This window comes from Candidatus Cloacimonadota bacterium, from assembly GCA_016932035.1.
In the GTDB taxonomy this organism is placed as follows: domain Bacteria; phylum Cloacimonadota; class Cloacimonadia; order JGIOTU-2; family JGIOTU-2; genus Celaenobacter.
The window spans coordinates 1-42,823 of the sequence record JAFGDR010000027.1; the positions used below are offsets into that span (position 1 = coordinate 1).

Annotated in this window: 34 protein-coding genes; 11 read left to right on the top strand and 23 right to left on the bottom strand. The window is 39.4% G+C overall.

Translation table 11 applies throughout. The features are described from left to right. Window positions 1-196: 196 nt before the first annotated feature. From JW794_04300 to JW794_04315, 4 genes are read left to right on the top strand one after another with little or no spacing between them, the layout of a single operon-like run. Entirely contained in the window at window positions 197-1,492 is a 1,296-nt protein-coding gene (locus tag JW794_04300; protein MBN2017336.1) for a nodulation protein NfeD, read from the top strand. A 54-nt stretch (window positions 1,493-1,546) separates the two neighbouring features. Beyond that, window positions 1,547-2,512, top strand: a complete 966-nt coding sequence (locus JW794_04305) for a tetratricopeptide repeat protein (protein MBN2017337.1) — start codon at window positions 1,547-1,549, stop codon at window positions 2,510-2,512. Window positions 2,513-2,561: 49 nt separating this feature from the next. Continuing rightward, entirely contained in the window at window positions 2,562-2,747 is a 186-nt protein-coding gene (locus tag JW794_04310) for a hypothetical protein (protein ID MBN2017338.1), read from the top strand. 11 nt (window positions 2,748-2,758) lie between these two features. Next, the gene (locus JW794_04315) at window positions 2,759-3,397 is read left to right on the top strand and encodes an HAD family phosphatase (protein ID MBN2017339.1); all 639 of its coding nucleotides are present in this window, start codon (window positions 2,759-2,761) and stop codon (window positions 3,395-3,397) included. Window position 3,398: 1 nt separating this feature from the next. On the opposite strand, the gene JW794_04320 is transcribed toward JW794_04315, so the two are convergent. The 20 genes from JW794_04320 to JW794_04415 all read right to left on the bottom strand — a co-directional run bounded on the left by JW794_04320 (window position 3,399) and on the right by JW794_04415 (window position 23,252). Beyond that, the gene (locus tag JW794_04320; protein ID MBN2017340.1) at window positions 3,399-5,315 is read right to left on the bottom strand and encodes an adenylate/guanylate cyclase domain-containing protein; all 1,917 of its coding nucleotides are present in this window, start codon (window positions 5,313-5,315) and stop codon (window positions 3,399-3,401) included. Between the two features lie 9 nt (window positions 5,316-5,324). Continuing rightward, the gene (locus tag JW794_04325) at window positions 5,325-6,272 is read right to left on the bottom strand and encodes a D-alanine--D-alanine ligase (GenBank protein MBN2017341.1); all 948 of its coding nucleotides are present in this window, start codon (window positions 6,270-6,272) and stop codon (window positions 5,325-5,327) included. Further along, entirely contained in the window at window positions 6,262-7,128 is an 867-nt protein-coding gene (locus tag JW794_04330) for a xanthine dehydrogenase family protein subunit M (protein ID MBN2017342.1), read from the bottom strand. The genes JW794_04325 and JW794_04330 overlap by 11 nt, the downstream gene beginning before the upstream one ends. Further along, window positions 7,121-7,612, bottom strand: a complete 492-nt coding sequence (locus JW794_04335; GenBank protein ID MBN2017343.1) for a (2Fe-2S)-binding protein — start codon at window positions 7,610-7,612, stop codon at window positions 7,121-7,123. The genes JW794_04330 and JW794_04335 overlap by 8 nt, the downstream gene beginning before the upstream one ends. Further along, the gene (locus JW794_04340) at window positions 7,602-9,809 is read right to left on the bottom strand and encodes a xanthine dehydrogenase family protein (GenBank protein ID MBN2017344.1); all 2,208 of its coding nucleotides are present in this window, start codon (window positions 9,807-9,809) and stop codon (window positions 7,602-7,604) included. Before JW794_04340 ends, JW794_04335 begins: the two co-directional genes overlap by 11 nt. After that, complete coding sequence (locus JW794_04345; GenBank protein ID MBN2017345.1) at window positions 9,781-10,617, bottom strand: XdhC family protein; 837 nt, start codon at window positions 10,615-10,617, stop codon at window positions 9,781-9,783. Before JW794_04345 ends, JW794_04340 begins: the two co-directional genes overlap by 29 nt. Before the next feature lies 1 nt (window position 10,618). Then, window positions 10,619-11,236, bottom strand: a complete 618-nt coding sequence (locus JW794_04350; protein MBN2017346.1) for a nucleotidyltransferase family protein — start codon at window positions 11,234-11,236, stop codon at window positions 10,619-10,621. Window position 11,237: 1 nt separating this feature from the next. Further along, on the bottom strand, window positions 11,238-12,170 hold the full coding sequence (gene thrC, locus JW794_04355) for a threonine synthase (protein MBN2017347.1): 933 nt from the start codon (window positions 12,168-12,170) through the stop codon (window positions 11,238-11,240). A gap of 351 nt (window positions 12,171-12,521) precedes the next feature. Continuing rightward, window positions 12,522-13,484 carry a carbamate kinase gene (gene arcC, locus JW794_04360; GenBank protein ID MBN2017348.1) on the bottom strand — a complete coding sequence of 321 codons (963 nt, stop codon included), beginning with the start codon at window positions 13,482-13,484 and terminating at the stop codon, window positions 12,522-12,524. A gap of 49 nt (window positions 13,485-13,533) precedes the next feature. Beyond that, window positions 13,534-14,571, bottom strand: a complete 1,038-nt coding sequence (locus JW794_04365) for an ornithine carbamoyltransferase (protein ID MBN2017349.1) — start codon at window positions 14,569-14,571, stop codon at window positions 13,534-13,536. Between the two features lie 176 nt (window positions 14,572-14,747). Beyond that, a complete protein-coding gene (locus tag JW794_04370) occupies window positions 14,748-15,824 on the bottom strand; it encodes an ornithine carbamoyltransferase (protein MBN2017350.1) in 1,077 nt (358 codons plus the stop codon). 360 nt (window positions 15,825-16,184) lie between these two features. Further along, window positions 16,185-16,694, bottom strand: a complete 510-nt coding sequence (locus JW794_04375; GenBank protein ID MBN2017351.1) for a DUF308 domain-containing protein — start codon at window positions 16,692-16,694, stop codon at window positions 16,185-16,187. A 14-nt stretch (window positions 16,695-16,708) separates the two neighbouring features. Continuing rightward, a complete protein-coding gene (locus tag JW794_04380; protein MBN2017352.1) occupies window positions 16,709-16,906 on the bottom strand; it encodes a hypothetical protein in 198 nt (65 codons plus the stop codon). 10 nt (window positions 16,907-16,916) lie between these two features. Further along, window positions 16,917-19,997, bottom strand: coding sequence for a putative selenate reductase subunit YgfK (gene ygfK, locus JW794_04385; protein ID MBN2017353.1), 3,081 nt, complete (start codon window positions 19,995-19,997; stop codon window positions 16,917-16,919). Window positions 19,998-20,018: 21 nt separating this feature from the next. Continuing rightward, window positions 20,019-20,480 carry a (2Fe-2S)-binding protein gene (locus JW794_04390; protein MBN2017354.1) on the bottom strand — a complete coding sequence of 154 codons (462 nt, stop codon included), beginning with the start codon at window positions 20,478-20,480 and terminating at the stop codon, window positions 20,019-20,021. Between the two features lie 71 nt (window positions 20,481-20,551). After that, on the bottom strand, window positions 20,552-20,869 hold the full coding sequence (trxA, locus tag JW794_04395) for a thioredoxin (GenBank protein MBN2017355.1): 318 nt from the start codon (window positions 20,867-20,869) through the stop codon (window positions 20,552-20,554). 17 nt (window positions 20,870-20,886) lie between these two features. After that, window positions 20,887-21,816 carry a thioredoxin-disulfide reductase gene (trxB, locus tag JW794_04400; GenBank protein ID MBN2017356.1) on the bottom strand — a complete coding sequence of 310 codons (930 nt, stop codon included), beginning with the start codon at window positions 21,814-21,816 and terminating at the stop codon, window positions 20,887-20,889. Window positions 21,817-21,832: 16 nt separating this feature from the next. Then, complete coding sequence (locus tag JW794_04405; GenBank protein MBN2017357.1) at window positions 21,833-22,090, bottom strand: NrdH-redoxin; 258 nt, start codon at window positions 22,088-22,090, stop codon at window positions 21,833-21,835. A 110-nt stretch (window positions 22,091-22,200) separates the two neighbouring features. Continuing rightward, window positions 22,201-22,614 (bottom strand): Hsp20/alpha crystallin family protein, encoded by a 414-nt coding sequence (locus tag JW794_04410; protein MBN2017358.1) that lies wholly within the window; start codon window positions 22,612-22,614, stop codon window positions 22,201-22,203. Between the two features lie 203 nt (window positions 22,615-22,817). Continuing rightward, on the bottom strand, window positions 22,818-23,252 hold the full coding sequence (locus JW794_04415; protein MBN2017359.1) for a GtrA family protein: 435 nt from the start codon (window positions 23,250-23,252) through the stop codon (window positions 22,818-22,820). Between the two features lie 174 nt (window positions 23,253-23,426). Between JW794_04415 and JW794_04420 the strand changes: the two genes are divergently transcribed. Further along, window positions 23,427-25,181: an agmatine deiminase family protein gene (locus JW794_04420; GenBank protein MBN2017360.1), complete on the top strand. Its 1,755-nt coding sequence runs from the start codon at window positions 23,427-23,429 to the stop codon at window positions 25,179-25,181. A 106-nt stretch (window positions 25,182-25,287) separates the two neighbouring features. Here JW794_04420 and mltG read toward each other — a convergent pair whose 3' ends face one another. Genes mltG through JW794_04435 form a run of 3 tightly spaced genes read right to left on the bottom strand, consistent with a single transcriptional unit; the run spans window position 25,288 to window position 27,028 of the window. Further along, window positions 25,288-26,259, bottom strand: a complete 972-nt coding sequence (gene mltG / locus JW794_04425; GenBank protein MBN2017361.1) for an endolytic transglycosylase MltG — start codon at window positions 26,257-26,259, stop codon at window positions 25,288-25,290. Window positions 26,260-26,270: 11 nt separating this feature from the next. Further along, window positions 26,271-26,669, bottom strand: a complete 399-nt coding sequence (gene ruvX, locus JW794_04430; GenBank protein ID MBN2017362.1) for a Holliday junction resolvase RuvX — start codon at window positions 26,667-26,669, stop codon at window positions 26,271-26,273. A gap of 17 nt (window positions 26,670-26,686) precedes the next feature. Further along, window positions 26,687-27,028, bottom strand: a complete 342-nt coding sequence (locus tag JW794_04435) for a hypothetical protein (GenBank protein MBN2017363.1) — start codon at window positions 27,026-27,028, stop codon at window positions 26,687-26,689. A gap of 201 nt (window positions 27,029-27,229) precedes the next feature. Here JW794_04435 and JW794_04440 point away from each other — a divergent pair, with 201 nt between their 5' ends. The 6 genes from JW794_04440 to murA all read left to right on the top strand — a co-directional run. Continuing rightward, window positions 27,230-31,210, top strand: coding sequence for a T9SS type A sorting domain-containing protein (locus tag JW794_04440; protein ID MBN2017364.1), 3,981 nt, complete (start codon window positions 27,230-27,232; stop codon window positions 31,208-31,210). Window positions 31,211-31,222: 12 nt separating this feature from the next. Next, complete coding sequence (locus JW794_04445; GenBank protein ID MBN2017365.1) at window positions 31,223-35,101, top strand: T9SS type A sorting domain-containing protein; 3,879 nt, start codon at window positions 31,223-31,225, stop codon at window positions 35,099-35,101. Between the two features lie 73 nt (window positions 35,102-35,174). Further along, window positions 35,175-36,611: a winged helix-turn-helix transcriptional regulator gene (locus JW794_04450; GenBank protein ID MBN2017366.1), complete on the top strand. Its 1,437-nt coding sequence runs from the start codon at window positions 35,175-35,177 to the stop codon at window positions 36,609-36,611. A 17-nt stretch (window positions 36,612-36,628) separates the two neighbouring features. Next, entirely contained in the window at window positions 36,629-40,567 is a 3,939-nt protein-coding gene (locus JW794_04455) for a T9SS type A sorting domain-containing protein (protein MBN2017367.1), read from the top strand. 139 nt (window positions 40,568-40,706) lie between these two features. Beyond that, window positions 40,707-41,591: a peptide chain release factor N(5)-glutamine methyltransferase gene (gene prmC, locus JW794_04460; protein MBN2017368.1), complete on the top strand. Its 885-nt coding sequence runs from the start codon at window positions 40,707-40,709 to the stop codon at window positions 41,589-41,591. A 14-nt stretch (window positions 41,592-41,605) separates the two neighbouring features. Continuing rightward, window positions 41,606-42,823 (top strand): UDP-N-acetylglucosamine 1-carboxyvinyltransferase (gene murA / locus JW794_04465; protein MBN2017369.1); only part of this gene is annotated, 1,218 nt, incomplete at its 3' end.

Below are 42,823 nucleotides of genomic sequence, written 5' to 3' on the forward strand. Positions count from 1 at the left end.
TGTAATTATAAGCATACTTGGCTTGCTAATTTGCAGTGGAGACAGGTCGGAAATTCTCCCAAGCTTTGTATTGATCTAATCATAAACTTCTGATGTTGATTTACCGAGACATGTCGGGAGAAGCCTGATTGTTATTTATTTTCTAAAATTATTGACATTGCAAAATAAAAAATGCATGCTGCATATGGAGTATCATATGAAAAAATTTATTCAAATATTATTCTTCCTTTGTATCCCTCTCCTTATACATGCGCAAATACAAATCGATGAAGTATATCTCCTTACCGTAGATGGTGCCATCGGTCCTCCAGTTGCAAATTACATTATTGATCGAATTGAGATCGCCGAAGCTCACGATGCAGCAGTACTCATCGAGATCAACACACCAGGCGGGCTCGATACATCCATGCGTGAGATCATACAGAAGATCATGAATGCTGATGTACCGGTTATCGGATATGTTACACCGGAAGGTGCCAGGGCAGCTTCTGCTGGTGCGATCATTATGCTTTCGTGCGACATCGCAGCCATGACACCAACTTCGAGTATTGGCGCTGCACATCCGGTTTCAATGGGAGCGAAGATCGACTCAACAATGGAGAAAAAAGTGCTCAATGACATGCTCTCCTATGTTGCTTCTCTTGCTCAAAAAATGGGGAGGAATGAAGACATCGCAAAAAAAATGGTCTCAGAAAGTATTTCACTTCATGCAAAAGAGGCACTCGAAGAGAATGTTATTGAGTATATCGCATTGTCGAGAAACGCACTTTTCAAAGAAATCAACTCGACTAAGATTGTTAAGAAGGATAGAATCTTTATCATGAATACGGAATATGCGGACGTCATACCTCACCGCATGAATTTCATTGAAAAATTTTTATTTTATATAACCAATCCAAATATTGCATACATACTCCTGATGCTTGGCATCTATGGGATAATTGCGGAGTTCTCATCACCGGGAATCGGTTTCGCAGGTGTGTTTGGTGCGATCTCTCTCCTGCTTGCATTTTTTGCACTCTCAAACCTGCCTGTTAATGTTGTTGGACTGCTCCTCATTGTTGTTGGTTTTATCCTGATCCTGCTTGAGATCAAGGTGCAATCATCGGGGATATTAGGAATAGGAGGTGTCGTGGGCATCGTACTTGGATCGATGATGCTGATCCAGTCTAAAGCACCATTCCTCCAGATTTCGATATCACTTATCATCGGTGTGGCGATCTTCACAGTTTTCTTCTTTCTTTTGCTTGTTACTCTTGTCGTAAAAGTTCATAAAAGCAAAGTCACAACCGGACGGGAGGGTGAGATCGGAGAAAGAGGAGTAACACTCACCGTTCTTGATTCTGAAGGACAGGTTTTTGTGCGCGGTGAGATTTGGACTGCCATATCAACAGAGGGTAAAATAGACATCAATGAACCGATTGAAGTTGTAAAAATCAAAGACCTTACCTTGTGGGTGAAAAGGGTATCTTCACAGTATGAAAATTCTTGACGAATATTAAGTCTCTCGGATTTTTCAGAAAATTTTTATGAAAAAGGAGAACAAATGAAAAAATATGTACCAATAGTGATGGTGATAATCGCCGTATTGGTTCTTGCTGCATGTCAGAGCAAGTATATGACAACTGCACGATTAGCTATTCGCGATGAAAAGGATCCGGATAAGGCAATCGAGAACTTGAAGATGGAAATTCAACAAAATCCTAAAAATGCAGATGCCTACCTCTTTATGTCTCAAATCTATGGTCAGTACAAGCAGGATTATTATGCATCCTATCAATATGCTAAAAAAGCTGTTGAAATCGATCCTGCAAAGAAGAAAGATGTCGATCTAATCTACCTGACAACATGGAGCCAGCTTCACAACCAAGGACTCGAAGCATTAAAAGAGGATAATTTTAAAGAAGCACTCATTAAGCTAAATCAAGCACACGATATCCAACCAGATAGCCTGATAACTTTTGAACTCATTGGTGACACATATATTCGAGCAGACTCAATTAATAAAGCACTCGATGTATTCATTCAAATTTATAATAAGCATCCAGAAAATATTGATGCTATAAACAAAATTGCAACGATCAATTATAACCAGGGTAATTATGAAGATGCTGTTGAATATTTCCTTATCCTTCATAATCTTGAACCTGAGAATACTGACTGGCTCTATAATATCTGGGTAACAGAAATAAAACTTGGTAATGAAGATGCAGCTCTTGGGTATGCAAAGCAAGCAATTGAAATTGATCCAACGAACACTGAGCTTCTTTATAATATTGCAGACATGAACTTCAATCAAAAAAAATATGCAGAAGCAGCCGAATATTATGAGAAAATTGTTGAAATCGATCCAACACAATTAGAAGCTTTGAAATATCTATGCTACTGCTTGAGTAATACAAAGAATTACGCTGATCTTGTAACCTATTCCCAGAAATGGCTTGATGTCCAACCTGAAAGCAAAGAAGCTCAGCAATTCCTTAGCCTTGCCAAGCAGATGCTTAATAAATAAAAAAGATGGTGCAGGAGCATCAAAAAAAATAGATAAGGGGGCAGATCAGATGAAAATACTTGCTTGGATTTTCGGTATTCTTGCAGTTATTATGGTCATTTTCGCAATCATTATGTCTCTGTTTGGCATTGTACCATTTCTTACTGTTTCAAAAGCCATTAACTACATCCACTTTGCGAATACTCTTGTTCTCTTTACCATTGCGTTGATCCTTTGCGACAAGAAGAAGGAGTAGCTCTGACGTAGATGCCGATTAAAGCCATTCTTTTTGATCTTGACGGTGTTATAGTAGACACACTTCATTTTCACTTCCTAGCCTGGCAGGAAATGTTTCGTAGATGGGACGGTGAGGTTCGCGAACTCACCGTCCTCCTTCATGAGGGAAGAAGCTCGAGGGAAATTTTACCAATTCTCATAGAGGAAGCAGGTATTGAAATCCCCGAAGATCAGCGACACGATTTCATCGAAACCAAACGCGCCTACTACCGGTCGATCGTGGATGTGCAATTCTATCCGGGGGCAAAAGCTGTTTTAAAAAAATTACACAAAGAGGGATATCGTCTGGCACTTGTTACTGCATGCGCTAAGAAAAACATGAATCATGCACTGACAGAGAATGAATTAAAATTGTTCGATGTTGTTATAACAGGCGACGACATCCCCCGTGCAAAACCAAATCCCGACCCGTATGATATAGCTCGCAAAAAGTTAGGATTGGAAAAGAATGAATGTCTTGTTGTGGAGAATGCTCCATTGGGGATTGAATCAGGGAAAAATGCAGGAATAAAAGTTGCAGCCATTGCAACGACACTACCGCAAGAATATCTTAATGGAGCGGATTATTATTTGGATACATTAGAAGATATTTTCAAGTATTTGATGTAATCTACTCAAAAGTCTTCTGCACATTCACATCTTCTTTGAGGGAAAGCAGTTCATATAACTTAAGCGGCTGTCCTTTTCCACGAAGAGTTTTCGAATCCAAATAGCGTGCTTCCACTTTTTCTTTCACTGCTTCGTAGGTCGTTTCGCTGATAATAATATGATTTTCAGTCTCATATTCCTTATTCATCGGTTCGATACGTGCACCTGTATTGATCGTATCTCCGATTGCAGTATAGTCGAAGATCTGTTCTGAACCGAGGTTCCCGACCAGCGCAGAACCGGTGTGAATACCAATCCCGAACTGCACACAATCCTTGCCTTCCTTTGTCCATTTTTCCTGGAGTTTTCGCAATCTCTCAGCCATGATGAGTGCTGTCTTACACGCATTGTACGCATGCATTTCATAATAATATGGCACACCAAACAGCGCCATGATTGCATCTCCCACGAACTTGTCGATAGTACCGCTGTTCTCCTTGATCACATCCACCATCTCTGTTAAATATTCTCGCAGGATATCAACAACTTCCTTCGTATCGTGCTGCTCTGTATATGTGGTGAATGATCGAAGATCTGAGAAAAGTACGGTAAGTTCCTGTACCTGTCCACCGAATTTCAAGCGCTTGGGATCCTTCATCACCAAATCGACAATATCCTTTGCAACATATTGCTGGAACGCTTTTTTTATGAACAACTTTTCCTTCCTACCCATATAATACTGCATCACGAGATTACCGAGAAATGAGATTAAAATCGCAGAAGGAACTTCGGTCACATTTACTATCGTATGGTTGGTCTTGAACATCATATACACGAAAACAAGATATCCGATAATGAGTAACACGCCGATAATTGCATTGATCGTGGGCTTGAAAAAGTTAAAGATGATATTGATCACAAAGATCAAGATCAACAAGCCGAGCACAAGGTACAGATAACTAAATGGTTTTAGATAATTTGAATGCAACACCATTTCAATGAAATTTGCATGAATTTCTACACCGGGAGTCAATCCATAACCTTTACCCGGATCATAGAATGGAGTAGGAAAGAGGTCATGAAGCTCTTCTGCAGATGCTCCAACAAGCACGATCTTATCTTTAAATGTTCCTGTTTGAAGGTAATTATCAAAGGTATTGAAGTCCATCCCGAAAGCTTTCTCACTGCGTACCTGGAATGTGCTGTCATCCAACACGGTATCGAGGTGATAATACGGAAACGTATGAGCGGGTCCATAGTAGTTTATGAGGACAGTATTTCCCGAAAACTTAGGCATAACATACGAGCCGAGCATGAAACTCTCATGCGAGTTGTAAATTTTCGGTTCCTCTCCACGCTGTTGTGCAAGAAGCATTTGCAGTCCCTTTACGCCGATCGTATAGTATGGCTTATCTGCGTACGTTGAAAAAAGTGTATATTTACGAACAAATCCATCCTGATCCTGCGATATTCCTACAAGCCCCCACTCGAGATCTCTATCTGTGATTTCAACAATCGGCGGCACAATACGCAGAGTAACGGAATTACCCTTTCTTGTCTCGCTGAGTTTTCCTGCAAAGATCACATTGCTGTATTTAGCAGCAGTAATGCCAAGTTGAACATCTTCACTGGGGAGTGTTTGTTCGGTGAATTCTATATCGAATATGATCACTGCAGCTCCTGCTTTATTGAGATTCTCTATAAGATGTGCAAAGTAACTTCTCGGGAAAGGATACCTCCCGAGTTCTTCAAATGCTTCGTCAGAAACATCGAGAATAACTATATCCTGGGATACTTCAAGCGGTCCCCGGAGATTGAAATTCGTATCGATCCAGTTGAGTTCAAGAGTTTTATAAATGCGTGTCATGGACAACAGAATGACCGCAACAAATACAAAGATTGAAAAAATTATTACGAATCTAAATTTTATTTTTTTCATACGATCCCCTTATAAATCGCTAAAATCCTGCTCAATTAATCGACGTATCAATTCCTCAAAATCCATCCCTACTGCTTGTGCAGCCATCGGGACCAAACTCAATGATGTCATGCCCGGAAGTGTATTTACTTCAAGAAAATAAAATTTATCTCCATCATATCTGAAGTCGATTCGTGCATAATGGGAGCAGCCGAATTCTCTATAAATACGCAAAGCATAATCAGTGACACATTTTGCTTTATCCGATGAAAGATGCGCCGGTGTTTCATAAACTGTGAAATTCTCAGTGTATTTATTTTTATAATCATAGAAACCATTTTTTGGTTTAATCTCAACGACTGGAAGTGCTCTGTCACCAAGCATTGCTACCGTAATCTCCCTGCCAGGGATATACTGCTCGATGATAATATCGTTATCAATTGAAAATGCATATTCCACAGCATCATTAAACTCGTTTTCACTATCAAGGATTGTTACACCAACCGACGAGCCAGAAGCATTCGGTTTGACTACCAGATGTTTGTCGAGTTGTCTTGAGACGTTTTTATAGGAAGGAACTTCCTCATTTTTTTTATAAAATAATGCTCGAGGAACCGGAATATTAAGAACATCTCGGGCAATCAATTTAGATATTTTCTTGCTCATACATATAAAACTCGAATCTGCATCAGAACCTACGTAAGGAATTCCTGCAAGCTCGAATAATTTTTGGAATGTGCCGTTTTCCCCATCTCCGCCGTGCAAACCGATGAACACACGATCACATTGTGCTTTTTTTATATCTTCGGCTAATTGTATGTAATTTATCTTCTCATTTTTAACATAGTCGGAAGGATCGAAGATAAGAACTGTTTTCCCAAGTGCGAGGAGTGCTTTTTCCACAGCTTCGCATGTATGGATCGACACGTCACGTTCTTCGGATGTGCCGCCTTTGAGGAGAGCGATTCTATTGTTCATATAATAATATTGATCTCAAACAATCCCCCAACAAATTCTTCGTCAGCAACTCACGAAATGCTTTTGTGGAACGAATATCAGTAATTGGTGATATTTCTTTCTCAAGTATGCGTTTCGCTTCTTCGACAGTCCTTTCGGAAATCGTTTTATGTTTGAGGAATTCCTCTGTCTTAATTAATCTCCGCACGGTTGGAGAGACGCTTCCAGCTGCGAGTCTAATATCCAATATCTCATCATTATCAATCTCAGCAAAGCATGAAAGAGATGCCTTTGTAATAGTCATTGCATTGCGCTGTCCCACTTTACGGAAATAGCACTTCATCTTCTTTAATGGAATAGGAATGATTATCTTTGTGATCAGTTCACCATTATCGAGAGTGTTAGCACAGGGACCACAGAAATATTCTGAAAACGAGATATTTCTTTCTGTTGCTGTGCGTGGTGAAAATATCGTTAGTGATGCACCCAATACCACAAGCGGTGTGATCGTGTCACCTGCTGGGGAAGCATTACCGATATTGCCCCCGATCGTCGCCCTGTTTCTAACCTGTTCCGAAGCCATGGTTCGTATCGCCTGTATGAGAATCAGTAATTCTTCTTGTATTACTGGCGAATGCAAGATTTCATTTAATGTTGATGATGGTCCGATGATGATCGTATCACCTTTTTTCTCGATACCTTTCAGTTCTTCAAGTTCTGATAAACTTACAAAAACAGCATCTTCTGGTAATTCCTCTTTTCCAACCATAAGATCGGTTCCGCCTGCAAAAATTATAATTTTGGAATTCTCAATCTTTGAATAGAGTTCATGATACTCAGTTAATGTTTTAGGAGAGAAGATTTTTTTCTTATTCATAGAATCTCTTCGGTATTTCGATGTTCGTGTGCAGCAATTGTCGTACTGCTTTTATGATCTTATCATACCCGGTACATCTGCAGATATTACCGGCAAAGACACTCTTTACCTCGTCATCGGTGAGGACTTTCCCGTTCGATTTCCTCAAGAGTTCTATGGTAGACATGATAAATCCTGGTGTGCAAAAACCGCATTGCACTGCACCGTTCTCTTCATAGGATTGTGTTATTGAAGTGAAAAAATCAAAATCGCGTAATCCGTCAATGGTGACGATATCTGCATCTTGCAAGTGCATAGCCGGGACAAGGCACGAATTGACGAGTTTGTTGTTCATAAAGACAGTACAGGCACCGCACTCACCTTCACCACACCCTTCTTTTGTTCCGGTAAGTCCGAGTGTATCTCTCAGGATATCAAGAAGCCGATCGAGTGGTTCTGCTTCGAAAGAAACCGATTTTCCGTTTATATTACATTTAATATTCATAATTTTTCTTTTCGATCATCGATGCGATTACTTCAGGTGTCATAGGTATTTTTGTCGCGGTTTTACCGATGGCAAAACTCACGGCAGAAGCAACAGCAGGAGCTGCACCGACAAGGGGTAACTCACCGAGGGCTTTTGCACCGAAAGGTCCGTTAAAATATGCATCTTCTACGATTTCAACATGCAATTCGGGCACATCTTCAATCGTTGGGATAATATAATCCCGGAATCCTCTATTAAGCACCTGTCCGTTTTCAAGGTGGATATCCTCGTAAATCGCATAGCCAATACCCTGTATGATGCCGCCCTGGATCTGTCCTTCTGATTGCTGACGATTGATCGCTCTGCCGACATCATGAGCAGAATAAAATTGCTTTACACTCACCTGGTATGATGTAAGATCTATCTCAACTTCGGCGACATTTGCAGACCATGCATAAACAGGATAACCATATCCTTTGTAGGTATCCTCGTCAAAGGTGATAAAATTCGGATGTTCATATTCCTTTTGTACTGAAAGTGTCTTATGATCATTAAAATATTTTTTTGTCGCCTCTTTAAAATCTTGTAATGAAAACTCAATGTTATTTAAAGATAAAGCGCTGAGTATTTGTTCGCAGTTGTCAAAAAGTAGTTTGCCAACGATCATGGTGCTGCGAGAGGCAACAGTCGGTCCACTATTTGGCACCTTGCTTGTATTTTTTTCCTCGATTATAATATCATTAAATGGCAGGTGCAGGGCTTCTGAAACAATTATCTTGTAAGCAGTATCAACGCCTTGTCCCATCTCTGTATTGGCAGTTTTTATGACTACTTGCCCGTTTGGAAGAACTTCCATTGTAGCAATTGCTTTAATGCGATTTTCTCCCACTCCCGTGAATCCACATCCGTGGGGTGCAAGTGAAATTCCAATTCCTTTTAAAATGCCTGATCGCTTTGCTTCTTTTTCGTTATATTTTTTGAATTCGTTGTATTTTTTCTCATACTCAGAACTCTTTAAAACTTTCTCAATACATTGAGGTAAACCATAGCTATAATCGATCGGCTGCCCTGTTGGTAATTTGTCGCCAAGAGAGAGCAAATTTGCTTTTTTGATCTCCCATACAGGCATGTTCAGAGTCTGTGATATTTTCTCGACTAGCATCTCCATTGCAAATAATGATTGCGGTCCACCGAATCCACGGAATGCTCCGCAAGGAGGAATGTTCGTTTTAATTGCTTTACCGTGAATATAAACATTTGGAAGTTTATAACAACCAAACGAAGTTAAAACAGCTCGTGCCAGAACAACAGGACTCAGCGTTGTATATGCGCCGCTATCAAGCAGTATATTCATGTCAACAGCTTGAATGTTACCCTCTTTACTTACTGCTGCTTTAGCATTGATTTTTGAAGGGTGTCTTTTGGTGGTGTAACGAATATCCTCTTCGCGATTATAACTCATGATCACCGGTTGTCCTGTTTTTTCTGCAAGTAAGGCGACATGTCCGCAAATGAGTGAAGGGAAATCTTCTTTACCGCCAAATGCCCCGCCTGTCATAATTTGTGTTACATCAACCCGTGTCTCTGATCCCATAAATAATTCGTTCATGGCATTCTGCACATAATAGGGACACTGCATCGAGCCCTTTATATGAATTGTTTTTCCATCAGGTATGGCGACAACAACCTGTGGTTCAAGATAGACATGCTCCTGGAAACCGGTTTCAAACGTATCTTCAATAATATGATCTGCCTTGATAAACGCTTTTTTAACATCACCGTTTTTCAATATTATCTCTTCGAATGGCTCGTTTGCATATGACGACTGCATTGCCTTATTTAGTGTGCAAAAGGCCTGTAAGTCATCATAATTTATGGTAATATGTTTTTTTGCCTTGTGAAGGATCTTATCGTTTTCTGCTGCCAGAAGGAGTATCGGTTCTCCATAATAGTTCACCTCATTTTTTGCGAGGTAAGGCATATCGTTTTTGATAATAGCGACAAAATTATTTTTTATGTCCTTTGCAGAAAGAACAGTTATACGAGACCAGTCAAAATCATCATCAAAGGCGACAGATAGGATACGTGCATGTGCTCTATCAGATCGAACAGTAGCAGCATAAAGGAGATTATCAATATGAAGGTCTCTTGTATATTTTTCGATGCCAGCAATTTTTGAAGCAGCATCAATTCGAATTTCTGTATTTTTCTTCATAATATTTCAACCTCATATGAGGTACTTCTTTATTATATTCCAGCGCCTGCATTTCAGCGGCAATACTTAAGGCAATCTCCGATACAGAGGATCCACCAAGATCAATCCCAATCGGTGAATAGAGATTATTCAAATCCACATCACCAAACTCATTCTTGATCATATCAAGTGTTGCAGTCACTTTTATTTTTGAACCGATCATACCAATATAAGCAAAAGGAAATTTCTTTTTTACGATCATCCTCAAAATATCATAATCATATCGATGGCCGTGAGTGACGATTACTGTATAGGAGTGATCTTCAGGCTTAAAATCATCTAAAAATTTTATATATTCTTCACACACTCTTTCATCTGCGAAAGGATGCAAAGACTCTGTCACAAACTGCTCCCGATTGTCAATAATTACGATTGAATATTTTTCCGAAGGAAGGATTCGTTCCAATGCCTGGGATACGTGTCCACCACCGAAAACATATATTCTTCTCTTTGGAACATTGACCTCAAAGTAGATTTTCACCGAGCCACCACAGAGCATTCCTGTCGCTTCCTTAGATGTCGTTTCATCTGATTGAAGATCATACTCCTTTGTTCCATTGACACCTCTTTTCAGAAAGCCAATCGCATCCTTTTCGACCATTTTTTCAATAGTTCCACCACCAACTGTTCCATGGGTTTCTCCATCTAAACAAATGATCATTTTGAATCCAACTTTCCCAGGTGTCGAACCCTCTGCTTCAATTACTGTGGCGACAACAAATGAGTTCTTTTGCTTTTTAAAATGATATATTTTTTCTATGATATCCATTCTAATCTAAATATTCCTTTACTTCATCAGGCGTATTTATATCTTGAATAATTGATTTATCTTCAATCACAACATAGGTCGTATCTTCTCGCCATTTCTTCAGTATATCTCTTAGAGAATCCGAATCAGGCACTGATGCAACGTACTCTATTACATCCCGCGATAAAACGATCGGGTGTCCTGCTTTCATGTTATATGAAGGTATGATCACATCCAAACGTTCATCATGAGTTCTTTCAGCTAAGACCGTATACACAGATTCAGAGATATGCGGCTGATCAACAAGATGAAGCATGACATAATCTGATTTACTCATTTTATGAAGAAGAGATTTTACGCCTGTTTTAATACTGCTGAACATACCATTCTGAAATTTCGGGTTGAAAACAAAGTCAATTTTTTTAAGGACGTCATCACTTTTATATACCACTCTCACGCTCTCTTCCAGGATTTTATTATTATAACCAGTAACAATCAAAATATCATCACACACTGTAGAGAGTTTATTAATGATATGCTCGATGAAGGTCTTGTTTTTGTAGCTTGCCAATGGTTTGAATTCATCCATCCTGCTTGAAAAACCTGCTGAAAGGATCAAACCATAGATTTTCGATTTCATGTTATGATGTCATTAATGCTTTTTGTGCATTCTTAATGTCTTTCAGACCACTACCTGTTAGAAGTACGACCACCTTTTCCTTTCGAGATGAATTTTCATTATATTTCATGAAACCAGCCCACGCTGCTGCTGCAGAAGGTTCAACAAAGAAACCATGTTTCTGGCTCAGGTATCGCTCAGCATTAAGTATCTCTTCATCAGTAACTTTTACTCCAAAACCATCTGTGCTTTTAATTGCATGGGCAGCCATGTAAAGGTTTCGAGGGGCATTAACAGAAATACTGTCTGCAAGTGTGGTTGACTCTTTATAGGCAAACTCACCCGTTTTGACATAATTGATAATACCCGAGCTTCCCTCCGCCTGCACTGCAATGAGTTGTGGAATTTTATCTATGAGATCGAGGTGTTTCAAATCGTAGAAACCTTTGTATATTCCTGAAATGATACTTCCGTCGCCAGTGGGCACAAATACTTTATCTGGTGGCTGACAATTCATCTGGAGAAATATATCATAAGCACCTGATTTCTTGCCTTCAGTCGTAAGTGGATTATATGCAGTATTGCGGTTGTACCAGCCATGTTTGTGGGATTGTTCAATGGAAATATCATACGCATCGTCATAACAGCCATCGACCTTTTCAACATCGGCTCCATACATGCGGATTTGGGTATACTTCTCCATTGGAATAGTTCTTGGCACGAAGATCTTCGACCTTAGACCAACCATTGCGCAAAGACCGGACATCGATGATGCTGCATTCCCTGTTGATGCAGTACAGATAGTATCTTTACCACGTTCAATAGCTTTTGCCAGAACCAGTGTTGAAGCCCTGTCTTTGTAAGAATAAGTTGGATTATGTGTTTCATCGAGCAAATACACATCATGAATGGTGTCCGCATCAATCTGGTACAGTGAATGGATCGGCAAAGACATTCTCGTTTTCATAATCTCAGGTGGATCGTTTTTTAACGGAAGAAGTAACGGAAAGCTGAATATATTTCCTGGTTGTGTCTGTTTGAAATAATTTTTATCATACTGAGTTTTCAGATCATCATAATCATAATGAACTTGCAGACACCCAATAAGTGGTGAATATGGTTTATTTTTATCCGCACAAAGTGGGCACAAATAGTGATCATGGTTCTCTATCTCGTTGGATGACCACATGGCGCCACACGAGAAACAAGTGTAGTAATATTCTTTCATACGCAATCGAATCGAAAAGATTTAAACTGGATAAGTATGTCTACTTTATTATATGAGAATACATTTTTTAATGAACTTTTAATTCTTTATTATCGTCCCGGTCCTTCCTTCCAGCGCATCAACTGCATGATCTAGAGATGTGATAATGGATTTATCTCCACCTTCTTTAACGAAACGTATTGCTGCTTCCATTTTTGGTCCCATACTACCAGCAAGGAAGTGACCTTCTGCAAGAAACTTCTCAGCTTCTGCAACGGTTATTTCACCTAATGCTTTTTCTTCAGGTTTACCATAGTTTATACATGCATGCTGTACATCAGTGAGGATAAGAAATATGTCTGCATCAACGGCTTGTGCAAGTACATTTCCTGCCTTATCTTTATCGATCACTGCTTCGAGTCCGGTATAGGTCCCATCGGGATTCTTCTTCACTGGCACTCCCCCGCCACCGGATGCAATGATGATCGCTCTTGCTGCTACGAGTGCCTGGATGCAATCTGCTTCTATTATCCTGATTGGTTCAGGAGAAGGTACAACGCGACGCCAGGTCTTATCACCTTTGGGTTTAACCTGCTTCACAACATATCCTTTTTTCTCTTTCAATTCAAGAGCAACTTCTTCCGTATAAAAAGGTCCAACCGGTTTTGAGGGATCTTTAAAATCAGGATCATTTTCATCCACAAGCACCTGTGTTACGACTGTTGTTATGGGAATATCTTTCCCTTTCCTGAGGAAATAATCTCTCAAAATATTCTGGAACATATATCCGATCTGTCCCTGTGACATTGCACCAACAACATCGAGCGGTTGTGGCGGGACAAGGTTCTTTGCTTCTTCCTGTTGTATGAGAAGATTGCCAGCTTGTGGGCCATTTCCATGGGTGATGATCAATTTATAGTTCAGGGCATTCATTCTGATAAGCTGCTCGCATGTAATCGCCACATTATTGAACTGTTCTTCAGCCGTACCCTTTTCATCTGCTTGCTTTATTGCATTGCCACCAAGTGCGATGACAACCAGTTTTCGTTTATCATTATTCATTATATTTTCTCCATATTTTGAAAATCGATCTAATTTCTAGTTTCAAGTTTCAAATTTCAACCTTCATGCCAGCAATAGTCATTGCCATAATAGCTTTCTGGGTGTGAAGTCGATTCTCTGCAATATCAACAATAATGGATCGAGGACCGCTTGCAACTTCATCAGTTACTTCTTTACCCCGATCAACCGGCATGGGATGTATAAAGAGTCCATCATTCGTGCGCTTCATTCGTTCTTCATTGCATATCCAGTTTGTGAGTTTGCTTGCACGCTCAATCTCTGCTTCTTTTCCTATCTTATAGAAATCAGGACCAAACCAGTTTCGTGAGTACACAAATTGGACATCATCAGTGTATGCTTCGTCGGGATCATGACAGATCTCGAATTTCCTGTTATTCAACTCGCAGTTCTTACGAACTTTTTGGATCTCTTCTTCTGGGAGATCATACCCTTTTGGATACGCAAGACGGACATTCATCCCAAGGCGCGAAGTAATAAGAAGGTTCTCATGTACTGAGCAATAAGACCGTGCAAGTGCACCATGTGCCCATGTCATAAGCACTGTTTTTCCTTCCAGATCACCTTTATGCTCCTGCATTCCCATTACATCGGATAGACCCTGGCATGGATGATATTTGTCATCGGCCATATTTATGATCGGTGCATCCATCCAACGGGCATATTCGCGCAAGAGCGCATCGCCATCGCCGTAATTTTCTACCGACGTTTCAAGAATCCTGATTCCCATTCCGCATGCATAACGATCAAGAACCTGTGCTGCATCTTCGATCGTTTCACCTGCCTGGACTTCGACACCCTGGCTTGTTTTTCTCAAACGCATAGTTTTCGGTTCGAGAAATTGTGCATGTCCTCCAAGTTCAGTAGCAGCTGCTTCAAATGAGATACGTGTTCGCAATGAAGGATTAAAGAAAAACATCAGAAATGTCTTATCCTTCAATAATTCAATGTATGTATCATCAAACCTATCTGCTTTCATTTCCTTGGCAAGTTTGAGAAGTGCTTCAATCTGAGGTAGTGTAAGTTCTTGTGTGCAAATAACATCTTTTCCTTTTAAATCTACTAACATATTAACTCCATTTTTTTTCCACGAAAGACACGAAATACACTAAAGGAATTGGGAACATTATTTTGTAAGAATCAGATATGTATTCAATGTTTCAATCTATACTTACAGTAGTTACAGGAATCAAGTAATGAATACTTATTGCGTCTTTCGTGTTTTTCGTGGTTCATTCTTTTTTTTTACAGTCTTCCACCCATGAGAAGGGTCATGATCGCTTTTTGTGCATGAAGACGGTTCTCTGCTTCATCATACACAACACTTTGAGGTCCATCGATCACTGCATCAGTGACTTCCATGTCACGGTCTGCGGGAAGACAATGCATGTATATACCGTTCTTGTCGATGAGTTTCATTTTCTTTTCATCGCAGATCCAATGCTTATTCTTCTCAAACAGATCTTTCATCCCAGCAAGATTTTCTTCTTTGACTTTTCTGCCATTCTTATCAACTTGTGCAAAGTAAGGAAGAGCACCCCATGATTTCGGATACACAACATGCGCGCCTTCGAATGCAGCTTCCATATCATCTGTTTCTTGAAAGGTGCTGCCGTTCTGTGCAGCATATTCATGGCATTTCTTTGTTACTTCAGGATCGAGTTCAAAGCCTTTTGGACGTGCAAGAACGACATCCATTCCAAGAAGAGAAGGTGCGAGTGCAAGACTCTGAGGAACTGCAAATGGCTTTGCAGTAGAGCCGGAATATGCCCAGCTTATGACGAATTTCTTTCCTTTGAATTCATGGAATTTCTCTTTGATCGTGAGCATGTCTGCAAGTGCCTGGCAGGGATGATATTTATCACACTCCATATTGATGATCGGAATATCTGAATAATAGGCAAATTCCTTCATGGTTTCATGAGCAAAACCATAGATCCATTGTGAGGGAGCGCCATACATGCGGATCGCAATTGCATCACCGGTTCTGCTGAGTACTTGTGCAACGTCGCAGATTCTTTCTGTTTTATATGGTATTTCAAAACCTTTTCGTGCCGGCGTATATGTCTTTCCCGGTTCAAGATCTACATGATATCCACCAAGCTGCTGAATACCTGCAGCAAACGTACTTCTTGTTCGAAGAGAGCTATTGAAAAACATCGTATAGAGTGTTTTACCTTTTAAAATGTGGGAAGTGTCTTCATTCATAGCATAACGAGTCTTTAATTCTTCTGCAAGACGAAGCATTGATTCCCATTCTTCTTTTGTGTAATCGATCTCTGGGCTGAGCCAATCACGACCATAGAATTTATTTGTTCTCATTGTTACTCCTTATTCCGGCAAAAATAAATGAGATAATTCATGCCGGTATAAATATTATTATTTTAGTGTTTTAAAAAATTTGTAAATCGATATTTCTGAGCTAAAAAATACAGGATAATCGCCTGGTCTTATATATAAGATGCACGATACTAAAATTAGTATTCATTATCCGTCAACTCCAATTATTTTTCGAGCGTTTATTTTGTTTTTGGGCTCAATTTTCTGTCAAATTATTCGATGTATGCTTTTAGTAATATCAATGACGTAATTTCTACTACATTAAAATTCTTTAATTAATATAATGAAAAATACCCATACCGAAAAATCGATATGGGTAAAATAGAATAAGGTTATATTACTTTATTGAAACGATCGGAAGATAACAGAGAGACCAAATATTATAGCCCAGATACCGATCACGATCATAATTGCACCAGCTCCTGCAAACGGATTGATAAGAACAAGAATACCAAATATTACAGATACGATACCACTAAAAAGCAAGAGTCCTCTTTGAGCCTTGAACTGGAACGCAAGGTATATCCTCAATATTCCCATAATAAGAGCCCAGATTGCGATAAGGATCATAAAAGCACCGACTGCAAAGATAGGGAAAATGAGAATGATCAGCCCGAGTATCAGATCAATGATACCTTCAAAGAGCCATAAACCCCAACTCTTATTGTGCTTTGTATGGGTGAGTGCTCCAATCACATAGACCACACCTACAATGAGAAGCATCCAACCAAAAACCAATGTTATAAATTCGATAGTCCTTCCGGGATAAAACAGTGCAATCAATCCAAAGATCAATGCAACTATTCCTTTTAACGTAATAAGCCATGAACCTTTACCAATTGTTTTTGCCATAAGTTTTTCCTTTCTTATTTTCCTTCTTTTTTAGAAGATTTTTCTTTGCTGGTTTCCTTCTTCTCTTCCTTCTTTTTAGGTTTCGGATTGAAAAATCCGCAATTTTGTTTTTTTGCGGTAACCATTCCCATCCATTTTGATGAGAAATTCTCACAATGGTAATTACACCAGAACGTACAATTTTCACATGCAATTTTTACATCTTCGACCATATTTTCCTTACTAATCTTTAACCACTAGATAACTCTTGTAAGTTTCTTGTAAAATGTACTCAATCTGGTCAAGATTTTTAGAAATAACATCTGATTGCCACCGTATCATATTATCAACAATCTCTCCTTTATATAATGATGAATCGAGTTTCAAAGTAAATTCTGATTTCTGGAAAAGCACTCCGTTATTGAAATTTTTCTTAAGGGATTCTTCAGAAAAATAAAGTGTAAATTTATCCTTATAGGGCTTGCCACCCAGATAGGGACAGAAAGTTGCACAGTTTCCGCATTCATTACAGAAATCATCGATATGAATGATCTGGAAATCATTTTTGAAGGGATGCTGTTTGCCAATGAGATTAATAAGCACATTTGCCCTATTAGGACATACCTCGACACATTTGGCACAAAGAAAATCACACTGAAGACATCTACTCGACTCCTGAGAAATGTCCTCCAGCGAATGTAGTTCTTCATTATTTTCCTTTTGATACCCCTGCTGTTCTCTAATATCATTAAATCTTTGCTCTTTATCAAAAGTCACAGTGGGTTCATCATTGAATGTGATTCCTTCTTTTGTAAGGATCGACTCAGCCGCCTTCTTGCCGTCTGCGATAGATTCCACAACTGTTGAAGGTCCACGCAATGCATCTCCTCCGATATACACATTCTCAATCGAAGTTTCTAGCGTATCAGGATTGAAAACGATCGTTCCATTTTCAAAGATGATTCCATTACGTTCGAGAAGATCCCGATCTACCGATTCACCGATAGCCATGATAACCGAATCACATTTAAATATTTCCTGCACATGCTCAATTGGAAGCGGCCTTTTACGTCCACTTTCATCAGGTTCACCGAGCTGCATTTTCTGGCAAAATAACTGTGTGTTCTCAAAATTGACGGGATTAATTAGTTCTATAAATTCAATTCCTTCATCGAGTGCATTATCAAATTCCTCTTTGTCAGCTGGCATATATTCTTCTGTACGTCGGTATAAAATCGATACTTCTTGCACACCTGCAACTCTCTTTGCTGCACGAGCAGCATCCATGGCAGAATTTCCCCCACCAATGATTGCTACTTTTTTACCAAGCGTTATCTCATCTCCGGATTTCAGTCCCCTCAAAAATGAGAGTGCTTCAAAGACATTTTCTTTTTCAGTACACCAATCCAACATACGTGGAATATGAGCACCGATCCCAATAATAACATAATTGAAACCACGTTCAGAGAAGTCTTCAAGAAAATCATCGTTTTGATAATTAAATTGGAATTCGATACCTACACTTTTCAAGAATTCAATATCCTTTTGAATAAAATCATCCGGAATTCTGAAATCAGGTATCACATTGCGAACCGTACCGCCAGCATGTGCTTCCTTTTCAAAAACAGTCACATCAAATCCGTATTTTCGTAAGAAATATGCGCCTGCTAAACCAGCAGGTCCAGCTCCGAGTATCGCAATCCTTTTCTCTAGCTTTCGAGTTTCAAGTTTCAAGTTTCCAATTTCTCCCCTCTCCGCAGCTACTTTTTTCAATTCCCGTATTGATACTGAATTTTCGTAATTCCATCTCGCACACTTGGTCTGGCATTGGTGATCGCAAATATATCCGGTAATATTTGGGAGTGGATTCTTCTCATATATGATTCTCAGTGCATCATCAAAACGCTCTTCCACGATTGCCAGAATGTACTCCGGCACATCCTGATGAATCGAGCATCGCTCTTTGCACGGTGCAATAAAGCAATCGAAAAGTGGTAATTCTTTCTCAATTTTCGTATCTGAAGAAGTATATTCTTTTCTCACAAATAGCGAATCAGTTAGCGTATTTTTTGCCAGATCATACAATTTCTGAACATCAATGAAATCTTTATTTTCTATATGATTATCTTCAATAATTGCAGCGAGTTGCTTAAGACGCACATACCCTCCTGGCTTGAGAAGATCCGTCGCAAAAGTGATCGGTTTTATCCCCGTATTCAGAATATCAATTATATTCCAATATGATGCACCTCCGGAATAGGATATCGGTAATATGCCATCAAATGCTGATGAAATCTCAGAAGCAAGTGTGATCGTGATCGGGTACAGCGCTCTGCCCGACATATATTTTTCATCACCAGGTAATCGTGTGTCTTTGTTTGCAACTGCCAGGGTATTGGAAAGTTTCACACCGAATTTCTTGTTTTCGTTTTCGGCAATAATCATCAATCTTTTCAGCATCGGGATAGCTGCATCGAATTGAAGGTCCTTGTCGAATGAATCTTTATGAAGCACGATATTTGTAAAACCATGTTTATCCAAAATCGATTTAACACGATCATAACCAAGTAACGTCGGATTCAGTTTTACAAATGTATGTAATTTTTTTTCTTTTATGAGATATTCGCAGATCGATTCTATCTCTTCAGGGGGGCAACTGTGCATAGTTGAAAGTGTTATCGAATCAGAAATAAAAGGAGATATTTTTGAGAGTACTTCTTCAATACTTTTTGAATATTCGGCATTGTGCTGAGCAAATCTACTTAGAATATTTTTATATTCAATAAATAACGGATTTTTTTCTGCATTTTTAAGGTGCTCTATAAAATCATCTATCTTTTTAGTTTTAATACCTGCGAGATCATAGCCGACACTCATATTGAATATGAAACCTGACTTTTTGTTTACCGAAAGCCCGAACACTTCTTTTATTATATGCAGCACAAACCACGCTTTGAGGTATTCTTCAAACGCTTGTGGTACTGTCAACTCGGTCGACCACTCCGTGTTATATCCTTCATCCGGTGCATCGATGCACGGTTTCTCGATCTCAAGCTCATCCAGTTTTTGAACGGTTTTCAGTTCGAAAAATCTACCTCCGCAAAGATAGGACACGGTAATATTCTGCGAAAGCTGTGTGTGAGGACCGGCAGCCGGTCCAATCGGCTCTTCAATCCAATCATTCAAAACATGATAGGAAATATCATTTGTTTTGTTATAAAATTGCTGTTTGTGAATTCCAAAAATCGTATTATTCTGCTCATATTCCTGAAAAATCCATTCGAGCAAATTCTCAAATGAAGGCGGTATCATTTTGTCTGTCATAGTACTCTTCTTAATTAATGCTTAAAGTTCTTCTGCCGTTGCCTGTATCGCTTCTATGATCTGCACATAGCCGGTACATCTGCATAGGTTTCCCGAGATGGCGATTCGGATTTCTTCTTGAGTAGGATGGGGATTGTCCATAAGAAGTGCTGTTGCACTCATGATCATACCCGGCGTGCAGAAACCGCATTGTATAGCTCCATATTTGATAAAATTTTTTTGTAATGGAGAAAGCTCGCCATCCTTTTCAATACCTTCAATTGTAATGACATCTTTTCCTTCAACTTGCCCGATCAACATCAAACAGGAACAGACTGTTTTCTTATCAACAATGACAGTGCATGCACCGCATTCACCAATGCCACAACCCTCTTTCGTACCAGTTAGATGGAAGTCATCACGAATGACATCGATGAGACGTCTCATTGGATCAACGTTGATTGATACTTTCTTATCATTTAAGGTAAATGTTATCTCTTTCATCATATCTAAAATAAAATCAACCCAGAAGATTAACTCCTGAGTTGATTGTTAACAATTTAAGGGTTAATACATTAGATTAGATCATTTATTTTGTCAACCAGCATCTTTTTGGGCACTGCTCCGACGATCTGATCCATAACCTTCCCATCTTTAAAGAAAAGAATGCTTGGTATGCTTGTGATACTGAATTTAACAGCAATATTCCGCTGACTGTCAACGTCACACTTCGTGATCGTCACTTTGTCGGTATCCATTTCATTTGCAAGTTCGTCAATAACCGGACCGATCATCTTGCAGGGCATACACCATTCAGCCCAAAAATCCACCAGGACTACTTTTCCTGAATTAACAATTGTATCGAAATTTTCTTCAGTTAATGCTAACGCCATTCGTTGCTCCTTATATATTAGATATTATGTTCGGTTAAGAATTTATTTGCTTCAAATGCTGCCACTGCTCCATCTCCAGCTGCATTAACGATCTGCCTGAGAACTTTATCTCGCACATCACCAGCTGCATAGACTCCGGCAACATTTGTCTTCATTTCCTCGCCAGGTTTTTGTGCGATGAATCCGTCTTCGGTCAAATCTATCTGTCCCTTAAAAAGATCAGTATTGGGATTCAAACCAATAAATACAAAAACTCCGTCAACTTTTAATTTACTTTCTTTTTCTGTTTTCCTGTTAAAAATTGTAATATACCTGTCTCCTGAGGTTTGGAAATCTATTGATTTAATAACCGTATCCCAGATGACCTCGATCCTTTCCTCTGCAAATGCTTTCTCCTGGCAGATCTTGTCAGCTCGCAGTTCATCTCTTCTGTGGACGATATAGACTTTTGAAGCATATTTAGCAATATGAAGAGATTCTTCAATTGCAGTATTGCCGCCACCGATAACTGCAACCACTTTGTCTTTAAAAAACGGTGCATCACAAGTGCCACAATAAGAAACACCTCTACCATAAAATTCTTTCTCTCCTGGTATACCAAGCATTCGCGGTTCCGAACCGGTTGAGATGATCGCTGTTTTTGCATGATATTCATTCTCTTCAGTGTAAACACTTTTCATTGTATCAGTAAACTCTATCTTTGTTACGATCTCTTTCTTTACTTCTAATCCAAATCTGAGTGCCTGGTTTTCCATCTTTGTTGCAAGATCGTACCCAAGAACTGCTTCATCAAAGCCCGGGTAGTTCTCTATGAAAGATGTCTTCAAAAGCTGACCACCGGAAAAAGGTGCTTTCTCTATCAGTACTGTTTTCAATTTGTAACGTGCAGCATATAATCCTGCGGTGAGTCCGGCGGGACCACCACCCACGATGATCAGATCATACATATTTTCTTTCGTCATGTTAACCTCTATCTTTGATGCCCAATAAACTGTCTATTTTCTTCTTATCAAAACCGACAATGGGACGATTATTGATTATTATGACCGGCACTCCCTGCTGCCCTGTTCTTCGAACCATATCGCGCGCAGCCGCCTGATCTCTTGAGACATCAATATCTTTAAAACGTATGTTGTGCTTTCTGAAATAGTCTTTCGTTTTCCTGCACCAAGAACACATGGGAGTTGAAAACACCACAACACTTGCTGTTTGATTATTCATTGTTTCTCCAATTGATTCTTTGTAATTCTTACTTTTCTATGTCAAATTTTCTGCTGATAAAAAAAAGCCCATCCGTCGTTTGACGAACAGGCTTTTTGAGTACCAGGACTTTATGAAACTTCAATCTTTTTCTTCTTTTCGATCTCTTTGGTCTTTGGGAATGAGACCTTTAGCACACCATCTTTATATGCTGCATTGAGGTCTTTTTCTTTAATACCATCGGGAAGTGTAAAGGATCGGGAAAATTCACCGTATGAACGCTCGCAACGGTAATAATTCTCTTCTCTGACTTCATTGTCTTTTTGCATTTTGCCGGAAACAGTAAGATTGTTACCTTCAAGTTCGATGTTAATATCTTTTTTATCAAGACCGGGAAGTTCAAAATCGATAGTAACATTTCCATCTTTTTCATAAATATCAACAGGCATTCTGAAATTCTTGTCCTGAAAATTAGGCATGAATTCATTATCCTTGAAGAAACTGTCCAGCATGTTTCTGACGGGCTGATATCTGATAATAGCCATTTTAAACCTCCTTTCATTTTTTTTTGGTTTCACGTCTATTATCTTTAACGATTTAATGGATAATATAATCGGGCACAAGCGAATGTCAAATAAAAAATTAGCACTCTTTTATTTAGAGTGCTAACGATATTGAAAATCAAGTAAGCGCCATGCTGTATGTTAATTATGGCAAAGCTATGGAAGGTTATTCTATGATGTTTTGATTATAAATTTTCGTAAAGGTCTTCGATAACCGGCTTTTTCTCTTTAAATATTATCTTCTCATTTGCAAAGAAATTAATGAAACCGGAAAAGAAAAGTGCGATCAAATTACAGATCACAACATCAAAATGAAAGATCTGTTTTATAATATTTAAAAGTGCTAATTTTACACCAAAAGAAAAGAGAACTGCCAGGTTATATTTAGGAATTCTCCTCATAAAATCCTTAAAATTATTGAGCACACGATGATTCCAAATCCAAAAATATATAATGACATAACCTACAAGAATACCAATTTCAAATGATATGGAAGGTGCAAGAATATATTTTGTGAAGTACGTGTGAAAAGCGTATGTCGTAAGTAACCATAGAACAGCAGTATCAACAATGGTTCCAACTAATCCTCGTATGGTAAATTTTATAAAACGTTTAATCATATTCTACAACAATAAATTTATTTCTCTACTCAACACAAAATACTATTCATTCATGCAATTGACAAGAAAATGAAGATACAATATTTGAAAGCAAGTTTTTTATTCATTAAGAGCATTGACAAAAAATTCACCCGCCAGAATTTCCAACCAAACTAAAATTTTCGAGGTTGTTTGATGAAGAAATTCTCTTTGATCATAACTTTATTGTTTTGCTTCAGCACTTTTATACTAGCAGATACCGTTAATAAAATTAACATACATTACGCTGAAATCCCCCATGCCGAGAAATGGTATGAGGAACATCCTGGCGAGTTGCCGATCTGGCTCACTGAAGAAGAACTTCTCTATCTTGATGAGATTGGTAAAGGTTCTCGCTCAACCCTTGAACCTCCAGCACCAGTTCGTCAGCCATCAGAATTTGAACCCATGCAGGGTGTTCTTGTACGTTATCCTCTTGGCATTTCAACTGCCATCGTAGCTGAAATGGCAGAAGATGTGATCGTCTATTGCGTCGTTTCTTCATATAATCAAACCAGCGCATATAATGCCTTTAATAATGCCGGCGTGAACATGGACAATGTCGAGTTTATTATTACTTCAACCGACACCTATTGGATTCGTGACTATGGTCCATGGTTTATCTTTAATGGTAACAATGAGGCGGGTATTACTGATTTCGACTACAATAGACCTCGCCCAAATGACGATGCAGTTCCATCTGTGTGCTCGACATATTTTGGTATTAATTATTATTTGATGAATCTTATTGCAACTGGTGGAAATTATATGACAGACGGTCATGGGATTTCTGTATCAACAGATCTTGTTTGGGAGGAGAATCCATCTTTATCCCATGCTGAGATCAATACACTTGTGGAGGATTATCTTGGGATTGAAACCTATCACGTTGTTCCAGATGTGAACGGCGAATACATCAAGCATGTAGACTGCTGGGGAAAATATCTCAGTCCAACTCAGATACTCATTCGTGAAGTTCCAACCTATCATTCCCAATATGATGAAATTGAAGCAGCAGTTGATTACTTCGAATCGCAGCCAAGTTGCTATGGAACAAACTATGAAGTCCCACGAGTTAACACCCCGAATAATCAACCATACACAAACTCTCTCATACTTAATAACAAAGTTCTTGTACCAATCACCGGAAGTGCATATGATTCTCAAGCAATCGCATCGTATGAAGCTGCAATGCCGGGTTATGAAGTATTGGGATTTACAGGTTCATGGCAGTCAACCGATGCTTTACACTGCCGGACAATGGGAGTTACAGATCAGGGTATGCTTTATATTTATCATATACCTGTGACCGACACAGTAACCACATCCGATGACATAACAATAATAGCAAGCATTTATCCATATAGCGGAGAAGCCCTGATCCTTGATTCTCTTCTTGTCTATTGGAAGCGTTCAACAGATATTGATTTCAACGAACTTATCCTGAATCCTATTTTTGGCAATGCTTTTACTGCGGATATTCCAGCGCAACCGAATGGTACAACTATTCAATACTATATTCATGCAGCGGATAATTCCGATCGTAGTGAGAACAATCCCTATATCGGTGCACCGATGGCGTACTCGTTTTATGTCATGAATTCTGTTTCTGTTGATGAACCTCAATATAATGAAATAACAGAAGCCACGAATTATCCTAATCCATTTACAGTTACCACAACTATCGCTTTCACTCTCACACATAAACCTATGGACAAAATAGTAGTTGGCATCTACAACATCAAAGGTCAGCTTGTTAGAATTATATCGGCTTCCTCAGAAAATACAGTCGTAACTGCTCAATGGGATGGTAAGAGTCAAACAGGTCAAGATGTTCCGGCAGGTGTGTATTTCTATCGAATTACTTTAGATGGAAAAACCTATACCCAAAAAATGCTTAAGGTACGATAATCAGCAAAAACGATATCATCCTCTCCGGTTTCTAACTTCAATCTTCAGGTTTCATCCTTACTGAGACCAAACATTCAACCACAATTCCGCTACAAAAAATACTCTATTAAATTCTATTAAGTTTCTTTAAATGCTCTCTATAGGTTTTTGAAAAAATATGCCGTTTGTTCTTTCCTGCAAAAAAGAAAAGGAAATCGGTATCCTGGGGATGAATTGCTGCAAGAATTGATTGAATACCCGGATTGGAGATTGGCGTTGGTGGGAGTCCTCGATATAAATATGTATTGTAATCCGACTGGATCTTAAGATCATCGTAGTATATTTTCTTTCTTGAAATACGATTTAACTCCAGGGCATATGCAACGGTTGGATCTGCCTGAAGAAGCATATTTTCTTTCAATCTTTTGTTATACACTCCTGCAATAAGCGGTCGCTCATCATCATAAATTGCCTCCCGCTCGACTATCGACGCCATGATCAGAATTTGGTATAATGAATCAAAAGTTATGGGGTTTGGGTGAACTTCTTCGAATTGCAGAAAAAAATTATCCACCATCATAGATATGATATATTTCTCATCAGCAAAATAAGGAATATAGTAGGTTTCGGGAAAAAGAAATCCCTCTAGGTTTGAAATCGGCACATCGATACTGTCTATGAATGCTGAATCAGAACATAGCTCCATGAATATGGAATAATCAGCAAGACCGCTTCTATCGAATAAACTGGCTATACGTCGAACAGTATAACCTTCTGGAATTGTTATCTTATTTGTGACCACTTCTCCGCTGGTGAGTTTATGCAATACCTCCATAAAAGAATACTTGCCAGTAAAATTAAATTTACCATACCGAATATTGCAATCTTTTGGTAATAACTTATTTGCAATGATAAACAGGGGGGCAGAAGATATAATCCTTTTTTGCTCAAGTTTCTTTGCAATTTGAAAAACCGAAGATCCTTTTGGAATATCGATTGTCTCATTAAGAATGGGATGTTTTTCATATAAACTCCAAATAGTGTAAAAAAAGAAATAGAAAAGCACAAGGACTAAAGTGATAAAAAATATTTTTTTCATTATGATCGAACTTATTGGGATTCCAGGTAATCTTTAAGAAGGAGCGATGCAGCGAGCTGATCAACGGCGTCTCTGTTTTTTTTTAATTTTTTACTTGCTTTGTTCATTACGGCAAGCGCTTGTTTTGTTGTGAAAGATTCATCCCATAAAGTAATTGATACTGATATATGATGAGACAGCATCTGGGTAAAAGCTTTTATATCCTTAGATTTTTTTGAATCACATCCTTCATCGGTTAAGGGATTTCCAATAATAACTGCTCCGACATCCTGTTCTTTGATAATTCCAACGATCTCTTTAACAACATCAGGAGTCTTTCTGGTATCGATTGTCCGAAAGGGAAAAGAAATAAGCTGATCTTCATCTGAAAGAGCTATGCCGATACGTCTCTCTCCGTAATCCAGAGCCATGATCCTTTTCAATAGGGTTACGCTTCTTTATGTTTGGTTGATTGTCCTGGGGTTTTTTGTTTGTCTTTATGAAGCATCCTTAAATCAGCTATTTTCGTTTTAAGGTCCTCGATCTCCTGCTTCATTTCCTCGATCTCTGTGATAACGTTTGATATATACGAATCCTGTTTGAACTCGTTTTTCCTGTTATATACATATACACCAATATCTTTCATGATGCTGCTCACTTTCAGATTCTTCTGTGCAATCTCAAGTTTCAGCTTAGATAATTTTGCTGCAAATTCTGCTTTGGTGGCAACAGTTGAAATGACGCTGCCGAGTTCATCCTTCAATTTTTTGAGAACTTTTTTTGTTTCCATAGATCTTTACCTTCGCACAAAAGCAAGCATAATGATGTATTAATGTCAACTATTTCAAATTGATATATTATATTAATAAATATAAAAATAATTATAAAAAATTGATTTCACTTGACAATCAATGGAGCGTGCCGAAATTTTAATCAAATTTTTTTGAATAAAATAACTTTGAAAAAAATATGTTTAAAACGGAGGTTTTCAATGAAGAAAACATTGGCTTTATTTCTGATGTTGATTTTTGTTGCTTCAATGGTATATGCCAGCGATTCAAAAATCGCATTGGACAAAACAGAAACACAGTTCGAGATCAATGAAAATTCCTACTACAACCTTAATATCACCTTTGAATTTTCTGACATCTTTACTCAAGACATTTCATCCGAAAAAGGAACATTTACTGAACTTAATATTACTGACGGCTATTTCATCGGAGAGATTGGTTCACCCAAACTCCCTGCAATCAAGAAATTGATCGAAGTACCTTTCGGTGCGAGTGCATCAGTAGAAGTACTTGATTATACTGTCAGCGAATACTCACTTTCTGACTATCATATATCAAACCGCATTATGCCTGTTCAACCTTCATATCCGAAAAGTGTTGATCCCTCAACCGTTACGTTTGAATTCAACGAAGATGAATATACAAGGAATGAGTATAATGAAACTGAACTTGCAACTGTAGAAATACTCGGCACCTTACGTGATAATCGTATCGGTCGTCTGGTAATCGCACCTGTCCTCTATAATCCAGTAAAAGAAACTATCAAGGTTTATAACGACATTCAGGTGCAGGTTACCTTTCAAAATCCCGATATTAATGAAACAGAATATATCAAATCTTCAACTTACTCACCCTATTTTAATGTAGTTAATAAAAGACTTTTTAATGGTCGTGATCATGGTTATCCTAATCATCCCGACCTTGTAACGTATCCTGTGAAATACCTTATTGTTGCTGACAGAATGTTTGAAACAACCCTTGAGGATTTCATCGAATGGAAAACACAAAAGGGATTCGAAGTAATTGTTGGTTATACTGATATAATCGGAACCTCAGTAAGTGCGATCAAAACCTGGATACATACCCAATATAACGCAGGAACCCCTTCCGATCCTGCTCCAAGTTTTGTACTTTTTGTGGGTGACACAGGTCAGATCCCTTCAGAAACAGGATCTTCCACAAACAAGGTTACAGATCTCTATTATTGCAGTGTTGATGGGGATATGTTCCCTGAAATGTATTATGGCAGATTCTCTGCAACCACAACTGGTCAACTTGAAACACAGATAGACAGAACAATTGCTTATGAAAAATATCAATTTTCTGACCCATCATACCTTGATAATGTCACATTGATCGCAGGTGCTGACGGCTCATGGAATCCAAGTGTTGGGCAGCCGACTGTGCATTATGGTACAAATAATTATTTCAATACAGCTAATGGCTTTGATGATGTTCATACATATTTAACGTCATATACCGGCTGTTATGATACAATCAATGATGGTCTTAGCCTTATAAATTATACTGCTCATGGAAGCCAGACAAGCTGGAGTAATCCCAATATGAGCCAATCAATGGTGAATGCTCTCACGAATGTTGAAATGTGGCCCCTTGCAATTGGGAACTGCTGTTTGAGCGGTGACTTTGGTTATGGTGAATGCTTCGGTGAGACATGGGCTCGTGCAACACATAATACAACAGGAGAACCAACTGGAGCGATCGGTTATATCGCATCTGCACCTTCTTCATATTGGTATGAAGATTTCTACTGGGCAGTGGGTGCTTTCCCAACTCCTGGTGGTGGTTACGTTCCTACCTATAATGAAACATCATGGGGTGCTTATGACGCTCCATTTGTTTCGGACTATGTCTGTAATGATGCTGTTCTTTTCTGCGGGAATCTTGCTGTAACGGAAGTCGACATACAGGGTTATCCTCAACATTCCAATCCTACTTATTACTGGCAGGCATATAACATTCTTGGTGATCCGTCCGTATGCACATATCTTACACAAGCTGAAATAAATGCAGTTTCATTCCCTGGTTTGTTACCTATCGGTGCAACAAGTTTTACAGTTCAAGCTGATCCAGGTTCTTATGTAGCAATCTCTATGAATGGTGTGCTTCATGGTGCTGCTCTTGCCAATGACCTCGGAAGCGCTGTTGTCCCTATAGATCCATTCACTACTGCCGGAACTGCTGACATTATTGTAACAAAACCTCAGTTCCAGCCAGTTATTTCGACTGTCATTGTTGCTACACCTGCCGTCGTGAACATTAATCCTCCCGCTATTCCAATTAACACTTTGACCGATGTAACGATCGGTGTTTTTGAGGATGACGGCACAACTCCAATTCCTAACGTCAATATTGAGGTAAATGGTCCCGGCGTATATGGAACAGTTTCCGGTATTACAAACGCATCAGGTAGCTGCACCTTGAACTTTGGCGGCGAATACGGTGGAGATACGATCCTCAATATTATTGGATGGAGAACAGGTGACGGTTATAATTTAGTAGATGAACCATTCGGTATTACTGGAGGATTGGATCTGAACAATCCTGATATTTGGGTTACGACAACCTTTGGACTTGAAGACACGTTTGGTCTCAATCTCCCGGGCACAGTACTCTTCTCACAAGACGAAACAGAATGTACCTATGGACTCTATGTTGTTGAAAAGGATAGTTCAATCTACTCAACAACCGATGAAATTATATACACTCCGACTTGTTTAACAGATATTTTAGCTGCAATTATGAAGTCTGGTTACAACATGTATCAGGAGACCTTCACTACGATCGAAGTATTTGGTACAGTATCCGGTTATGTTACCGATTCGGATAATGCCGTTGCAGTCTCAAATGCTGAAGTTCGATTCTATGAGCATGGTGGCGATCCGACAGAAGAACCTCTCTTCAGCGATATAACTGATGGAACTGGTTTCTATGAAATTACATCAGAATATCCAGTCGATTATTATGATATTTATATTGATATTTGGGGATTTGATCCTTATCAAGAGATGAACTTCTTCCTGAACTACAGCTCAAACACGCACGATATTGTTATAGATCCTGTTGAAAGCAGTATGGTTTCAGGACAACTTATGAGTGATTTTGCAATTCTATCAACAGGAACCTTGAGTTATTACCGAAGTGATAATGGAGAGGAATATGCTTCTGTTGAAGTAAGTGATGGAACCTATGAAGTTGTTCTTCCCAACTTTACGTATAATGTATATGTCTCGTCCCTTCAGCATGTGCCCTACTCTGGTACACTCACAGTCGAAGGAGACATGGGTATAAATTATCATCTTGGCAGTGCTGCTATCTTTGCAGATTTTGAGCAGAATGATGGTGATTTTGTCAGTAACAATTCAAATGGCTGGCAGTGGGGTATGCCATCAGGCGGTGAGATATTTGCACATTCCGGAACGAAATGCTGGGCAACAGTTCTTGGTGGTTATTACGGTGTAGATAATGCAGATTGGACACTTGATTCACCAGAATTCTCGATAAGTGGTAATGGCTTCCTGACCTTCTGGCATTACTATGACTTTGAAGGAACTTCAACCCACTTCGATGGCGGCAATGTATCTCTTTCAACAAATGGAGGTGTGAGTTTCAACGTTATCACTCCAGTAGGGGGATATTCAGGTAGTATTAGCGGACTTGATGGTGAACAGGGCTTTGGTGGTCAAATAGATGAATGGGAACAAGTTGAGTTCGACATAAGTGGATATACTGGCGATAATGCTATCCTCAGATGGCACTTTGGAACTGACTATTCAGTTCATGATTATTATGGCTGGTATATAGACGATGTGCTCTATGGTGATCCAAACTCAAGCTGGCAGGAGATCTATTTTGATAACGATCCTGAAATACCTGTTGTTTCCACCAGACTTCAGCAAAACTTCCCGAACCCGGTTCTTGATAAAACATCGATAGCCTTCTCGCTTCCTATTAATATCTCTAAAGCAGAATTAAAGATTTATAATATAAAAGGTCAACTTGTACAAACATTCAAGCCGGATATATCTACCGGTCCTTCACATGTTATACAGTGGGACGGAAAAGATATCAACCAAAAACCGGTTGCGAATGGTATTTACTTCTACAGACTGACCACCGATAATAAAGAATTAACTAAAAAAATGATATTGTTACGATAGGGAGGACCCTCAATGAAAAAATTTGTCATTCTAATTAGTCTGCTGTTCATTGCATCTGCTCTTTTTGCAGAACAGCAAACATGGGTAGCCATCAATGGCAGTTCAGATCAATCTGTTGCCGTAGAGGTGCTCACATCAACCGACAATCTTATCGATCTCGAATATACGATCAACGGCTTCTTTCAAGAGGAAGTTATAATTGACGGAAAAGCATATTCGAGAATCTCCATTCCTCATGAAGGAATACTTCTTGAAAAAGGATATCCTGAATTACCTCATATTAACAGAAGTGTTTTGATACCCCCACGTTCGAATATGGAAATAGTTATTGCCCAATCGGATTATATTGAATTCGATAACATCGATGTTATGCCCTCAAAAGGCAGCTTCTCTCGTGAAATCGATCCTGACGATGTCCCTTATACCTTCAATGCAATGTATCAAGAAGATGCGTGGTATCCTCAAGACCTTGCATTTTCATATGATCCTTACATCATCCGTGATGCACGTGGCATGAGTATTCAGGTACAACCATTCCAGTATAATCCTGTACAGCGAAAGCTTAGGGTGTACACAAACCTCAGAATCAAAGTTACCGAGAATGGCTTAAGTGACATTAACACAAAGGATAAAGGTCTATTCGAGTGTGAATCAGTAGTCTCTTCATTCCTTGAAGTGTATAAAACTCAATTCATCAACTTTGAACAGGCTTCACGACATTATCGTCATACACCTACGCCGGCTGTTGGATCGATGGTGATCATAACCTATGATGATTTTGCAGATGAAATGCAGCCCTTACTTGAGTGGAAAAACAAAAAGGGTATTCCCACTCAAATCGTGAATGTCAGCACGCTTGGAAATAATTATAACACCATCAAGACGTATATTCAAGGCCTTTACGACACTTGGGATCTTGCATTCATTCTTCTTGTTGGTGATGCCCCTCAAGTAAAACCTTATAATAATAACCAGGATCCGCTCTATGCATGTCTTGAAGGTGGAGACACCTATCCGGATGCTTTCATCGGTAGATTCTCTGCTGAGAACGAAACACATGTTGAAACCCAGGTTGACAGAGTACTTTTTTACGAAGCCAACCCTCTTATCGCCGGTGACTGGATGCACAAAGGAACTGGTGTTGCATCTTCACAAGGATCTGGTACCGGATATAACGGTTGGGCGGATTATGTTATGATGAATATTATACGCGACTCATTAATGGCGTGGAACTATACTCATGTTGACCAGATATATGACCCTTCCGGAACTGCTTCTGATGTTTCAAATGCTATAAACAACGGTCGCAGCTTAGTTAATTATTGTGGTCATGGTTCAACAACTTCCTGGGGAACAACCGGATTTTCAAATACAAATATTAATGCACTTACAAATGATTATATGTATCCATCAGTCATTTGTGTAGCATGCCTGAATGGTAATTTCATAAGCTCAACATGTTTTGCTGAAGCTTGGGCAAGGGCAACGAACAATTCTACAGGTGTCCCGACTGGAGCTATCGGTGTATATGCATCGGTGATCAGTCAAAGCTGGGTACCACCAATGATAGGTGAATACCATGCAAATATGTTCCTTATAAATGAAAAAGTTACTACTCTTGGTAACTACTACTTTGCAGGTGCTATGCAAATGATGGATGAGAATTTTTCTGGTGGAACAAATGAATTCAAGTATTGGACTGTGTTCGGAGATCCATCGGTAAAATTGAGAACGAACACGCCAGTCGCTTTAACCATCAACCATAATCCGATCATTCCACTCGGCTCAACAACCTATGATGTAGAAGTCGTCGGTGTTGAATCTGCTCTCATTGGTCTATATATGAACGGTACTTTATACGGTCACGGATTTACTGATGAATTCGGAAATGCAACAATTACTCTTGATGTACCTTTGACAGATCCGGGGCAGATGACTCTTACCGTTACCGCATATAATGCACTTCCATACACCGCACTTCTGGATGCCATTGTACCGGTACAGGTTGACGTCACACCGGATAACATAAATGCAAACCAGGCAACAAACGTTACTGTAACCGTGATGGACAGTGATGGTATCAATCCTGAAGTTGGTGTTAATGTATGGGCTGAAGGACTTGGCTATACATCAAATGTTAGTGTAACAGATGCTAATGGAGAAGCAGTCCTTTCAATAAATTATCCATTTGGTCCCTCACTACAGATTCTTGGACAACGTCCTGATGAAGATTTCCTTCTCTTTGAGGAAGTATTGGGTATGGTTGCACAAAGTCTAACTTCTCCTGATATAGATGTCACAACTACATTCGGTCTTTATGATACCCTCGCCATGAATCTCGAAGGTACACTCAATCAATATTGTACAGAAGATGGCACAGAGCTTTGGGCTAAACTCAATGACGGTGACTACACAAACACCACCCAGAGTTCACTGTTGATTATCCCTGATGAAGTTGGAACAGTTTATGCTGTGATTTCTAAAACAGGATATGATGTCTATGAAGAAGAATTTGCTGTAATAGTTGCATACGGCACAGTTTCTGGAACACTTACAGACAGTGATACCCAAACCCCTATTTCTAACGCTGAGATACGTTTCTATGAAGAAGGCATTGCACCGGACGGTGATCCATTATTCACGGCAACAACAAACTCATCCGGTTTCTATAATGTTACAACTGAACAAACAGTTGATAATTATGATATTTATATAAATAAATGGGGATTCGATCCGTATCAGGAGATGAGTTACTTCCTCGGATATGGTGCAAATACACATGATATGCAACTTGATCCTGTTGAAAGTGCAAATGTTTGCGGTGATGTTTATGCTGACTTTATCGTTATCACAAACGGTACGATCCATTACTATAGACAGGATAATGGTGAAGAATATGCTTCCGTTGATATCACTGACGGAACATATAGCGTAATGCTTCCCCACTTCAGCTACGAGGTATATCTTTCCGCTCCTGGCTATGTTCCCTATTCGGGTTCATTACTTATCAATGGAGACAGTGTTATAGATTACCATCTCGGGAATGCTGCTCTTTTCTCTGATTTCGAGCAAAATGACGGTGATTTTATTAGCGATAATACAGCCGGTTGGCAATGGGGTGAACCAACGGCAGGTGGTATTACTGCTCATTCTGGAACTAAATTATGGGCAACTGTGTTGAATGGAACATATCTCGATAATGTTGATTGGCATCTGAACTCTCCGGAATTCACCGTTCCAACAGACGCAACCTTATACTTCTGGCATTACTATAACTTTGAAGGCTCAACCACGCTTTACGATGGTGGTAATGTTATGATATCCACGAATGGTGGTGTAGGGTATAACCTCATTATTCCAGAAGGTGGGTATGACGGCAATATCAGCGCTCTCGACAACCAGGGTTTTGGTGGTCAAATATCTGAATGGGAACAGGAAGAATTCAACCTCTCTGCATATGCTGGTAACACAGCTACATTGAGATGGACATTTGCTTCTGATTATTCCGTCCATAATTTCTATGGATGGTATGTCGATGATGTGCTTATTGGCGATCCTTCAACTAGTTACGAGATTCCGATCGTAAGTAATGATGATCCTCGTCCGGTTCAGACTGTGTCTCTCCATCAGAACTTCCCGAATCCTATTAAATCAACAACCACTTTCTCCTTCGCGTTACCTCAGAATATTCAAAAAGCCGAACTCTCGATCTACAACATCAAAGGACAACTCGTTAAATCCTATACCCCTATTATCGATGAAGGTCCCCACTTCACTTTTGAATGGGATGGAAAAGACAGTTCAAATAAACCGGTAGCAAATGGAGTTTATTTCTACAGACTCTCAACAGATAAGAAAGATATTACAAAGAAATTACTCTTATTGAAGTAAAATTATTTGCAGGGCTTGCGGGATGAAATACTCCCGCTCTCTTCCCCTGCATGTATGAAGAAAGTGTAACTCTATGCAGGAAATTTTTTACATCTCAACGCTCAAAGGCATTAAAACCCTTTCATCGGACAGACGACTGAAGATCCTTCGTCATCTTGTGGATAGGGAATATACAGCCCAGGAACTGGCACTGAAATTCAAGATCAAACCGAATGCACTCTGGTATGACATGCAACAGCTGGAAAGCGCTGGACTTATTGAACTCGTAGACTCTCAACATGTTCGAGGAACAGTAAAAAAATATTATAGAGCAGTAGCAAAGAACTATTTCGTTGACGTCTCTCTCGGAGAAGTTGACCTCAGTAAAAGCAATATAATCCATACGGTTCTTAATCAGGAGATCGAAGACTGGCGAAGAGAACGAATCATAAAAATACGTTTCAAGGATATTGCTAACAAGATCATCACACAAAATCTTGGAATAAAAGAAAATGAAAAGGTCGTGATCAGCTACCAACCGATGCATAGAAAACTGGTTGAAGATCTGATGGTCGAGATCGCTCGACAGGGCGCATATGCAATTCCTATATTCTGGACAAAACGTATGGAAGCTAATTTCATTCGCCACGTTCCCCTACCCTATGCAACCAAGGATGTCATCAGCGATTTTCTGATCAAAGATATCGATGCGCATATTATTTTCTCCGGTGAATTCTTTGATGAAGTTGATGATAATGTTTTTAGTGAAGAACTGATCGAGAAAAGCAATCTAATCGAAGAAGCAAAAAGAGAAAATGTTCGCAAGACCTATGAAACAGATGTGCGATTTCTCACCATCGATACGATTTATAATAATTTCCAGAAAGCTGATGCTGAACAGCGTAGTGAAATGTATTGGCGTGCACTCAACGAAAGACCCGAGGATCTTACAAAAAGCTGTCATCTCATTAAAGATTTGCTCAAGACCTCGAAAACCATTTCAATTGAAGACGGAAACGGCAGCCTGCTAAACATCTCTCTTCCGCACGAGCGAGTATTACAGATCAAAGATGGTATTGCAAATAAACTTGCATCTGACTCAGAACTTCCTGGTGGTCTTGTTGTAGGTCTGCTTGAAAATGGTAATATAAATGGTAATTTCCACACAGATTTTGCCTACCTTTTCGATACAATGTTCGAGGATATCGATATCATCATCCGTGATAATAAAGTTATTGAAATGAAATCCAGGACTGATAATGATAAACTGCACACACTTTTTACAAATGCCATAGGTGATAAGGATGTGGTGGGTTCATTTACCATTGGTATAAATCCCGCATTGCATTCGAACATTCACCATCCATATATAAATACTAAGATCTATGGTGGGCTTACCCTGCAAATCGGGTGGGATGAATTGGAAGCAACGAATATCGATTCCAGTATGATCGCCCAGTTCTATATGCTTAATAAAAAAATAAAAATCGATAATACAATTATTTTTGATAACGGAAATTTAAAAAAATAATATCATAGGTGGAAAACATGAAAAAACTAGGTGTCCTTATCCTTTTATTAACTATCACATCTCTTTGTTTTTCTGATGTAATAACACAGACGTACTACTTTGATAGTCCAGAGATAGTGGTCGATGGAGAATACGCCATCCTACAGATGGATGATAGCTACCATCTGGGAAATCCAGGCGAGCCATCAATTCCATACCAGGGAGTGGTTTTACTCCTCCCTCAGAACCAGGAAATCTCAAAACTGTCGATAAAATTTTCCGAACAAATCGATCTTGGTTTCTACAAAGTCTTCCCGAAACAACAGCCAATGCCCCTCTCTTTATTAGATCAAGCAGAATTCACTCCGCCTGATGAAACAATCTACACAAGTGACAATGCTTTCCCAACATCACAGCATAACATTCCAAATACACATTATCTTGCTGGATACTCTGTAGGTTCTTTCGCCCTTACACCAATTTCTTACAAACCCTCAACACGAGAATTGAGTTATTTCAAAAAGGCAGTTGTTACGGTTGAAACTTCTTACAGGGATGCCGCTAATCAGGCACAAAAATTTTTACATAGAAATTATGATGTAGAAACAAGACTAGCTGCCCTCGTTGATAATATCGATATGATCGACACATATTCTGTTCCCCAATCCAAAGCAGATGGTTATGATTATATCATTATTACCAGCAGTGCTTTCGAAGATGACTATCAGGTTCTTGCAGATTTTCATGCAATGAGAGGACTGAAAACACATATTGAACTTGTTAGCGATATTATGCTTGGTTACCCGGGTGTTGATGTGGCAGATCAGATTCGAAATTATATCATAGCTGAATACACAGATTATCCTGTGAAATATGTCCTTCTTGGAGCAGATACCGATATTATCCCTGATAGAGGAATGTATGTCGATCCGGGATACGGATATGATGACGATGACATTCCTGCCGATCTTTATTACGGCTGTCTTGACAGATCTGCTGCACCTGGTTCCGGACCTGACTGGAATAACAATAACAACTCTCTCTGGGGTGAAGAGAACGAAGCGGACATGCTTGCAGAGGTTTATATCGGAAGGATCACTGCTAATAACAGTACCGAGATCGCCAATCAGATTAACAAGATACAAAAATATCTTGAAGAGCCCATACTTGGCGCACAGGAAACAACTCTTTTGGTTGGTGAAAATCTCTGGCCCGGAACATATGGTGGGACCTATATGGATGAACTTCTAACCGGAAGCTCCTCAAATGGATATACTACTGTCGGCATTCCTGCTAGCTGGACAATTACAAAACTCTATCAAATCAACTATAACTGGTCTTCAAATGACCTCTATAATGAATTAAATCTTGGTCCTAATTTCCTTAATCACCTTGGACACGGTTCAACTACTCACTGCCTAAATATCGATAATTCTAACCTGACAACTTACAATCTTACTAACGACGGAATCACAAGTGGTTTTTATAATGGATATTCACAAGCATGTTACTCCGGTTCGATTGACAACAGAACTTCTTCCGGGTATTTTGGATCTGATTGTTTCATGGAAGTAATAACAAACATGTCTACCGCTGCTTCTGCATTTGTTGGTAACAGCAGATACGGCTGGGGTCAGCAGGGAGGTACAGACGGTGCTTCTCAGCATTTCCACAGACAATACATCGATGTCTATTTTGACACGGGTGTGTATTCTGTCAGCGGTGCAAACCAGCTCTCGAAAGAACAAACACTTCCATTCATTAATACAGACGAACTCATTAGATGGTGCTATTACCAGCTTAATGAATTCGGAGATCCAGCTCTCGAACTCTGGACTGAAAATCCTTCCAATCTTACTCCAATCTACCCTCAAACCATTATGGCTGGTGTTCCAAGCTTAGACGTAGCCGCTCCTGGCGGTTCACGAGTGGTCGTCTATGATGATGATACTATCTATGGATTTGCCACGGTGAATGTCTTGGGATTAGGAACTGTCTATTTCGACAATGTGCCATCTGAGGCAGGTATCATTCATATCGCGATCGTCTCTCATAATTATTATAAATATGTTGGAGATATTGTCGTAACTGCCAGTATCGTGAATTTAACTCCCGGAACCATAAATGTGAATGTTCCAACTCAGATAACAGTGGAAGTCATGGCACCAGACAGTATTACGCCGCAAGCTGGAGTAAATGTATGGGCAGAAGGTCTTGATTATACATCTAATATAGAAGTAACAGACGTTACGGGAACGGCCTTAATTAATGTAAATTATCAATATGGACCGACACTGCAGATCTTTGGGCAAAATCCTGGAGATGATTATTATCTCTTCCATGAGGAAGTAAATGTAACAGCTCTTGATTTTACAAATCCCACCTTAGGCGTCACAACTGATTTCGGATTAGAAGACACATTTGCTCTCAATCTTGAGGGGACAATTGAAGCTGATGCTGTCGAAAGCGGATTCACACTTTGGATTGACGTTGACGGTCTTGGTTTTAGCCTTGCTGAAATGATCGTTTATGATGTAACTCCCACAACAATGATACCTGTCGAAGCAGCGATTGCTAAATCAGGATACAACATCTACCAGCATACCTTCCCTGTTATTGTTGCTTATGGAAATGTGTGCGGTATTGTTACAGAAAGCGGAAACAGCACACCGGTTTCAAATGCAGAAGTTCGTTTCTACGAGCAAGGTGCAAATCCTCAAAATGATGATCCTGTATTCGTTTCTACGACAGATGCATCAGGCATATATGCATCCGGTGAAGATTACACCGTTGATTACTATGATATTTACATTGCAAAATGGGGTTTTGATCCATATCAGGAGAATGGTTATTTTCTTGGATACGGTGCCAATGCTCATGATATCGTTATCAATCCTGTGGAAAGCGGTTTTATAAGTGGTCATGTATTCAGCGATTTTATGATGCTAACCGGTGCAACGCTTTCTTATGTGAGGAGTGATAATGGTGAAGAATATGCATCAGTTCAGACAGATGCAGGCAGCTATGAAGTCAGCCTTCCTCATTTCATATATGAACTCTATGTAACTGCAGAGGGTCACGTACCGTATCATGGCACCTTTGTTGTTAACGGAGATGATGAATATGATTATCATCTCGGTTCCGCTCAGCTATTTGACGACGCTGAAGAAGGGCTTAGCCAGTGGACATCAGCAGATTGGAACACAACAAGCACTGCTTATGTATCACCGACTCACTCCTTTACAGATAGTCCTACAGGCAATTATACCTCTTGGAGAACTGCAATCCTTCAGCTTGATCAGCCAATTAGTCTTGTCAGTTATACTGGAACTGCAAGCCTGTTCTTTAACACTAAATGGGAAATCGAAGCAGACGATTGGGACTATGCTCAAGTCCAGGCATCGACAGACGGTTCGACATGGACTGCTCTTGAAGGTGAATATACAGAACCAGGTGCAGGCAGCTTCCAGCCGCCCAACGAACCAGTTTATGACGGCACGCAAGCAGACTGGGTGGCAGAGACATCTGATCTCTCAGACTTTGCTGGAGAACCACAGGTCTACATCCGATTCGTTATGGATTCCGACGGCTATGTGAACGAAGATGGTATCTATGTCGATGATATCCTTGTCGGTGATCCATCCTCCAGTTATGAAATACCTGTAACAGCTAATGATGATCCGGTTACGATCAATCACCTCACACTTAATCAGAATTTTCCGAATCCATTTGTTGGTGCAACAACCATCTCATTCTCAATTCCATCGCACAGCCAGAATGCTGAGTTAAAGATCTATAACATCAAGGGACAGCTCGTGAAAACATTCATTCCGGAAATCAGCCCGAAAGGTTCTGTTATCAACTTCAAGTGGGATGGAAAAGATAATCATGAGAAGACAGTTGCTAATGGGGTTTATTTCTACAGACTTGAGACAAAAGAAAAGCAGATCACCAAGAAAATGGTGCTCATGAGATAGTCTCCGTATTCAAACAATATATGTGTAGGCGCACATCGCAAGGTGTGCGTCTTTTTTAAACAATTATTTTCTATCATCGTTACCATCAAATCCGACATAAATTTGACAATAATTAACAATCTCTTTCTTTACTCATTCTATGACATCACAGGAAAAAAAAACGTGGAACGTCAAGGACGTACTCTTCTGGACATCAGACTATTTCACTGAAAAGGAAATCACCTCTCCTCATCTGAATGCTGAATTGCTCATTGCCCATGTACTGGATTGCTCCCGTCTCGACCTGTATCTTAAGTATGACAAACCTCTTTCTGAAAAGGAATTGTCATATATAAAAAAACTCATTAAAAGCCGTGCTTCTCATTACCCGATTCAATACCTGATCGGAAAAACAGAATTTTTCGGACTTCCTTTTTTTGTTGAGGAGGGGGTACTTATTCCGCGTCCCGAAACGGAAATCCTCGTTGACGCTGTCATATCTTTTATAAAAGAATCTAATCAGATTGAATGGCATCTTCTTGATATTGGAACAGGTTCGGGAAACATCCCGATCGCAATTGTTGATTCGTTTAAAAAATCTCCAAAAAAAATATCGGTCCTTGCAACAGATATTTCTGAAAAAGCCCTTGAAATTGCAAAACGGAATAGTGACAAGAACGAAATTGATGATATTACATTATTGATATCAGACTTGTTTGAAAATATTTCCAGCTCTTATGATTGCATCATATCAAACCCGCCATATATACGTGAAAAAGAATTCAATGAGTTGCCAAAAGAGATCAAAGAACACGAACCAAGAGAAGCACTCTTTGCCGGAGAGAACGGATTTGAGTTCTATAACAATATTCTCAAAGATGCAAAAAAATATCTGAAAGTTGATGGATTAATATTCTTTGAGATCGGTGCATATCAAAAAGAGGGGCTTATGAATTTGGCAAAACAATATAACTACAAAATGATTGACACGAAAAAAGACTACAATGATTTCGACCGAGTTGTCATTCTCAAAAATAATGCTTAGAAGTTGGTTACACAATGGATGAAATTTTAGTGCGCGGTGGACGGAAGTTATCAGGAACTGTTAGAGCAAATGGATCAAAAAATGCCGGACTCCCAATTCTGGCTGCAACACTCCTCGCTGATGGTGAATATCATATAACAAATGTGCCAAACCTTGCTGACATTCGAACTATGGTAAAGCTTCTTCAAACCATCAGCACCCAAGCGGAATTCACTGATCATGAACTACATATTATTACGAAGGATAAGAAAAATCACGAAGCCCCTTATGAACTTGTGAAGACAATGCGTGCTTCGATCTATGCTCTCGGTCCCCTGCTTGCGCGCTGCGGTGAAGCAAAAGTTTCATTCCCCGGTGGTTGTGCTCTTGGAGCCCGTCCAATCGATTATCATCTTGAAGCACTTCATAAACTCGGTGTTTCCATTCAGATCAAACACGGTTATATCTATGCACGATCAAAGGGTTTGACGGGTGCACAAATCTATTTTGAGAATAAAACAGTCGGCGCTACAGCAAATGTACTTATGGCTGCTGTACTTGCTGAAGGAAAGACCGTTATTCAGAATGCGGCATGTGAGCCTGAGATAAGCAGTCTTGCAAATTTTCTTAACAAAATGGGAGCGCAGATCGAAGGACATGGAGCAGAAATGATAACTGTCCATGGTGTGAAAGAACTTCATCCGGTTGATTTCACTCTCATTCCGGACAGGATCGAGGTTGGAACGCTTCTCGTTGCAGGAGCTATTACAAATGGAAGAATAACCGTTACGAATTGTATGCCAGAGCACTCTGGAATTGTTCTGAATAAACTTCGGGATATTGGATTCACCGTTGATGTCGAGGGGGATTCGATAACAATTTATAATAAAGGTAAGAAGAAGTCAATCGAGATCTCAACCAATCCCTATCCTGCTTTTCCTACCGATTTGCAGCCACTTTTTGCAGCTCTTCTTTCAACTGCGGAAGGAAAAAGCATCATCAATGAAAATATCTTCTCTGACAGATTTATGTATATCAGCGAATTGCAGCGTCTAGGTGCAGACATAAAATTAAAAACTAACAGAATCAGCATAAACGGCGTTCCAAAGCTATCAGGCGCACCCGTCATGGCTCCAGATATTCGAGCTGCTGCTGCGCTTGTTACAGCGGGATTAGCTGCAACTGGACAAACAAAAATTTCAAGAGTGTACCATCTTGACAGGGGATATGAGTTCCTTGAAGAGAAACTTCAA

Coding starts and splice junctions, on each gene's coding strand:
- JW794_04300 (MBN2017336.1), top strand. CDS start 197: ATGAAAAAATTTATTCAAATATTATTCTTCCTTTGTATCCCTCTCCTT.
- JW794_04305 (MBN2017337.1), top strand. CDS start 1,547: ATGAAAAAATATGTACCAATAGTGATGGTGATAATCGCCGTATTGGTT.
- JW794_04310 (MBN2017338.1), top strand. CDS start 2,562: ATGAAAATACTTGCTTGGATTTTCGGTATTCTTGCAGTTATTATGGTC.
- JW794_04315 (MBN2017339.1), top strand. CDS start 2,759: ATGCCGATTAAAGCCATTCTTTTTGATCTTGACGGTGTTATAGTAGAC.
- JW794_04320 (MBN2017340.1), bottom strand. CDS start 5,315: ATGAAAAAAATAAAATTTAGATTCGTAATAATTTTTTCAATCTTTGTA.
- JW794_04325 (MBN2017341.1), bottom strand. CDS start 6,272: ATGAACAATAGAATCGCTCTCCTCAAAGGCGGCACATCCGAAGAACGT.
- JW794_04330 (MBN2017342.1), bottom strand. CDS start 7,128: ATGAATAAGAAAAAAATCTTCTCTCCTAAAACATTAACTGAGTATCAT.
- JW794_04335 (MBN2017343.1), bottom strand. CDS start 7,612: ATGAATATTAAATGTAATATAAACGGAAAATCGGTTTCTTTCGAAGCA.
- JW794_04340 (MBN2017344.1), bottom strand. CDS start 9,809: ATGAAGAAAAATACAGAAATTCGAATTGATGCTGCTTCAAAAATTGCT.
- JW794_04345 (MBN2017345.1), bottom strand. CDS start 10,617: ATGGATATCATAGAAAAAATATATCATTTTAAAAAGCAAAAGAACTCA.
- JW794_04350 (MBN2017346.1), bottom strand. CDS start 11,236: ATGAAATCGAAAATCTATGGTTTGATCCTTTCAGCAGGTTTTTCAAGC.
- thrC (MBN2017347.1), bottom strand. CDS start 12,170: ATGTCTTTGCCGATCCATTCACTGTACCAGATTGATGCGGACACCATT.
- arcC (MBN2017348.1), bottom strand. CDS start 13,484: ATGAATAATGATAAACGAAAACTGGTTGTCATCGCACTTGGTGGCAAT.
- JW794_04365 (MBN2017349.1), bottom strand. CDS start 14,571: ATGTTAGTAGATTTAAAAGGAAAAGATGTTATTTGCACACAAGAACTT.
- JW794_04370 (MBN2017350.1), bottom strand. CDS start 15,824: ATGAGAACAAATAAATTCTATGGTCGTGATTGGCTCAGCCCAGAGATC.
- JW794_04375 (MBN2017351.1), bottom strand. CDS start 16,694: ATGGCAAAAACAATTGGTAAAGGTTCATGGCTTATTACGTTAAAAGGA.
- JW794_04380 (MBN2017352.1), bottom strand. CDS start 16,906: ATGGTCGAAGATGTAAAAATTGCATGTGAAAATTGTACGTTCTGGTGT.
- ygfK (MBN2017353.1), bottom strand. CDS start 19,997: ATGACAGACAAAATGATACCGCCTTCATTTGAGAATTTGCTCGAATGG.
- JW794_04390 (MBN2017354.1), bottom strand. CDS start 20,480: ATGAAAGAGATAACATTTACCTTAAATGATAAGAAAGTATCAATCAAC.
- trxA (MBN2017355.1), bottom strand. CDS start 20,869: ATGGCGTTAGCATTAACTGAAGAAAATTTCGATACAATTGTTAATTCA.
- trxB (MBN2017356.1), bottom strand. CDS start 21,816: ATGTATGATCTGATCATCGTGGGTGGTGGTCCCGCCGGACTCACCGCA.
- JW794_04405 (MBN2017357.1), bottom strand. CDS start 22,090: ATGAATAATCAAACAGCAAGTGTTGTGGTGTTTTCAACTCCCATGTGT.
- JW794_04410 (MBN2017358.1), bottom strand. CDS start 22,614: ATGGCTATTATCAGATATCAGCCCGTCAGAAACATGCTGGACAGTTTC.
- JW794_04415 (MBN2017359.1), bottom strand. CDS start 23,252: ATGATTAAACGTTTTATAAAATTTACCATACGAGGATTAGTTGGAACC.
- JW794_04420 (MBN2017360.1), top strand. CDS start 23,427: ATGAAGAAATTCTCTTTGATCATAACTTTATTGTTTTGCTTCAGCACT.
- mltG (MBN2017361.1), bottom strand. CDS start 26,259: ATGAAAAAAATATTTTTTATCACTTTAGTCCTTGTGCTTTTCTATTTC.
- ruvX (MBN2017362.1), bottom strand. CDS start 26,669: ATGGCTCTGGATTACGGAGAGAGACGTATCGGCATAGCTCTTTCAGAT.
- JW794_04435 (MBN2017363.1), bottom strand. CDS start 27,028: ATGGAAACAAAAAAAGTTCTCAAAAAATTGAAGGATGAACTCGGCAGC.
- JW794_04440 (MBN2017364.1), top strand. CDS start 27,230: ATGAAGAAAACATTGGCTTTATTTCTGATGTTGATTTTTGTTGCTTCA.
- JW794_04445 (MBN2017365.1), top strand. CDS start 31,223: ATGAAAAAATTTGTCATTCTAATTAGTCTGCTGTTCATTGCATCTGCT.
- JW794_04450 (MBN2017366.1), top strand. CDS start 35,175: ATGCAGGAAATTTTTTACATCTCAACGCTCAAAGGCATTAAAACCCTT.
- JW794_04455 (MBN2017367.1), top strand. CDS start 36,629: ATGAAAAAACTAGGTGTCCTTATCCTTTTATTAACTATCACATCTCTT.
- prmC (MBN2017368.1), top strand. CDS start 40,707: ATGACATCACAGGAAAAAAAAACGTGGAACGTCAAGGACGTACTCTTC.